The following is a 57671-nucleotide window of genomic DNA, read 5'->3' as shown; positions in this document are numbered from 1 at the left end:
GTCTATGTTCGCCTTCGCGGTCACGCGGATGCGTCAGGGGAAGTGGAACGGCATTCTCTTCTCGCTGGTCCTGATCGGGATGCTGATTCCGAATAATGCGCTGATGCTGCCCATCTATACGATTGTCCGCAAGCTGCATATTCTCAATACCCACTGGGCGCTCATTATTCCTTACATTGCCAATGCGATTCCGTTCACGATCATTATTCTGGCGGCCTTCATGCGTTCGCTGCCCAGTGAAATTGAAGAAGCGGCGGTCATGGATGGCTTGAAGGCCCCGGGTATATTTGCTAGAATTATTGTACCTTTGACAGTTCCGGCGATGGTTACGGTATTCATTGTTAATTTCCTGGGAAATTGGAATGAGTTCCTGCTGGCCAACTATTTTCTCTCCAATGACGAGCTGCGTACGCTCCCGGTGGGGATGGTCCAGTTCCGCGATCAGTATCAGATGAATTACGCACAGATGTCGGCGGGGATTGTCTACAGTGTGGTTCCTGTTATAGTGATTTATGCGGTTCTGCAAGAGAAGATTATTGAAGGCGTCACCGCAGGCAGTGTAAAAGGATAATATCAATCATGTCAGGAGCAACAGCCGATGAATCTGCGCTACAAATTGTTTACGGCATTCTTAGGCCTGATTATCATTCCGCTGTTCATTCTTGGCATGATTATGTTCTTCGTGACTTATAATTCCATTGAGAAGAAATACAGCCAGCAGTCCGAATATTCGCTCAAAGCGATCAGCTACAGCATTTCTAATGTGTTCAAGGATATGGACAATGTGACTGACAACGGAATTGCCACCTCGGTCTTTCATATGGCGCTCAGTGCGGATGATCCCTCCAAGCAGGATTTAACCGATGCCGAGCAGCTCAGCCTGAATGCCAGCCAGCGCAATTTCCGCAGTCTGCTCTATAATCATCCGTCAATCAGCTATGCTTTCCTGTATAATTTCAACGGTAAAGGCAGCTCAGAGATCGTCTCGGTCTTCAACAAGGAGAACTTCCGCACCTTGCCCTATGATAAGTTCAAAGGCAGCGAGCTGTACCAGGAGGTCATGAAGCTGAACGGGGTTCCGAAATGGCTGGCCCCGCATGAGTACCCTGAGCTGACCGGGACGGAGGCTGTATTTACGCAAATCCGGCTGATTAAGGAGCTTAGCTTCTTTCAGAATATCGGCATTCTGGTGGTGCAGATCAAGAACTGGGAGTTCGAGTCGATTTTTCGCAATCTTAAGATTGGCGGCACCGACCAGAAGGTGTCTTTCATGCTGGTTAACGATGACGGTATGATTCTGCTGGACCCGGACAGGCAGCTGGACGGGCAGGATTTCCGCGGCTTCACCACGAAGGAGATTACGTTTAAGCCCGGCTTTCAGAGCTTCAAGACGCAGTTCGGCGGCGAGAAAAGCATTCTGTCGGTCTACCATCTCAAGGAGTATCCCTGGAGTCTGGTCTCCATCACTTCTTGGGATACTTTGTCTCATGAGGTGACGGTGTTTGCCCGCTGGTTCGTCGTAGTGATGTTCCTGTGCCTCCTGGGTGCTGTCATCTTCAATCTGTTCTTCATGAACCGGATTACAGGCGGGATTGCTGTGATCGTGCGCTTCATGCGCCGGGTGGAGGACGGTGACCTTACTACCCGTGTCGAGGAGAAGGGCAACGACGAAATGACGCTGCTGGCCAGAGGCTTCAATGATCTGATGGACAAAATCAATACATTGTTCAGCCGGGTTCATGTGGAGCAGCAGCGCAAGAATCAGGCGGAAATGCGTGTGCTGCAGGCCCAGATCAAGCCGCATTTTCTATTCAATACCCTGGAATCAATCAATGTGCTGGCTGTGCAGAATGAAGGCCGCAAGGTCAGTGAGATGGTCTACCGGCTGGCGAGTATTCTGCGGATCAGCATTCAGGACAGGGATGAAATTACGCTGGAGGAAGAGGTTAAGCATCTGCGCAATTATCTGGATATCCAGAAGTTCCGGTTCGAGGATCTGTTCGATTATGAGCTTGAAATTCCGCCAGAGCTGATGGGCTGCGGGATTCTGAAGCTTACGCTCCAGCCGCTGGTGGAAAACAGCATTCAGCATGGTTTTGAGGGGATCGGGTATAAGGGTCTCGTGAGTGTCAAGGTGTGGGAGACCCAAGGCAATCTGGTGCTGCGGATACAGGATAACGGAATCGGGATGACCCCGTCTCAGCTATCGATGTTTCAATACATGGTGAATGACGCGGCAGAGCAGCAGCCGGAAGGCAAGCCTGGGCAGGGCATTCATCTGGAGCGGCGAGGGCTAGGGGTACGAAGTGTTGCGGACCGGATACGGATCGAATACGGCGACAGATATGGGATTTTCATATGTGCAAGTCCTGGGGAAGGAACGATCATCCAGTGCGTCATTCCGAAATACGGGCAGGGGGAAGGCCATTATGCTAAAAGTATTATTGGTTGACGATGAAGCGCCTATTCTGAGCAATCTCAACACTGTGCTGCCCTGGCAGGACATGGGGATGGAGGTTGCGGGGATGGCCCGCAGCGGGATGGAGGCGCTGCGCATAGCCGAGGACTGTCCGCCCGATCTGGTGCTCTGTGATATCCGAATGCCGGTCATGGATGGGCTGACATTTATCGGCAAGCTGCGGGAGATGGGGCTTACGAGTGAGGTGCTGCTGCTCAGCGGCTACCAGGAATTCGATTATGCGCGTGAAGCCATACGGCTGGGTGTGAAGGAGTATATCTGCAAGCCGATTCATTACGGGGAGCTTGGCGACAAGGTGCGGGAGATCGGTTCGCGGATTCGCAGCAGGCAGTATAAGGATAAGTTGTACAACAGCATCCCGTTGTTTCAGGAAGTGCCTGTGGCTGATGAGCCTGCCAAAAAAACAGCGGAGCAGCTGATGAACCAGGCCGCACAGTTCATTACGGAGCGCCTTCATGCGGATCTCGGCATTGATGAGGTGGCGAATACGATTGGCATCAGCAGCAGTTATTTCTGCCTGCTGTTCAAGAACCGCTTCGGGGTGACCTTCGTGGAATATGTCACCCAGCAGCGGATTGAAGCTGCCAAATTTATGCTCGCCAGCAGTGATAAGAGCATCACGGCCATCAGCTCGGGCGTCGGTTATCAGGAACGCCGTTATTTCACCAAAGTGTTCTTGAAGCAGACGGGAATGACCCCCAAGGAATACCGCAGCAAATTCAGGACGGCTGAAGCACAGTAAGTCTGCTTTTCCAGTAATTAGGGTTGTCCCGCAAAGCCGTGAAATGGCCTTGCGGGACAGCCCTCTGTTTTTTTTAAAGCAGGAACCGACTACGATCTCTTGTCAACAATTATCCGAATGATTGCCTTCTATAACTGTCAGCAAGTCTACAGCAGCAGTACGCGGTTTTGGAGCAGGCTTGTCTTCGGGATCGAAATATCCCATATGCAAGGTGCCAACGATTTTCTCGTTAGGAGTTACACCTGCTGCTGACCGAAATGAGGAATCTTCATTAAAAGCAGTGGTCTTCCATACCACGCCGATTCCTTGTTCCCAGGCCAGCAGCTGAATGTTCTGAATCAGAGCGGCAGTTGCTGCCAGGGCCTCCTCCCAGGCTTTTGGAGGAAGGGCGCTATGCATGATCACGATGAGGTGGACCGGAATCCGCCTGCAATACGTATCATGTATCTGTGCACCGAATTGTTGAACGAATGCTTTCGGGCGTGTCTTCAGAACAGCGTCGGCAAATATTGTCCGGCCCTCCCCTGTGAACAGGATGAATCGCCAAGGCTCTTTTTTGGAATGAAAAGGTGCCCATACCGCATTGTCCAGCAAGTTGAGCAGTGTGCTCCGGGCAATGGGCATTCCATTAAATTCCTGTATGGTTCTTCTGTCGCGTATCGTTCGTATGAGCAGGCTGTCAGGAGTGGGAGTCATGGCTCGTCCCTCACGATTCCGGCAGGTAGGCATTCGAGATTTCATCGATAACCTTGCTTAGTCCGATTGGGCCATAGCCGGCAAACCACAGATTTGCATCACCGATATACACATGTTTGTTCTTGACAGCTGTAAGGTTGGCCCAGATTGAAGTGCTCATAATATTATCCAGAGCCGTCTGATTACTGTCACCTGGGCGAAGAATGATGAACATACGGTCAGGATTCAGCTCGGGAAGTACTTCTTCGGAGATGGCTACATTCCATGAGTCCTTGAAATCTATACCTTCTGTGGAAGCGGGAGTTAGTCCCAGAGGGCCGAAGAGCGTAAAATTATCTCCCGGTTGAATCAGCTGCAATTGCTTGTCCTGTATTCGCATATAGGCGACAGTCTCAGTGGCAGCAGTGGCAGCCAATTCGTTCCTTACCGCAGCTATCTTTGATTCATAATCGGCGTGGACCTGATCAGCCACAGTTTCTTTTCCGAAGATTTCTGCCGTTTGCCGGAATCGGGTCCAATCATCTTCATTTTCATTGTCGAAAAGTATCGTTGGCGCAATCCTTGATAGCTGCTCATAGTTCGCTTCGTTCAGTGTCTTAGAAGCAAGAATGAGATCCGGCTCCGCTTCGAGCAGTGCTTCCAAGTTAGGTGCTTCTCCTGAGCCAATAACGATAGTATCCTTCATTTGGTCTGACAGGTATTGGGGGAATCCCAAATCGTTGTATGTAACCATTGCATGAGGTTCAATTCCAAGTGCCAGCAGATGGTCAGCAAAAACATAAAGCATGCCCGCAACCTTTTTCGGATGTGCCGGAATTTCTATATCTCCCTTAATGGTTGAGATGATACGGGTATCCGTATTTTCAGCCGTCTTGGCAGGTACTGGAGAGGTGGAACCGGCAACCGCCGAACCTCCATTATTCCCGCTGTTGCTGCATCCAACGACTAGCCCCAGCATTATTACTCCAAGCAGGCCGATGACTCCACGGCTAAATTTGTGTTTGAATTTTCGAGTACAAGGAAACACAAGCCACACACCTTTCGCAATTGATTTTGATAATCATTATCACAATTTAATTATAAGGAGTGGCATAGGTGGGTGCCATGGACAAAAATGCTCATCGCCTGGACATATGGCTCAGGAGCAAATCGCTTGAACGGCGCAGAAATAAATCGTGGGCCATCGAGGTGTAACAGGAATAGAGACTTGAATCAGCGGCCTCGTAGACGTTTCCTTTTCGTACGGCATTTAACTCCCTCCATGCTTCTTGTGAAGCTAGCGAACGATGGATCAAATCACGCTGTGCGGAGTTACCCGATGTAAACAGAATCAGATGGTCAATGCTGCATTCCGAAAGCTGATCTGGAGTAAGAAGAATGGAATGCTCTACATTCAGTAATTGCCGGGGTCTCTCAAGCTGCAGATCTTTATACAGCACGGTACCCAAGTTACGGTTGCCGAACAGGCGGAAGCACCCGTTCTCATATTGCGCCACAGCAACTTTTTCGTCCTCCAGCTTTTCTCTGACACTGAGCCGAAGACTCTCAGCCAGCTCTTCGTACGCCTCAAGCCACTGCCGGGCGATCTCCAGACGGTTCACCGCTCTCGCAATTATCCGGAGATGCTCACGCCAATCCCCTTCAAATGGTACGGTACACGTTGGGGCAATATGGGGGAACAAGCCTGCTTTGTCCGGTTCCGCATAATCTGAATGTTCGAAGCTGATAATCAGCTCCGGCCGGGCATTTGCCAGTCTGCCGAGGTCGGGCTGATCATGCCCCAAGCTGATAACGTTATTCAAGCTATAGGCAGATCCGCGTGAATTATTAATCAATGCCGCATAAGGCGTTAAACCTAATGCCAGCAAATGAGAGGTATAGGGATGGGCCATGGAGGCAATTCGAGTGGACATACGGTGTTTTTTAACATATACAGATGGTGAAATGCCAATGGCTGATTTGAATTTACGGCTGAAATAGAACTCATCCTGATAGCCTACACGGTGCGCTGTGTCACGGAGCGTCATTTCAGAGTGGAGCAACAAATCACCCGCATGACGAATGCGGACAGAATTCAGATATTCCATCGGGCTCCGGCCCACCTGTTTTTTGAACAGCCGGGAATAATGGGCGACGCTCATTCCTGTCATTTCGGCAAGCTTTTCTCTGGTCATGGGCTGCCCGAAATGACTGTCTATATAGGCTTTGGACTGGTCAATTATTGCAGTTGAGGGAGTGCGATGCTTAGTCTCCGAACTGTCTGGTCTCCATAACTGAAGCAGCAATTCCTGAAAACGGATAGATGACTCCATTCTTTCCCAGCTGCTGCCCTGCCAGCAAGAGCAGATCAGGTCAGTCTTAGCTAACGCTTCAGACCAATGGGCAGGCGGGAAAATATCGGCCTCCAGTTCTCCGCGCTGAAGCGTATGCTGTCCGTCCATAGTATACACATCAAAGGTAAAACAGCAGTATTCCAGAGAGTGCTTCTCCTTCACTAACAAGCGCCACGGTGTATCAGGGAGCAGCAGCAGTACATCGCAAGAACCGAATTCAGAGCAATAGCCTTTAGCTTCAACTTCGCCGCTGCCTTTAATTCCTATGAGGAGGGTATGCCTGTCTGACTTATGTATTTCAGATTCAGATCCAGCCGGATTAACACAGCGGGCGTCGATAAGTTTGTATAACCCTTCAAATGGATTCATTTCAGCTTAAATACTCCTTTCACATGAAGTCTGCTACTATTATACTCTTCTGGTGACAGGTGGGGGCACCCATTAATAATGGAGATAATTGGATTTATATAGATCTTTCTTTACAAAGAATGAAACTTTTCTCCGTTGCTTGCGTCTAATACTATGTTTTGTAAAATGAACGTGGCAAAATATGCTGACGTCCTGAAGAGGGCGGTTGCGTTTTTGCGGGGATTATAAGGTGGACAGAAAGCATTGAATATACTGCCTTATACACTACAATGGGAGCAGAAGGAGTCGTACAATGAATTTTAGGAAAATGTTCTTGGTAACAGTATTAGCTGTATCACAATTAGCAGCAGCCGTTCCGGCTTTTGCAGCTCCAGTCAGCACACAAACCGTAACAGGCCATGTTGCCGCAGCGGTGGATACTTCTGAAACACAGCTTCAGCCTGAGTCAACAGACCCGTTGTCTCCGTTAATGACTGAACCGCCTGCAGGTACAGTGGTACCCACACCAACACCTGTTCCTACAGCATCACCGGTTCAAGGTATTCCAGCAATAACAGAGACTCCAGCTCCGGCTGCTACTGAGGTTCCAGGCGCAACAGCTGCTCCTGTGGACGGTACTGTGCCGACTGATGCCGTTATGCCTACGGCTACTCCGTTAACGGATACGCCTGTAACCCCAAGCATGACTACTACTTCTGCTGCAGGGGCAGGCCAGCTTATTCTGATGATGAACAGCAACAAGATGTTCAGAAACGGAACGCCTTACACCGCCAATCAGCCGATGGCAGTCAAGAACGGCGTCTCCTACGTATCGATCCGCGCAATGGTGGAAATGGTCGGCGTTGCCTTTACCTATGACGCCAAAACCAAAGAGGTCATTGTGACCAAGGGTACCAGCATTATGCGGTTCAAGACCGACAGCAAAATCTATACCGTCAATGGTACCAAGTTCACTATGAAGGGACCGGCTTACCAGTTCAAAGGCACCTTCATGATTCCGTTAACGTCCATTACCTATGCACTTAATATTCCTTATACCGTGGACAATGTGCAGAAGCGGGTTATTCTTACGCTGAATACGAAGCCGACTGCCTCCTTCACAGTTCAGCCCAAAGAAATCTATGCCGGCGAGACTACTGTGAATTATGTTACCTACAGCTCTTCCCCGAACGGTACGCCGATTGTTGAAGAGCGTTGGAGCGACAACAAGCAGGATATCTATGATCAGCCGGGCTTCTATACGGTTATGTATTCGGTACGGGATGCCAACAACATGTGGAGTGACCCTTATCCGGTAACCATTCAGGTACTGCAGCCTAATCAGCCGCCAGTAGCCCAATTCACAACAGATAAAGAAGAATACAAAATGGGTGAGCCGGTAGTCCTGACCGATACCAGCTATGATCCTGAGAATGAAGAGCTGACCGCAACCTGGAACAATCGTTCCCTGGCGTACTTCACCCCGGGACCGCTGTCCATTCAGCTGACGGTTACGGACAAGCACGGTCTTAGCAGTACTTTTGAGAAGATGATTACAATCACCAATGAACAACTGTATACACAGGATGAAGTAACGAAGCTGTTCACCATTCCGGGGGATATCATCAGTATGGACGGCGGGATGATTCCGGCGCTCCCTAACCTGCCGTATACGTTGTCGTCCGAAAGCTACACCCTGATCCGCAGTAACAGCCCGGAGACCGTTCAGACGGAAGGTGTACTGTACCGGGAGAGTTCAGTGGGCAATACGCGCTTCCTGGTGCATCATATGAACAATATGGCTACCAGACAGAAGCTCTATGTGATTGCAACGAATAACAACCTGTATCCGACAACTATTAACATCCAATATTTAGGAATTGCTGGACCGGTGACCTCACCGGAATATACTGGAAAAGTATCGATGGAGAAATACTTCAATTCCATGGTTACCGGCTTGGCCCAATCGCAAATTACCCTGCAGCCTGGGCAAAGTCTTCCGATTATGACAGACCTGAACAAAATCGCCATGAAGCCCAAAGACGTAATGTCGCTGAGCGCAGACCTGTTCAGTGATCTGCCGATTCAGTATAATGTAGTTATGGTGGAGCAGAGCAAAGATCCTGTCGCCGAGCTGCCTTATCTGCCGATTCTTGACATTGACGGCGTGCATACCCGGGGAACCTTCCCCGATTCTACCCGCGTCATGAACGTGACCGATCTGGTGGGTACCACGCAAAGCAAGCTGCTTCTGGGCGACAATAAAATGGACAAAAACCTGGACGGCCTTGATCCAATGAATGGAACATATGTTTCTAACGCCGGTAACTTCGGGGTACTGTACAAAATCGTATTGGATCGTGTTGCAGCAAACACGCTGATCACCTTCAATCCGCGCGGGGGTCCTTATCTGGGGCCGTTGATCGTAAACGGTACAATGGTGAACCTGCCCAATAAGGGCGTATTAGGCTTATCCTCAGACACGAATGCTGTCATCTACCGCACCGGAGAATATGAAGGGCGTGTGGAGATTGTGTTCTCCGTCGCCTCAGGCAGCAACCTGCCTGTGAACTTTGTCTTCACCCCGCTTCCGGCGAAAAAATAATTTCTCTACAATACAAACGGCAGCGCTCCTGAGGGGGCGGCTGCCGTTTTGTATTCTTCCGCAAGTATCTGGATGCGGGGAGGCAACAGGCACCTTTATTGACGGGGCAGTGCTTTTGGGGCATTATAAAGAGAGTGCAACACAAACGATCTAATGTTATGGGAGATGAGCGAATGCTGTCGACAGATCAAATCCTGGAAGCCATGTCGGGGCAGGGGCTGCGAATCACCGATCAGCGCAAGACGCTTGCCAAATTATTCGGCGAGAATACGGGATATTTGTCTGCGAAGGATGTATATGAGCATATGGGCCGCAAGTATAGCGGGCTGAGCTTCGATACAGTCTACCGTAACCTGCGCGTTATGGAGGAGCTGGGGGTACTGGAGCAGATTGTATTTGAAGAAGGCGTCAAATTCAAGGCAAGCTGCAGTCAGGATCACCATCATCACCATATGATTTGTCTGCAGTGTATGAAGACGTACCCGATTCAATTCTGCCCGATGAATCTAACCGATCCGCCGGATCAGTTCCGGGTGGTCAAGCATAAATTCGAGGTCTTCGGCTACTGCAAGGATTGTGAGCAGGGAAGAGAAGAAGAGCCGGCAGGGGCCGCACGTAGCAAAGAGGGACGCTGAATATGGCTAACCTACGAAGAACGGTACAGGCTCCTATCCGGGTCTACCGCAAGTTCATTTCACCGCTGAAGCCCGCTACCTGCCGGTTCTACCCGACCTGTTCGGCTTACGCGCTGGAAGCGATTGAGGTCCATGGGCCGCTGAAGGGTTCTTGGCTCGCTGCCAGGCGGATCGCCCGCTGTCACCCCTTCCATCCGGGAGGTCTTGACCCGGTGCCGCCGAGCAAAGAGCAGCCATCCGGGGACAAGCCGCTGCATACGACTTGACACAGGCCGCCGGGATGGGTATATTTTGAATAATAAGTGATATTCCGAGGAACGGATAAGTAGATGTGGACACCATTACAGAGAGCCGGGGCTGCTGGGAGCCGGTATGGGACGCCAGATTGAATATGGTCCGGGAGGAACTGTGTTCGAGCAGAAGGCCTGAAGCCGGGGCCTGCGTAAGCGCACGGCGTGTTCCAGCGTTAATGGACAGTTCCGTTAAGGAACTGACGAAGCCTGCGCTCTGTGAGGAGCCGGGGAATGTTGGGTGGTATCGCGTGAGTTTACTCTCGCCCCATAGAGGGGCGGGAGTTTTTTGTGTGAAATGGACGATTAGGGATAACGAAGGGATGATGAAGTAATGAGTGAGAACAAAACCTTTTATCTGACAACACCGATCTATTATCCGAGCGACAAGCTGCATATCGGGCATGCGTATTCTACGGTAGCCGGTGATGCGATGGCCCGCTACAAGCGGCTGCGCGGCTATGAGGTGCGCTATCTGACCGGAACGGACGAGCATGGGCAAAAGATTGAAGAGAAGGCCGGCAAGGCCGGAAAGACCCCGCAGGAGTTCGTGGACGGGATTGTAGTCGGCATTAAGGATCTGTGGAAGAAGCTGGACATCTCGAATGATGATTTCATCCGTACCACGGAGGAACGCCACAAGAAGGTGGTTGCGGATATTTTTGACCGCCTGCTGAAGCAGGGGGATATCTACAAAGGGGAATACGAAGGCTGGTACTGTATTTCGGATGAGACCTTCTACACCGAGACCCAGCTGGTGGATATTGAACGAGATGCTGACGGCAAGATTACCGGAGGAAAAAGTCCGGACAGCGGTCATCCGGTGGAGCTGGTCAAGGAGGAGAGCTACTTCTTCCGCATGAGCAAGTATGCTGACCGCCTGCTGAAGTTCTACGAAGAGAACCCGGAGTTTATCCTGCCGGAATCCCGTAAGAACGAGATGATTAACAACTTCATCAAGCCGGGTCTGGAGGATCTGGCTGTATCCCGTACGACTTTTGACTGGGGCGTTAAGGTAAAAGGCGACGAGAAGCATGTAGTCTATGTATGGATCGATGCCCTTACTAACTACATTACGGCCCTTGGCTATGGCTCGGAGGACCGCAGCCTGTATGACAAGTACTGGCCTGCAGATGTACACATTGTCGGGAAGGAAATTGTCCGCTTCCATACGATCTACTGGCCGATTATTCTGATGGCGCTCGGCGAACCGCTGCCGAAGAAGGTCTTCGCACATGGCTGGCTGTTGATGAAGGACGGCAAGATGTCCAAATCCAAGGGCAATGTGGTTGATCCGGTGACGCTGATTGACCGCTACGGTCTGGATGCCCTGCGCTATTATCTGCTGCGCGAGGTTCCCTTCGGCTCGGACGGAACCTTCACGCCGGAGAGCTTCGTGGACCGGATTAACTACGATCTGGCCAATGATCTTGGTAACCTGCTGAACCGGACGGGGGCGATGGTGGAGAAATATTTCGGCGGCGAGCTTCCGGCTTATGCCGGTCAGGTTACCGCATTTGACGGTGACCTTGAGGCAATGGTGCAGAGCACTTACGCCAAGGTGGAAGAAGCGATGGAGAAGATGGAATTCTCCGTAGCTCTGACTGCGATCGGCGCGCTGATCAGCCGGACGAACAAGTACATTGACGAGACCCAGCCTTGGGTGCTAGCGAAGGACGAGAGCCGCAGCGGGGAGCTGGCTTCGGTGATGAGACATCTGGTGGAGGGACTGCGCACCGCGTCCATTCTGCTCCAGCCGTTCTTGACCGGCGCTCCGGCGAAAATCTGGGAGCAGCTGGGCATTCAGCCGGGCGAGCTGACCACCTGGGAGAGCGGTAGGTCCTTCGGCCTGATTCCAGCAGGTACTAAGCTGGTGAAGGGCGACCCGATCTTCCCGCGCCTGGATGTGGCGCAGGAAGTAGCGTACATCGCCGAAGCGATGGGAGCCGGGAAGCCGGCCGCTGCAGAGGCGGCGCCGGCAGCGGCTGCTGTGACTCCGGAGGCGGCGGCAGCCGATCCGGAGGAAGAGGAGCATAAGGAAGAAATCGGCATCGACGATTTCGCCAAAGCAGAGCTGCGCGTCGCCCAGGTCATCGCGTGCGAGCCGGTGAAGAAAGCGGATAAGCTGCTGAAGCTGCAGCTGGATCTTGGTTATGAGCAGCGCCAGGTGGTATCTGGCATTGCGAAGTTCTACACACCGGAGGAATTGGTGGGGCGCAAGGTGATCTGCATTGTGAACCTGAAGCCGGTGAAGCTGCGCGGTGAGCTGTCGCAGGGCATGATCCTGGCCGCTTCCAAGGGCGAGCAGCTGACCATTGCAACCGTTCCGGACAGCATGCCGAACGGAGCGATTGTGAAATAAGGATGCCAAGAGCATCCGCATAATGACTGTACAGCAATCTCCGCAGGCCACAGGCAGCGGGGATTGCTTCTTTTTGCTCCAAGATAACCGGGTAGAAGGCAGCTTGCAGACTACGAAATGCAGATCGGAGTTGACTTATCGTAACGATTACTATTATAATTCTGATAGTAAATTTTACGATTTAAGGGGTCGATAGAGAAATGGTTACAAAAAGCTTGCAAAAAGGGCTGCTGCTCGCCGCTGTCCTGTTGCTTACGCTGTCGCTGGCCGCATGCGGACCGAAGAGCAACGGAAGCATTGTGGAAGGAAAAGTGAACGTTATAACTACTTTTTATCCTATATATGAATTCACTGCCGAAATCGGCGGCGAAGATGCCAATGTTATCAACCTGCTTCCTGTAGGGGTAGAGCCGCATGACTGGACCCCGCGCAGCCAGGATATCATCGCTACCTCCAAGGCGCAGCTGTTTCTCTATAACGGAGCCGGGCTGGAGGGCTGGGTACCTAATTTCCTCAAGAGCCTTGACCGTGACAGTAAAACTAAGGCTGTAGAGGTTAGCCAAGGGGTGAAGCTGATTACAACGGATGAAGACGATGGGCATGATCACGGCCATGAAGGTGAAGAGGCTGAAGCAGACGGGCATGGCGACAGTCTGCACACCGACCCGCATACATGGGTAAGCCCGAAGTCGGCGCTTGTAATGGCCAAGAATATCAAGGATAGTCTTCAATCCGTTGATCCTGCGCATACTGAAGGCTATGAGGAGCGCTACCAGAAGCTGGCGGACCGCCTGAGCGCACTGGATCTGAAGTTCACCGAAGAGCTGGGCAAGCTGCCGGGCAAGGAGATTGTCGTATCTCATCAGGCATTCTCGTATCTGGCGCGTGATTATGGACTGTCGCAGCATGCCATAATGGGGCTGTCGCCGGATGCTGAGCCGCGCGGGCAGGATCTGGTGAAGCTGGCGGCGCTGGTTAAGGCAGAGGGCATCCGTTATATTTTCTTCGAGGAGCTTGTATCTGATAAGCTGGCTAAGACACTGGCAAGTGAGACCGGTGTATCCACGATGGTGCTGAATCCGGTAGAAGGGCTGACCGAGGCCCAGCAGAAGAACGGGGACAATTATTTCACCTTAATGGAGAAAAATTTGCAAAATCTCATTCTGGCCTTACAATAATAAGGAAAGTATAAGCGAAAGGCGGTACTTCACATGCAACCGGTATCCCTGGACTGCCATCAGCATATGATCGAAATACAGGATTTGTCCTTCTCCTACGGGGAACAGAAGGTCATCTCGAATCTGAATTATACGGTAAAAGAACGTGATTTCCTCGGCATCCTCGGTTCTAACGGTGCGGGCAAGACTACGCTGCTTAAGATGATCGTCGGCTTGCTGCCTGCCACCAGCGGAGAAATCAAATTATTCGGCCAGCCGGTGCGGAGGTTCAAGGACTGGGAGCGGATCGGCTACGTTCCGCAGAAGAATGCGTTCAACCCGCTGTTTCCGGCAACTGTCCGTGAGGTCGTATTGTCCGGCCTGTATAACAACAAGAATCTGATCCGGCGGGTCTCGAAGGCCCAGCACCGGCAGTGTGAGGATGCGCTTGAAGTGATGCGGATTCAGGATATTGCCGAGAAAAGAGTCGGCCAGCTGTCCGGCGGCCAGCAGCAGCGTGTCTTCCTGGCCCGTGCGCTGATCAACCACCCGGATCTGCTGATTCTGGATGAGCCTACCGTCGGCATTGACGCCGAGACCCAGGCCGGATTCTTCGAGCTGATCATGCACATGCATGCCCATCATCATATGACCTTCCTGATGGTCTCGCATGATATCGACATGATGAAGAACTACCTGGGCAGCGAGCCGGTCCAGAAGAACGGTAAAATCAACTTCTACTGCCGCCACTCGCATGATGTGCAGGACTGCGCTGTCGATAACCTGCAGCATACGTTGTCCTGATCGTTGAGATTTGCTGATAAGAGGATAGTTACCCTGATCATTTAACGGTTTAACTGCTCGAACCGCAGCCTATTGTATTTTGTACAGTAGATTGCACGAATTTCTGCCCTTTTTGCTCTTCTGTTGCAGTTTGTACATTAGATTTTTTGAAATGGACCTTTTTCCAGCCTTTCTGCCAATATCAATTGTACGAAATACAACAGAATCTGATTATACGCTCAAAAGTGATAGTTCTGTTGTACATTCTGCAATCAGTTTTAAACGTGTGAGGATTACTTTTAACTCCCGCTTGCTGAGGGTTTGCCGTGCCCAGATTAGGGGGAAAGGGTGGGTTAATTGCAATTCGTACAACTAAATCGTCAGATGCGCCGCCAAATCTCTGTTTTGATGTATTTCGTACAATTAAAATGCCTTCGTACCTGGATTTTCGGCCATCCGGGCAAATATAGTTGTACAGAATACAGTTAGAAGAGGAAAGCCTTCCGTTTTACTGTTTTTAGTTGCACAGACTACACTTATCTCTGATTATTCGCTACGAACGCAGCTTCATCCTTACTGTATTTATGGAATTAAAATAGTAGAGTGGCATGATAAGGCCAGTAGGTCAAATATATGGGGAAAAGTATTGTAATGTAAGTAGATCCCGTCTCCTGTGAAGCGTATCCCGCAGGGAGGCAAAGCGATCCTTCCGCAAACGCTCCTAAGCGCCGCAAGTCGGTCCTCACACGCCAATTGCACTTCACGGGTGTCCAGAGGGCAGAGCCCTTGGGGCCCTCCCTTGGCGAAGGGAGGGTTTGGGAGGGATCGAAAAGGTTTCGAAAAAGCTTTCGAAAAAGGTTTCGAAAAAGCTTTTACCCTAAAAGGTTTTATAATTGTAAAGGAGATATACATCTTGGAAATCCTGTATAGTGATTTTTTCCAGCGGGCGCTGGCCGGCGGGCTGATGATTGGCATTACGGCGCCGCTGATCGGCGTTTTTCTGGTGCTGCGGCGTCTGTCTATGATCGGAGATACGCTGGCGCATGTTACGATTGCCGGGGTAGCGCTGGGCTTTCTGACGGGTTTTTATCCGCTCGGGGCGGGGCTGGTCTTTGCGGTTGTGGCCTCATTTGCGATTGAGAAGCTGCGCAAAGCCTACAAAAGCTACGCCGAGCTGTCCATTGCCATCATCATGTCGGGCGGTGTAGCGCTGGCCTCCCTTTTTTTCACCCTGGGCAAAGGGTATAATGCAGATGTAATGAGCTATCTGTTCGGCAGCATCTATACGCTCAATACTACTGATCTTATCGTGGTGGGAATCGTAACGATTGCCGTTGTGGTCGTCGTATCCTTATTCTTCAAGGAATTCTTCCTGCTCAGCTTCGAGGAGGACGCGGCCAGTGTCAGCGGACTTCCGGTGAAGCTGCTCAATATGCTGATTACGGTGTTAACGGCTCTGGTGATCAGTACGGCGATCAAGATTGTCGGCTCGCTGCTGGTATCTGCGCTGTTGACCATTCCTGTAGCAATCAGCCTGCTGCTGTCGCGGAGTTTCAAGTCCTCGGTTATTCTGTCCGTGGCGATTGCCGAGATTGCCGTCATTGGCGGACTGGTCATTGCTGGAGTATGGAATCTGGCTCCGGGAGCAACGATTGTCCTGCTGCTGATTGCACTGTTGACCTTAACCCTCATCGGCAAAAAAGGGCTGCCAGCCTAACAAACAAGCGTATAACCGGCCGCCCTTAGCACCAACTACATAACTGTATCTGTACTGCTGCTACATGAAGTGACCCGAGTGACCCCGACTATGGAAGGAGATGCGCCCGTGTCCAACCTGAATGCAGGAATCGCTTTTGCCGCCGGAGTGGCGTCATTCATATCGCCTTGCTGCCTGCCGCTCTATCCTTCTTATCTATCTTATATTACCGGCTTATCAGTGCAGGAGCTGAAGAGCGGCAGCAACAGCAAAGAGGTCCGTCTCCGGACCCTCTCGCATACGCTGGCGTTCATTCTTGGCTTTTCGGCAGTGTTCTATACGCTTGGCTTTGGAGCCGGCTTGTTCGGTGAATTCTTCAACGGGCAGCGGGATCTGATCCGTCAATTATCGGCGATCCTTATTATTGTCATGGGGCTCTTCCTGCTGGGCGTCTTCCAGCCGCAGTTCCTGCTCCGGGAACGCAAGCTGGAGCTGAGATGGAAGCCTGCCGGGTACCTGGGCTCCTTCATCTTCGGCATCGGGTTCTCGGCAGGCTGGTCTCCCTGCATAGGTCCCATTTTAACCGCTATAATTGCGCTATCGGCCAGTGATCCGGGAACGTGGTTTACAATGATTACGGCATACAGTATCGGCTTTGCACTGCCGTTCTTCGGACTGGCCTTTTTCCTGGGCGGGGCGCGCAAGATCCTGAAATACTCCAATCTGCTGATGAAGCTGGGTGGCGGGCTGATGGTATTCATGGGCATCCTGCTGTTCACCGACCAGATGTTCCGCATTACGATTTGGCTGCAGGGCATCACGCCGCGCTGGCTGATTTTCTAACTCAAGGACTTAAGTGAAATAATCAATAGCCGCTTCCGGAAAATGTTCAAAAATCCGCTCTGTGATGAATTCGCGCAGGGCGGTTTGCTGTTCGTCCGGGTAGACATATTTGTTCTGTCCCCATTTGCCCCATTTCTTTTTGCGCTTCTCGATGTCCATCTCCAGCTTCGACTTCGGATAACGCTTCTCGATGACGGTCTTGGCCGTCTTGGTGAAGCGGTGCTGGATCATTTCAAAGGTCAGCCCTTGGCCAATCCCCGGCGGCAGGGCATGCGCCAGCTTCTCTAATAGCTCGCTGTAGCCTTCTTCCCAGCCGTCATGCCAGATAATAGGGGCAATGATGAAGCCCAGCGGATACCCGGCACGGGCGATCTGTCCGGCGGCCTCAATCCGTTCCTCGAAGCGTGAGGTGGCCGGCTCGAAGTTCTTGATCACATAGTCGGCATTCACGCTGAAACGTACACGGGTATGACCGTTATGCTTCAGCTTAAGCAGCGGCTCGACATGCTGGTATTTGGTCACGAAGCGCAGCCGCCCGAGCGGCTCCTCCGCCATGAATTCGATCAGTTCCGTCAGCGAGCCGGTAATATGCTCAAGGCCGAGCGGATCTGAGGTACAGGCCGCTTCGAACGTCGTGATTTCCGGGGAACGCTCGGTGATGTATTTTTTGGCGGCATCGATGATGTCCCCGGTGTTGACATAGACACGGATGTAGGGCTTCGCTCCAAGCGTAGTCTGCAGGTAACAATAATGGCAGTGGCCCATGCACCCGGTGGCAATCGGAATCGCATAATCGGCAGACGGCTTCGACTGGTCAAAAGTGAGCGTCTTGCGCAAGCCGACCACAAGCGTCCGTTTGGCGATTTTGTATTGCTCGACTTCTGTCTCGCCCGGCAGATTGGTAATCCGGTTATGCGAGGTGGTCATGCGGTAGGGAATATTGCGGGACTTGACCCATTCCATAATCCGCTCCCCTTTGGGATAATTCAGCGCATCAGGTTCAAAGAAGACAAGCTCTGGGATGAACAGGCCGGTAGGCTTGCGCGTTCTTTTGGCAGGAGGGCGTTCGGGTGTGACTATGCTCATAATTTCACGCTCCTTAGGGATGAGGATACCGTTATTGTGCCAATCCGCAGGCGAATGGAATCATGGTAAACATCACTAAGCGGGGAAGCGGATGACCGGCAGGACTTGCCAAGGGGCGGCAGAAGCATGTATCATTGTTAGAGCAAGGCCCGGTCCCACCGTTACGCTCATTATAGAAAAGAGGTAAGCTAGAATGCCAACACCCAGCATGGAGGATTATTTGGAGCGCATATATAAGCTCATCGATGAGAAGGGTTATGCGCGGGTCTCGGATATTGCCGAGGGGCTGGAAGTCCATCCCTCCTCTGTGACCAAGATGATCCAAAAACTGGATAAGGACGAATATCTCATCTATGAGAAATATCGTGGGCTTGTCCTAACAAGCAAAGGAAAAAAAGTGGGGAAACGTCTTGTGGACCGCCATCAGCTGCTGGAGGAGTTCCTCGGGATTATTGGGGTACAGCAAGAGCATATTTATAAGGATGTTGAAGGCATTGAGCATCACTTGAGCTGGGATTCCATCACCCGGATCGAAACGCTGGTGGAGTATTTCCGCCGGGATGAAGCGCGTGTGCAGACCTTGTACGATATTCACCATGAGATAGCCAGCGATTCATAAACGTGGCTTTTTTTGTTTGATTAGCGCAACCTTTCCAGTTTTTTTACGTCAAAACGGATACCGTTCCTTTTTCACTAAGGAAGGATTCCGTTTACAAAAGAACGGCCTTCTCCCTGACCCAAGGACGAGAGGGCTATTTTTTTGTCTATACAACTTCAAGACCTGGGAGGAATTATGAATTACCGTAAATGGATTGTAGGACTGCTCGTGATTATGCTATGTCTGCCTGTATGGACGCCGGGTGTGCGCGCAGCTTCTGTGCAAATCACCATTGAACTGGATGGGGAGACGCTGAACCCGGATGTGCCGCCGTATATTACACGTACTAATGTTACGATGGTGCCGGCTGGAGTGATCAGCCAGGGACTGGGGGCCGGTGTGAAATGGGATCAGGCCAGTAAGACAGCAACCATAAGCAAGGATAATAATGTACTGCAGCTGACCAGCGGCAAAACAAGTGCTATCGTTAACGGTACAGCCGTCCGTCTGGATACTTCTGTGCAGATTACACAGGGCCGGGTCATGGTGCCACTGCGGTTTGTAAGCGAGCAGCTTGGGCTTCAAGTACTCTGGGATCAGGCTACGAAGCATATCTCCTTATATTCCGGCATGGAGATCGGCGGCCCTTCTACACCTGTGACGCCGACAGTTCCGTCAGTGCCTACACCAACTGTACCTACGCCATCTGTGCCAATACCAACGGTACCGTCACCAACCGTACCTTCCATTCCTGGTGCCAAGACCAGTAAGGCGATGAAGGGCGCCTGGGTATCCACCGTGTATAATCTGGATTGGCCCTCAACGTCTTCGGCAGGCAATCCCGACAAGCAAAAAATGGAGTTCGACAGCCTGCTGGACAAGCTGAAGGCGGCCGGATTCAATAGTGTATTCGTCCAGGTCAGACCGTCTGGAGATGCACTTTATCCTTCTCAGATCGTGCCCTGGTCCAAGGTGCTTAGCGGGACTCAGGGTAAGGAGCCCGGCTACGACCCGCTGGCCTATATGGTTAGCAGTGCCCACAGCCGGGGAATGCAGCTGCACGCCTGGTTCAATCCGTTCCGGGCTACGACCGATGCTACAGATGCCACAATAAGAGGCCTTGCCCCTAACCATGTAGCCAAGCTTCATCCGGACTGGATCGTCAAGGCGGAGAACAAGCTGTACATAAACCCGGGAATTCCGGAAGCTCGGCAGCATATTATTGACACGGTGATGGAGGTGGTCAGAGGGTATGATATCGACGGGGTACATCTGGATGATTATTTCTATCCGTCCAATGTAGCTTTTGCCGATGATACGGCCTTCAAGACCTTCAATACACAAGGGATTAGCAGCAAAGGCAACTGGCGGCGGGATAATATCAACCAGTTCATCCGTCAGCTGGGGCAGGAGATTCATGAAGCGAAGCCGTCCGTCTCTTACGGGGTCAGCCCGTTCGGGGTATGGCGCAACAAAAAAGCGGACAGCACCGGCTCAGATACTACAGCAGGGGTGTCAGCCTATGATGACATGTATGCGGATGTGCGCACCTGGATTCAGAGCGGCTGGATCGATTATGTTGCCCCGCAGGTCTATTGGAGCCTCTCCTTCAGCGCCGCCCGTTATGATAAGCTGGTGGACTGGTGGGTGAACGAGGTTAAGGGAACGAAGGTTAAGCTGTATATCGGTCTTGCCTCCTACAAGGTAGGGGATACCAAGCAGACTGCGGAATGGCAGAGCGGAGATCAGATTATCAACCAGCTCAAATATAATGAGAAATACGATGAGGTGGCTGGCAGCATCCTGTTCCGGGCGAATGATATTGTGGTTCGTGACCCGTACGGGCTAGCCAGTCTGCTCAGCTTCTATTTCAAGAGTTAAGTCATGAATAGTCCCCCGTGCTCATAGATAACAATACATTCTATGGAACGGGGGTTTGCCATGTATGGAGATTAACGCGGTATTTGAAGGCGGGGGAGTCAAAGGAATTGCCCTGGCAGGTGCGGTGGAGGCGACGGAACGCGCGGGCCGTACCTTTGGGCGGGTAGCAGGAACCTCTTCCGGTTCGATCATTGCCTCGCTGCTGGCAGCGGGGTACAGCGGAGAGACCATGAGCCGGATTATCCGGCGGACACCGTTCACCTCCTTCCTGAAGCGGGGAGCGCTCTACAACACCGCCTTCGTCGGGCCGGCCTTGCGTGTGCTGCTCAAGAAGGGGCTGTACTCAGGCCAGGCGCTGGAAGCGTGGATACGCAACCTGCTGCTGGAGCAGGGGGTTGTTACGTTCCGGGATCTGCCGCGCGGCAAGCTGCGGGTGATTACATCAGATATCACCAACGGGCGGATTGTGGTGCTGCCAGATGATCTGGTGCTGTACGGGATCGAGCCTGACAGCTTCGAAGTTGCCAAGGCGGTGCGGATGAGCTGCAGCATTCCGTATTTCTTCGATCCGGTGATCCTGCGGCTGGCCGGAGAGGCGGCCCGGGGGAAATCGTTCAGCGGGCAGCTGGTCTATATGGTGGACGGGGGAGTGCTGAGTAATTTTCCGCTCTGGCTGTTCGATGAGAAGAAGGACGGCTTCCTCTCGCCGCTGCGCAGGACACCAACCATAGGCTATCAGCTGATTGGGAAGACAGCTCCGCAGCCGCATCATATTACGGGTCCGTTCAGCATGCTGGAGGCGATGGTGGAGACGATGCTCTCCGCGCATGATGAACGGTATATTGAGACGGATAAATTCGTTCGTACGGTCAAAATCCCTACGCTGGGCATCTCCACTACCGAGTTTCATATCACACAGGCACAGACGGACGCCTTGTATACGGCGGGCATCGCAGCCGGAGAAGAGTTCTTCGCTAACTATCGTCCGGCACCGCCGTCCTACACCAGGAGGGCACCCCTTCAGGCCGCAGGTCCAAGACGGTAACTAAACCACAACATATAAATTTTTATCTTACCAGAAAAAAGACATCCCCACGTGATGAAATCACGTGGGGATGCCTTTTGCAGCTCTGCTTCGTTACATTCAGTATTCAGTGATATTTGGGCAACTGATCGTCATTCTTACCCTTACTGCCTTCGATGACCTGGAAGGGATAGCTTTTGCGCTTGCCCGGTGAGCCAGTGGTCTTGCGGATGCCGGCAACCTTGGACATCGTCTTGGCCGAAGGCTTAACCTTAGTGCGCGGACGTCCGGGTCCGCCTCCCATTCTGCCGGGGGCTACCTTGTAGGCGTAATACAACAGTCCCAGCAGAATCAGGGGTAAGATGAAGATGGACAGGGCCATCAGGCCGCGTGCCATAATATCTACCATCAGGCCCCATACGGCAAGAGCTGTCGTAATCCAAAATATCAAAGCATGTCTGATCATTGGCTAATCATCCTTTCGCAGGATCCAAAATGCCGCCTGACACACTTGCCTCCGAATATCCTTTTGCTTCAATTGCAGCGTCCAGCTCCCGCATCCGGTTGAAGGAAGCGATCGACACCTCTACCATATCGTCCTTAGGTTCCTTGGTAGTCAACAGCTGCAGCCACAGGCCCGGGTATCCCAGATACTTAAGGCCGGGAATATCTCTTACCGCATTCGTGCCCTTCAGTACCTCGAACGAGATTCCGATGACCACCGGTAAAAGAACGATACGCTGAAGCACCCGTTCCATCAGGGAATCCCACGGGACGACCGAGTAGATAATTACACCGAGGATAATCGTCAGCATCATAAAGCTGCTTCCGCAGCGGTAATGCAGACGGCTGTATTTCTGTACGTTCGCTACGGTCAGCTCTTCACCGGCTTCAAAGGCGCTGATGACCTTGTGCTCAGCTCCATGATATTGGAAGAGCCGCTTGATCACTGGCGTCTGCGAGATCGCCCAGAGATAGACGAGCAGGAGAATCAGCTTGATGCCGCCTTCCACAAGGTTGTGCAGAATATAGTTGTCAAATACATTTTTGAACAAAAAATCTTCTACGAATACCGGGACCAGCGTGAAAATCAGCTTACCGAACAGGAAAGACAGAATCCCCATTATAGCTACGCCGAAGATCATTCCGAGGCTCCAGCCTTCGTCCTTCTTCTTGTTCTTCGCCTGCTGCTTGGCAAGCTCTTCCGGCTCCGTCTCATCCTCGGCATAGGATTCTGCCGAATAGTTCAGATGCTTCGAGCCTTTGGCGCTGGAATCTATAATACTGACAATGCCGCGAAGCAGCGGAATCTTGCGCAGTTTAAGGACCCAGCTCTTATCGCTCTTCGGCACCTCCAAAAATGTAATCTCCTGATTCTTTCGTCTTACGGCTGTTACGTTGACATGCTTGCCGCCGAACATGACGCCTTCGATGACGGCTTGGCCGCCGTAACTGGGAGTTTCCTGGGACAACCAATTCACCTTCCCGTATATTGATATGATTTATATAATACATTGTAACTAATTTTTAAACACATTACTAGTTGGATTGCCGTTAGCTGTACATACTAGCTGTAGAGAGCGGAGTGGAAACCGGATTAACCCCATACCGAAAGAGAGGGAGCTCTATGAGTTCTTCAAGCAAGCACAAGAGCGTCCAGACGAATCCTTTTTATTTCTCCATTGAACTGGGTTATTTCGCCGGTTTAATCTGGGGAGGGTTGCACTGGCTGATGTATGTTCTGCACTTCACTAAGGTCATTCCGGGATTTTTGGCGGAGCCTTTTTTCAAGCATGAATTTCTGCTGACCCCTGCCGGGCATCTGCTCGGATATTTATGCTTCATTGTACTCTCCGTATTGGCTTCCCTGATCTACGTGTTTATTCTCCGGAAGCTTAACGGACCTTGGCCTGGGATGATATACGGGGTGCTGTGGTGGTCGGTCCTGTTCCTGGCTTGCTCGCGCTTATTCCTGCTCCAGCCGCCGTTCAAGCTGCCGTGGGACACGGTGATCAGCGAATTCTGTCTCTTCCTGCTCTGGGGATTATTCATCGGATATACAGCGGCAATCGAGTATACGGATGAACGCAAACGCGAACAGCAGACGAAGCTGGCCTAGGCCCTTCGAAAAAACTTCTCAGTTGGCCTGCCGCTATGGTAAAATACAATGTGGCTATTTCGAGAGGAGAATGAAAATGGGCAACAAGCGCGTCTCCAAGCTGCGTAAGGTTCTGCAGGAACTGGGACTGGATGCGATGTTAATTACCAGCGGATATAACCGCCGCTATTTGAGTGGGTTCACCGGCTCCTCCGGGTACGTACTGGTTACCGGTGATGACAGTTATCTGCTGACGGACTTCCGGTATATGACACAGGCCTCGGAACAGGTGAATGGCCTCAAGGTGGTACAGCATGACTCGAAATTCATTGACACCGTGCGGGAACTGCTGCCGAAGGGCGGACAAGTCCGTATCGGCTTCGAGCAGGATGATGTGACCTTCAGTGCGTACACCGCTTATGCGGAGGCTCTTGCCCCGGCAGCCATGGTACCGGTATCGAAGGCTGTTGAGAACCTGCGCATGTTCAAGGACGAGGAAGAGCTGGCTGTGATGCAGCGGGCTGCCGATCTGGCAGACGCCACCTTCAGTCATATCCTGAATGTGATCAAGCCGGGCATGACGGAACGCGATGTCGATCTGGAAATGGAATTCTACATGCGTACGCATGGTGCAACTTCGTCTTCGTTCGATACAATCGTCGCTTCCGGTGAGCGTTCAGCTATGCCGCATGGTGTAGCGAGCAGCAAGGTTATCGGGAACAACGAATTCGTCACCTTCGATTTCGGCGCGCTCCTGGACGGTTACTGCTCCGATGTGACCCGCACGATTGCTCTGGGATCACCGGACCCTAAGCTGAAGGAGATCTACGATATTGTGCTTGAAGCGCAGCTTCATACGCTGGCGCATATCAAGCCCGGCATGACCGGCCGTGAATGTGATGCCCTGGCCCGGGATATCATCACCCGCTACGGGTATGGTGAATACTTCGGCCACAGCACAGGCCATGGTCTCGGGATGGAAGTACATGAATGGCCGCGCTTGTCCAAGCTGGCGGATGAAGTCATCCAGCCGGGGATGGTTGTCACTGTGGAACCGGGAATCTATCTCTCGGGCCTTGGCGGCGTACGGATTGAAGATGATATTGTCATTACCGAGAGCGGCATCACGCTGCTGACACATTCATCGAAGGATTATTTGGTACTGTAAGACACTATCATTCAGTTCATTTATGGATTCCAGGAGGGATTTTTTGTGATTTCAGTTAACGATTTTAAGACAGGCCTGACCGTAGAAGTAGAAGGGGACATCTTCACAGTCCTAGATTTCCAGCACGTGAAGCCGGGTAAAGGCGCAGCCTTCGTCCGCTCCAAGCTGAAGAACCTGCGTAACGGCAATACGGTTGAGCGCACGTTCCGTGCCGGTGAAACCATTGGCCGCGCCATTATCGAGAACCGTGGCGTACAGTACCTGTATGCAAGCGGCTCTGAACATGTGTTCATGGACAACGAGACTTATGACCAGTTCGAATTGACAGCCAAGCAGCTTGAATGGGAGCTTAACTTCCTCAGAGAGAACATGACCGTGAATATCGTCAGCTACCAGGGCGAAATCCTCGGGATCAACCTGCCGACCAGCGTAGAGCTGAAGGTAACTGAGACCGAACCGGGCGTGAAGGGCAACACGGCTCAAGGCGCGACCAAAGCCGCTGTTCTGGAGACCGGTCATACGGTCCAGGTACCGCTGTTCATCAATGAAGGAGATGTTCTTCTGGTCGATACCCGCGAAGGTAAATATATCTCCCGCGCGTAGAGCCTTTTTGGATTTCAGATGTAACTTGAGGGCCTCCCCGCTTGATGCGGCGGAGGTCTTTTTGCTGTGTCAGGCTGGGAGAGAAGGGAAAAGGGATGAAAATGATGAAAGGGATAAATCCCTCTGATTCAGCGGAATGTTAGCTGAACGGGGGGATTAAAGGGATAAATCCCTTAGATTAAGCTAAAAGTGGAGAGGAAGGGTAAATCAAAGGGATAAATCCCTCTGACGGACGTCTCCGGTGGGGCGGAATGTGGAGTGAAAGAGTAATGAGGTGCACTAGTGCATCAGAATTGGGCCGGAGCGGGCTGGATGAGCGAATGAGGAGCATTAGTGCCCCTGAATTGGGCCAAAGCGGGCTGGAAGAGCGAATGAGGAGCATTAGTGCCCCTGAATTGGCCCAAAGCGGGCTACATGAGCGAATGAGGAGCATTAGTGCCCCTGAATTGGGCCGAAGCGGGCTGGATGAGCGAATGAGGAGCATTAGTGCACCTGATTCCGGCCGTGCGGGTTCGGGGTTAAGGCCGGGTTCATCAAAAATGGGCATTTTATTTTGTGAAACCATTAACGCATGTTATGATTTTCGTATTATACTGTGTTAAAGCATTAACCAAAATTTAAGCTACTTTAGAGCGAAATAGGGAGTGAATGGAACTTTGTCACTTTATGTCATGAAATTCGGGGGCAGCTCCGTCGGCGACATTGAACGTATGAAGCGGGTTGCCGGGCGGATCGCAGCCAAGCAGGATGAAGGACATCGCTGCGTTGTGGTGGTCTCCGCTATGGGAGATACCACAGATGATCTGATCGATCAGGCGAATCAGCTGAACGGTCAGCCCCCCGCACGCGAGATGGATATGCTGATGACTACAGGGGAGCAGATCTCCGTAGCGCTTCTGTCGATCGCGCTTCACGGGATCGGCCGGAATGCCGTATCCTATACAGGCTGGCAGGCCGGGTTCCGCACCGATGAGACCCACGGCCGGGCACGGATCAGTGAGATTGTTCCGCGCCGGGTGCTGGAGTCGCTGGAGCGGGAGCAGATTGTGATTGTAGCCGGCTTCCAGGGCATGACGCTGGATGGCGAGATCACTACGCTGGGCCGCGGAGGCTCAGATACGACAGCGGTTGCGCTGGCTGCAGCCATCAAGGCGGATGTCTGCGAGATTTATACCGATGTAGACGGAATCTACTCTACTGACCCGCGGATTGTGAAGACGGCGCGCAAGCTGAAGGAAATCTCCTATGACGAGATGCTGGAGCTGGCGAATCTCGGGGCAGCCGTGCTGCATCCGCGTGCCGTGGAATATGCCAAACGATATCAAGTGAAGCTGGTCGTAAGATCAAGCTTTAACCATAATGAAGGTACTGTGGTGAAGGAGGAAGCAAGCATGGAGCAAGGTGTAGTAGTTAGCGGAATTGCCTATGATAAAAATGTGGCCCGGATCAGTATTCTGGGAGTTCCAGATGTGCCGGGGGTACTCGCCCAGGTATTCGGCAAGCTGGCCGATGAAGGTGTGGATGTCGATATTATCGTGCAGAGCGGAGTGCAGAACAAGACGGCTGACTTCTCCTTCACTGTAGCGCTTGGAGATCTTGTGAAGGCCAAAGAGGTCATCGAAGGGCTGCACAGCGTATTGCCTTACCGTGAAGTGACTTCCGAGGACAGTCTGGTCAAGGTGTCGATTGTCGGCGCCGGGATGGTCAGCCACCCGGGGGTTGCCGCCAAAATGTTCGAGGTGATCTCGAATGAAGGCGTGAGCATCAAGATGGTGAGCACTTCCGAGATCAAGGTATCCTGTGTGATTGAATCCGGCAACCTGCAGCAGATCATTCAGGCGCTGCATACCGCCTATAACCTGGATACACAAGAGCAAGCCTTCGTTGGAGGTCCACAGGACCGCCGCTAAGCCGCAGATTATAATTCAACAATAGGTCTAAGACGCAAAACGAAAAGAGTGCTGTTACCCGCAGAAGCGGAGAACAGCACTCTTTTCTTTTGCCGCAAAATAGGTTACTTGCCTGACGTTCCGGCGGGTGGCAGCAAGCTCGCTCCTGGTTAGCTCAGCCGCCGGAACCTGCCCATAATCTCCACGGTCTCCAGCACGTTAACGAAGGATTTCGGATCGGTCTCCAGAATCGTCTTGCGCAGATCTGCCAGCTCATAGCGGGTGGTTACGGTCATCAGCATCGTATTGCCTTCGTGACTGTATCCGCCCTCGGCGTTCACAACCGTGATGCCGTGCGGCAGACTGGTCAGCCGGTTCAGCATTTTCTCGCGCTCCTTCGTGACGATGAAGCAGGTCAGCTTGATATGGCGGATGTGGATCATGTCCACCACCCGGCTTTTGACGAAGATACAGAGCATCGCGTACAGCGCGGAATCCCAGCTTTTGAAGAAGCCCAGACACAGAATGACGAGACCGTCCATGACGAACAGCACGGTGCCCATGGGAATATCCCGCTTGCGGGTAATGATGGAGCCGAGAATGTCGAAGCCCCCGGAAGATCCTCCCGCCCGCAGAGAGAAGCCAACCCCTCCCGCAATAATCACCCCGCCGAAGATACTGGCCAGAATCGGGTCCTTGGTAAGCTTCACCACAGGGATCACGTTCAGGAACCAGGTGGTGGAGAGTACAGACAGCATGCTATAGCAGATGTACTTTTTGCCCACGGCGACGAAGCCCCAGATCAGGATCGGGAGATTGATGGCGAAATAATACAACGAAATATACTTTGGATGGGTCAAATACCCGATGATGGAAGCTGTCCCGGCTACACCGCCGCTGAGCAGCTGATGCGGAATCAGGAACAGGCGGAGCCCGGCTGCTACCAGAAAGGCTGAAAATACAATGATAGCTACCTCTTTTACCTGTCTGCCTATCGTTCCTGATACAAGCGGTACTACGAAATTACGAACTTGCATGATTGTGATCCCCTTCTTTGCTCAGTTATCTTTGGATGCGGAAAAATTAATTTTATCATACCGATGATATTTTTTTATGGAGGGCGGCACTATGATATCTTTCACACCTCCTGAAATCTGTGCTAGTATCCCCATTTCTTCTTGTCTAAAGTCGCCCCCTTCCGCATATCCATGGATAACAGCTTGTTTGATTTGCAGTGAAATGGCGGGCGGGCCCATAGATTTGGAAAAGGGAGATGGGATATTTGGACAAGTATGTAAGCTGGATGTCGGCCCTGCGGCTGCTGTCTGGCAGTGTAGAGATTGCGGCGGCTTTGATTATGCTGAAGCTGAATCAGGTGGATAAGGCACTGGCTGTCAATTCGGGACTGGCGCTTGTCGGTCCTACGATTCTCATTCTGACCACGGCTGTGGGCCTTACAGGGATGGCAGAGCAGCTGTCCTGGGGGAAGCTCGGCTGGATTGGTTGCGGGGTGGCTATTCTCTTATTCGGGATTCTCAAGAAATGATAGATGATAGGCATAAAGCATAAGTACAAGCATAAATATGAGATAAAGCTATTTAGTAGAGGACAGCTTGGGGGTACCTGGTATGGCAAATGACTGGCTTTTGTTGTTTCCCGAAAAAGTAAGAGCGCTGCTCGGCGGCCTCCCCGCTGCGCTCCTGGACAAGGTGGAGGAGATTCGCGTCCGTGAGGGCCGGCCGCTGGAGATCAACTATTCCGGCAAGTATCATTTCATCGGTGCCGGCGGCACCCTGACCCAGCTTCCCGGCGGGGCTTACCGGCCGGACCGGGAGGATACGCACCGGCTGCTGGACCTCATCAGCAATCATTCCCTCTATACGATGGAAGAGGAGCTGCGCAAGGGCTTCATCACGATTCCGGGCGGACACCGGATCGGTCTCTGCGGCCGGACGGTGCTGAGCGGGGGCGGCGTGGAGCATCTGCGTGATATTACCGGCTTCAACGTGCGGATTGCCCGTGAGGTGCACGGCATCGCCGACGGTGTGCTGCCGTATCTGCTGGACCGGGGGCGGCAGCGTGTGATGCATACGCTGATTCTGTCCCCGCCGCAGCATGGCAAGACCACGCTGCTGCGCGATCTGGCCAGGCAGCTGTCGGCAGGTACAAGCGGCGGCCGGGAAGGCAGCCGGCCGGGGCTGAAGGTCGGCATCGTCGACGAACGCTCCGAGATCGCGGGCAGCCGCCGGGGAATTCCGGCCTTCGATGTCGGGCCGCGCACGGACATTCTGGACGGCTGCCCCAAGGCGGAGGGCATGATGATGATGATCCGCTCCTTGTCGCCCGATGTGCTGATCGCCGATGAAATCGGCCGCATGGAGGACGCAGAGGCGGTGACCGAGGCGCTGCACGCCGGGATCTCGGTGGTTGCTTCTGCGCACGGCAAGGAAGTGTCCGAGCTTGCCCGGCGGCCCGGACTTGGCGGGCTGCTGGAGCACCGGATGTTCGAGCGGTATGTGATACTGCACCGCGGAGCCTCTGGCTTGTCCTTCCGCATTCTGGACGCCCAGAAGCGGGGTCTGCTGCTGGTCTCGCCGGAGCAGCAGCCGGTGTCAGGGGGTGACCGCCATGCTTAAGCTGCTTGGCGCGGTAATGATCGTGCTGGCGGGAACCCTGGCCGGCTTCAAGCGGGCGGCCCAGTATGCCGACCGGCCGAGACATATCCGGGCCTTGATTGCAGCGCTCCAGCGGCTAGAGACCGAGATCCAGTACGGCTACACGCCGCTGCCGGAGGCGCTGCGCCGGATTGGAATGCAGACAAAGGAGCCGCTGCGGGCCTTCTTCCTTACGGCGGCGGAGGAGATGAACCCGCCGTATAACTACAGTGCGGAAGAGGCCATCCGGCGGGCGATGGAAGCCCACTGGAGCAGCGCATCGCTGCGGGGCACGGAGAAGGAGATCATCCGGCAGCTAAGCTGCACGCTCGGAACCAGTGACCGTCCGAATCAGAGCACGCATATTGCACTGGCTTTACAGCAATTGAAGCAGGAGGAGACAGCGGCCAGAGAAGATCAGGGCAAGTATGAGAAGGTGAGTAAAAGCCTGGGTCTGCTGCTTGGAGCATTGATCGTCATTTTGATCTTTTAGCGAGGTGCCAGGAATGAATATTGAAGTCAACGCGATCTTTCAGATTGCCGGCATCGGCATCATTATCGCCATGATCCATACGGTGCTTAAGCAGATGGGCAAAGAGGATATCGCCCACTGGGTAACGATTGTCGGCTTTATCATCGTCCTGTTCATGGTCATCCGGATGCTGGATGGGCTGCTGCAGGAAATCAAAACGATTTTTCTTTTTCAATAGGCTGAGGTTATGGAAATCATTCAGATTGTGGGAATCGGCATCTTGGCGACGGTCCTTATCCTCGTCCTGAAGGAACAAAAGCCGGTATTCGCCTTCCTGCTGACCACTGCGGCCGGCATCCTGATCTTCCTGTTCCTGATCGGCAAGATCGGAACGATTCTCGGTACGCTGGAGCGGGTGGCGGAGTCCTCCGGGATGGAAATGATCCACATCAAAACGGTGTTCAAAATCATCGGCATCTCCTATATTGCGGAATTCGGGGCGCAGATCGTGAGGGATGCCGGGCAGGAATCGATTGCTTCCAAGATTGAGCTGGCCGGCAAGGTGCTGATCATGGTGCTGGCTGTTCCGATTATCAGCATTATTATTGAAACGGTCATGAAGCTGCTGCCAGCCTGATACAGCGGACATGCCGGACAAGTTGGAGTAGAGCGGAGGTGAGGGGAATGCAGGAGCATAGTATTTTTCGGCCGCCAAAAGGGGGAAAGGCGCTCCTGCTTCTGCCAGCCCTGTTGCTGGTGCTCCAGCTGCTTCTGCTGTGTGGAAGCACGGCAAGTGCGGCAAGTGTTGCGAATGCTGCAAGCGCGGGAAGTGTGGCAAGTACTGCAAGCGGGTCCCCTGTTCCTTCAGCTCCGGCTACAGGCGGCAGCGGAGGTCTGGCATCTCCTGTTGACCAGTGGGTGAAAGGGCAGGTGGAGCATCTGCCAAAAGACAAAGTCGAGTCTTACTGGGACCAGCTGATGAAGGATTACGGGGGATTTTTCCCGGAGGGACGGACACCTTCCTTGATGGATATGCTGCTGCCGGGAGATAAGGGCTTAAGCTTCAAAAGCGTATTGTCCGGCCTGATGAACTTCATGTGGCATGAGGTGCTCTACAACGGCAAGCTGCTGGTCACGATTGTGATGATCAGTGTGCTGAGTATGATTCTGGAGACGCTTCAGACCGCTTTTGAACGGAAATCTGTCAGCAAGATTGCTTATATGCTCTGCTACATGGTGGTGCTGGTCATCGCCGTTAACAGCTTCAATGTCGCTATCGGCTATGCCAAGGATGCCATCGACCGGATGATCGACTTCATGATGGCTATGATTCCGCTGCTGTTCGCGCTGCTGGCCTCAATGGGCAATATCGTCACGGTGTCGGTGACCCATCCGCTGATCGTATTCATGATCCATACCGTAGGCACGCTGATTCATACGCTGGTCTTCCCGCTGCTGTTCTTCTCGGCGGTGCTGCATCTGGTGAGCGCCATGTCGGAGAAATACAAGCTGACCCATCTGGCGAATCTGCTGCGCAATATCGGGGCCGGGCTGCTCGGGGTGCTGCTGACGGTGTTCCTCGGCGTGATCTCCGTCCGGGGGATTACCAGCTCGGTTACAGACGGAGTGACCATACGCGCGGCCAAATATATTACAGGGAATTTCGTGCCGGTGATCGGTAAAATGTTCGCGGATGCCACCGACACGGTCATCTCGGCCTCACTGCTGGTGAAGAACGCCATCGGGCTGTCGGGAGTGATCATTATCCTCTTCCTGTGTGCGTTCCCGGCAATCAAAATTCTGATCCTCGCCCTGATCTACAATCTGGCCGCCGCTGTCATGCAGCCGCTGGGCGAGACACCGATTGTGACCTGCCTGCAGACGATCGGCAAAAGCATGATTTATGTCTTCGCGGCGCTGGCCGCCGTCTCGCTGATGTTCTTCCTGGCAGTAACCATTATGCTGACTGCGGGCAATGTGACCGTAATGATGCGCTAGAACGAAATGACAAGGAGGTGCGCCATGTCCTGGCTCAGCAGTTGGCTCCATGAGCTGATTCTCGTCGTGCTGATGGCTGCATTCGTGGAGATGCTGCTGCCCAGCAAATCCATGGAACGCTACGCCAGACTGGTGCTCAGCCTGCTGGTTCTGCTGACAATGCTAAGCCCGATAATCTCTCTGCTGAAAGGGGATGCCAGCAAGGAGCTGACCGTGGCGATGCAGCAGCAGGAAAGAAGCGGGGGGCTGCTGAACAGAGCGGAGGGTGCACCGGATTCGCTGGACAAGATTCTGGCGGACGGGCGGATGCTGGCTGCCGGAGCCCGCGACCAGAGCCTGAAGCTGGCTGCCGAGGAAATCGCCGGCCAGATGCGCGACCAAATTGCCGGGAGCACCGGGCTCGGCGGGGTGAAGGTAACGGTGGCCCTGGCCATGGGCCCGAATCCAAATGCGCCGCTCGGCGAGGAGGTGCCGCTGATCTCCTCGGTCACAGTAGCGCTTCCGCCGGAGCAGAGCGCCTCTGGAGGCGCTGTCCAGGGTGGGGGCGCATCATCCCTCCCGTCAGCCGGGCCGATACAGATTAACCCTGTGGAGCCGGTCCAGGTCAGCCTGGAAGGCAGCGGGGGAGATGGTGAAGCGCAGGAAGCGTCATCCTCAGGTGGTGGTTCGGCTCCGGCGTCCTCCTCTTCCGGGAGCGGCACTGAGGGAGTGCAGGAGACCCAGGCGGAAGAAGCCGGAACAATTATCCAGCTGCTGGAGAAGAACTGGAACCTGGACCCCGCTTTGATCAAGGTGCAAAGCAGCGGGGGCGGTACCGTGAAATCATAATTGAAGGAGGGAAATCAATGGGCAATTGGCTGAAAAAGCTGGAGCAGTGGGCCGGTGGCGGGGGCGGCAGCCCGAAGCGCAGCCACACCTTCCGATGGCTAATCATTATCGGCCTGCTGGGTGTTGCAATTATGCTGTTCAACTCCTTCGTGAATGTGAAGAAGCTGGACAACGAGAACACAGGGCGTGAACCGCCGGACAGCGGGACCTCGCAGACAGTCCTGCAGCAGGAGACCGGGAGCGCGAATTCTTTTGACAGCATCGAACTGGCGATGGAGAACCGCACGAAGGAGATTCTGGAGAAAATCGTGGGGGTCGGTACTGTGGATATCATGGTCACCGTAGATTCCACAGAGGAGATTATCGTGCAGCGCAATATGAACGACTCGCAGCAGCAAAGTGAAGAAACAGATGCCAGCGGCGGTAAACGCCATACCACCCAGTACACCAGGGACGGCCAGATCGTCACTTACAGCCAGTCAGGGAATGAGGCTCCGATCATCACCAAGCGGGTGAAGCCTCAGGTAAGGGGAGTGCTGGTGGTCGCCAAAGGGGCAGAGAACAAGGTCGTGCGCAGTCTGATTGAGCAGGCGGTTGAAAAAGGGCTTAACGTACCGGTCTACCGGATTTCTGTTGTCCCGCGCAAGCAGGAATAGGCATGTCTCCGGCAACCCCGGCATATGCTTTAACAGAAGAGGCTTGTACGATACACACGGGCACAGACGACAAGAGGGCTGGCAACAAAATTATAGGAGGTATAAACAATGAAGGGCAAAAGACAAACGATTTGGCTGGTTTCTATGCTCAGTTTGATGGTAGTGCTCTCTGCATATTATCTGTTCACGGAAGATACGGGGGCTCCCATCCCCAAAGAAACTGCAGGCAGCATCCAGGTGGACACTATAAAAGACGGAACGGGCGGCGGAACTGCGACTACGCTGGACAGCGGACTTGTCATCAAAGAGGTCAGCACGGACAAAGGAATTGCAGTAGGAACCGTGGATGACAGCAGCAAGACCACCAAGGATGAAGCGGCATCGACAGTGGCAACGGATGACAGCACGACTCCGGCCGTGATAGATGACAGCAGTGTGGTTGCTGACAGCAGTAACACTGCTAAGGATACAACTGCTGCAACAGACAAGGCGGCCACTACTACGGCTGATAAAGGCAAGGATACGGCTGGCAGCAAGGATACCAAGGACAATAAGGACACCAAGGATGCCAAGGATACTAAGGACAGCAAAGACAGCAAGGATACGTCAGCCGCTGTAGACAAGACTCCGGCGAAGGACGACGAGGCGATTCTGGATGAAGTGGCTTCGCAGAGCGTATCGGCGAGCAGCCTGTTCACGAACTACCTGTACGAACGCGAACAGAAGAACCTGAAGGATCACAATGATCTGCTGGCGCTGATTAACGATATGGATAAGACACCGGCTGAGAATGCAGCAGCCCAGGAGCAGCTCAGCAAGCTGGAAGAGAAAGAGTCCAAGATCACCGGGATTGAAGAGAAGCTTCAACAAAAATACGGTGAGGCCATTGTGAAAGAAGAAGCCGGTGACGCCTACACGATCGTGGTGCTTAGCGATAAGCTGGATGTGAAGCAGGCGGTCGGCATCGTGGATTTTGTAATGAAGGAACTGAGCGTTACCCAGGACAAGATTAAGGTCCAATACGTCTCGGAGCAGTAAGCCAGCTGAATAAAACCAGGGAAAATAGAATAAAATGCCGAAAGAGCCCGGGCGCGTCCCAGGCTCTTTCCATTTCTAGCGTTTGTGATATAATACATAAAGTTATCGATGTATAGAAAAAGAAGATTACGCAGGCAGCGGTTACACAAGGTAGCGATTCAAGAGAATTACAGAGCAGACCCGCGTTACGGGTATGCTTGTCAGAACGGATATCGTACCCTGCTCAGCCAGCGTCCCAAAATGGCTTCGAGAGAAAGCTGAAGGAGTGAACTACCCAATGTTCAAGTTAAGCGAGATTAAGGAATTGATTCAATTGCTGGACCAGACTTCCTCCGTGCACGAGCTGGAGATTGAAAGCGAAGGTATGAAGCTGGCTATCCGTAAACCGGATCGCTCTGAAGCTGAAGGAACAGTAATTCAGGCGGCTCCTTATACCTACCCCTTTACGCCAGCCCCGCAGCCGCAAAGTCCGCAGATTATTGCCCCTCAGGCTGTTAGTGAAGTTCCTGCTGCGGCGCAGCAGCCCGCAACCTCCGCTGAAGGCGCATTACATAAAATCGTCTCGCCGATGGTTGGGACCTTCTATAGTGCCGCTTCACCGGAGACGCCTTCCTTTGTTAATGTCGGAGACCGGGTGAATGAGAAATCTACGGTCTGCATCATTGAAGCGATGAAGCTGATGAATGAGCTGGAAGCCGAAGTGAAGGGCGAGATTGTCTCTGTCCTGGTTGAGAACGGCCAACTGGTGGAATACGGTCAGCCGCTGTTTCTGGTGAGAGCGGAATAATTGCCGCGAGAATGAAGAGGAGCTTGCAAGCTTCGCTAAACTTTGGGAGGAAACGCATGAACATTCAAAAAGTGTTGATTGCCAACCGCGGCGAGATTGCGGTCCGCATTATCCGGGCCTGCCGCGAGCTGGGTATTGCCACCGTGGCTGTCTATTCGGAGCCGGACCGCGATTCCCTGCATGTCCGTCTTGCAGATGAGGCGTACTGTATCGGACCGATGCCCGCCAAGGACAGCTATCTGAACTTTACTAATATTATGAGCGTTGCCACGCTGACGGAATGCGATGCTATTCACCCCGGCTATGGCTTCCTGGCCGAGAACGCGGATTTCGCCGAGATCTGTGAATCCTGTAACATTACCTTCATCGGCCCGTCTCCGGATGCGATTACCCGGATGGGCGACAAGGCTGTTGCCAAAGAAACGATGAAGCTGGCCGGAGTTCCGATTATACCGGGCTCGGACGGGATTGTCGGTGACTTAGAGGAAGCCGTAATGCTCGGCCGTGATATCGGGTACCCGCTTATCGTCAAAGCTACGGCAGGCGGCGGAGGCAAGGGCATCCGCATCGCCGAGGATGAAGAGTCACTGGTGAAGCAGATTACCGCTGCCCAGCAGGAAGCGCAGAAGAATTTCGGCAACGCCGGAGTCTATCTGGAGAAATTCCTGACCGGCATGAAGCATGTGGAGATTCAGATCATCGCCGATAATCACGGCAACGTCGTCCACTTGGGCGAGCGTGACTGCTCTGTGCAGCGCCGCCGCCAGAAGCTGATCGAAGAAGCGCCTTGCGCCGTACTTACCCCGGAGGTCCGCGATGCGATGGGCCAAGCGGCGGTACGGGCTGCACTGGCGGTTAATTACTCGGGGGCAGGTACCCTGGAATTCCTGCTGGGTCCTGACGGACATTTCTATTTCATGGAGATGAATACACGGATTCAGGTGGAGCATCCGGTAACGGAGATGGTCACCGGCGTCGATCTCATTAAGGAAATGATCTCAGTAGCGGAAGGTAATCCCCTCTCCTTCACCCAGGAGGATATTGTGATCAACGGCTGGTCGATTGAATGCCGCATCAATGCCGAGGACCCTGAGCGTAATTTCATGCCGTCTCCGGGCAAAATCGGCTTCTATCTGCCACCGGGCGGATTTGGGGTGCGGGTCGACAGCGCGGCGTATCCGGGCTATACCATTTCACCTTTTTATGACTCCATGATTGCCAAGCTGATCGTCTGGGCACCGACCCGGGAAGAGGCTATAGCCAAGATGAAGCGTGCACTGGCTGAATTTGCGGTGGAGGGCATACATACCACCATTTCATTCCACCAGAGACTGCTGGAGCATCCGGTGTTTTTGGACGGGAACTTCGATATCAAGTTCCTTGAGGAGTATGAAGTTTAGGACGGCTTCTCATGGTTTGTCATAAAGTTCGTCAAATGATATAGTATGTTTAATAAGAGGCGTACTGCCCGCTTGAAGTGCCCCTACAACTTTTTTGCTGGAAAGGTGTGAAGTCCAAATGAGTACATTGCCGACAGAATTTGAACGTACGGAAATCGGTGAAATCCAGATCGCTCCAGAGGTGATCGAGGTTATCGCCGGTTTGGCAACCGTTGAGGTGAAAGGTGTGGCCGGAATGAGCGGCGGTTTCGCCGGCGGAATCGTGGAGCTTCTCGGACGCAAGAACCTGTCCAAAGGGGTTAAGGTTGAGGTTGGACAGCGCGAGGCTGCGGTGGATGTGTCCGTAATTATCGAATACGGCTACCGTCTTCCGGAAGTGGCTGCTGAAATTCAGCGCAATGTTAAGCGTTCCATCGAAACCATGACCGGTCTGACCGTTGTGGAAGTGAACGTGCATATCCATGATGTGCAGTTCAAAAGCAATACAAGCATTGACAAGAGCGAGGACACGGATGCGGTTATCCGCGTGAAGTAAGGGTTCAGTTCTTCCATAAACCCCCGACAGTGCGTCGAGGGTTTACCTTAATTTAAGGAGGTTGTGAGACTCGTGGCCAAAATTCTGGACAGGCTTCTGCTGTTCCTGTACAGCTTAAGCATTGGAATACTATCTGTAATTGCCATCCTCCTCTTAAGCGGTGTCATTCCGGACAAGTATGAGATTTCGGACGGACCGGCGGTCTATATCGCTGCGATCTCGGTGGCGGTCATTCTGTTCCTGCTGAGCATCCGCTTCTTCTACATCTCCCTGCGCCGCGACCGCGCTTCCCTGCCGTCTGTGGATCAGCGTACAGAGTATGGGGATATTCAGATCTCAATGGAGACCATTGAGAACCTGAGTCTGAAGGCTGCGGGCAAAGTGAAGGGCATCCGCGACCTGAAATCGCGCATCCGTGTCTCACAGGCGGGTCTTGAGATTATGATCCGTGCGGTCGTCGACGGTGAGCATTCACTGCCGCTGCTTACTACGGATGTACAGCGCCAGGTACATGATTTCGTACAGGAGACAACCGGAATTCCGGTTGCAGATGTGTCTGTATACATTGCTAACCTCACACAGGCACCAAGCTTCAAAAGTCGAGTGGAATAGAGGTGAGTTTCCCTTATGTCCTGGAGAGAAGTATGGGAAAGTCACGGGGGTAGAATTACCGGAGTTGCCTTCGGTGTCTTTCTCGGATTGATTTATCTGATTAGCGGTTTTTGGGATATGCTGTTCTTTGCACTGGTAGTGTTCATCGGATATACGTTCGGCAAACGAAAGGATACCGCGCAGGGTCCCCTGTTTCAATGGCAGGAGATCGCAGAGCGGCTGTCCGGACGGTGGCGTCCCTTCAAATGAACCGCGATAGTCTTTCTCCCGGAAGCCTGGAACCCGTTACTTTGAGTTGCTGACCTGCGGAAGAAAGGCTGCGCGGTTTTTTGCTGAAAAGGCAATATAAATTGCCCGGAGTGGGCTTTTTGAGAAAATTAAGGGTATAAATGCTCCTATATCAGCCTATGCGGCTGTTTATGTTAGGAAATGTAGTATAGAAGCTGGTCCGGTTATAATCGTTGTAATCTGTAACACCAAAACAAGAGGTTAGTTCGTAGGAGGAACACATGAAGAGACGTTTAGCGAGAGAAATTATTGTACAAAGCCTGTACCAGATGGAAATGAACGATGTAGAGGTTACCGAAGCGGTTGACATGCTGATTGAAGAAGCGGCGGATGAGAACGAAACCGAGCGTGTCATTACGGATGAGATCGAACTGAAGGCTTATGTAGTTACGCATGTCAACGGCGTGTGGGAACACAAAATGGCGATCGACGATATGCTGGAGCATTATCTTAAGGGCTGGCAGATGAGCCGCTTGTCACGTGTAGACCGTCAGATTCTGCGTCTGGCTACCTTCGAGATGATCTTCGCCAGCGATGTGCCGGCCAAGGTGTCTGTCAATGAGGCGATTGATCTGGCCAAGCATTTCGGCACAGAGGATTCCGGTAAATTCGTGAATGGTGTCCTCGGTAAAATGATTCAGGATGTGGACACGCTTAGAGCCGAGCTGTAGTCCAGCTTCAGCTTCGGATTCAGATTCAGATTCACAGCAAGCGGCAGTAACAGGCTTATAAGCCTTCAATAGACAATAGGGGAGAGACTTACATGACAGCAGCGATTATCAGCGGTAAACAGGTATCGGACGACATTCGGATCGGGATTGCCCGGGAGGTTGCAGACTTAGCGGAGCGCGGCGTGAAGCCGGGTCTGGCTGTCGTTCTGGTCGGTGAAGATCCGGCTTCCCAGGTCTATGTGCGCAACAAGGAGAAGTCTTGTATTGAACTGGGCTTCCATTCCGAGGTGCACCGGCTGGATGCAGCTACCACCCAGCAGGAGCTGCTGGCACTGGTGGCAGACCTGAACGGCCGCAGCGATATTGACGGCATCCTCGTTCAGCTGCCGCTTCCGAAGCATATTGAAGAGAAGGCTGTGATTGACGCCATCTCGGTAGAGAAGGATGTGGACGGCTTCCACCCGGTCAATGTGGGGAACCTCGTCATCGGGGACGACAGTCTGCTTCCCTGTACACCTGCCGGGGTTATTGAACTGATCAAGCGGACCGGTACGGACATTTCCGGCAAGCATGCGGTAGTGATCGGCCGCAGTAATATTGTCGGCAAGCCTGTATCCCTGCTGTTACAGCGGGAGAATGCCACAGTAACCATGTGCCACTCGCGCACAGCGAATATGGCTGAGCTTAGCCGTCAGGCCGATATCCTGGTGGTAGCGATTGGACGGGCCAACTTCATCGATGCTTCGTTCGTGAAGCCGGGTGCGATTGTGATTGATGTTGGCATGAACCGTCTGGATACCGGCAAGCTTGCCGGCGATGTCGATTATGAGAGTGCCCGGGAAGTGGCCGGGTTCATTACGCCGGTGCCGGGCGGAGTGGGACCGATGACCATCACCATGCTGATGAGCAACACGCTGATCGCGGCCAAACGCCGCCGCGGCCTGAAGTAGGCCGGACTTATGGCGGCAGAGCGGCAGATCTACTCCATCAAGGAGCTTAACAAATATATCCGTATGAAGCTGGATTCGGATGCGCTGCTGTCCGACGTATGGATTCGCGGTGAAATCTCGAATTTCACCCATCACGGAAGCGGGCATATGTACTTCACGCTGAAGGATGAGAGCAGCCGGATCAAAGCCATCATGTTCGCTTCACATAACTCACGGCTGCCGTTCGTGCCGAAGGAAGGCACGAAGGTAATCGCCAGGGGAAATGTGACTGTATATGAACGGGACGGGCAATACCAGTTCTATGCGACACATATGCAGCCTGACGGAATCGGCAGCCTGTATCTGGCTTACGAGCAGCTGAAGAGCAAGCTGGAGAAGGAAGGCCTGTTCGCAGCGGAGCGCAAGCGTCCGCTGCCGCAATTCCCGCGCTGCATCGGGGTTGTGACCTCCCCGACAGGAGCGGCTGTGAGGGATATCATCATCACCTTGCAGCGGCGCTACCCGCAGGTTGCGATTGTACTCCACCCTGTACTAGTGCAGGGTAAGGGGGCTGGACCGTCCATTGTACAGGCCATACAGAACCTGAATGCCATGGGAGAGGCCGATGTGCTGATCGTCGGGCGCGGCGGCGGCTCCCTGGAGGAGCTGTGGGCTTTCAATGAAGAGGCCGTTGCCCGGGCGATTGCGGCCTCCGGGATTCCGGTCATCTCGGCCGTGGGCCACGAGACCGACTTCACGATCGCCGATTTCGCCGCCGATCTCCGGGCGGCCACCCCTACGGCAGCGGCGGAGCTCGCTGTGCCGAGCGCAGCCGAGCTGGCCGGGCAGCTGCGCATGGCCCGGCAGCGGCTGCGCCAAGGGCTGCTGCGCCGCTCGCAGCGCGGCGGCGAACGCCTCGCTGCGCTGCAGCGCTCGCTGGCGCTGGCCGGCCCCCGCCGGCAGCTGGCCCAGCACGCGCAGCGGCTGGACATGCTGCGCGCGGCCCTGCTCCGCGCAGCAGAGGCAAGGCACAGCCGCGCGCAGGGGCGCAGCGCGCTGCTGCACCAGAGCCTGCAGCGCTTCCATCCGCTTAGCAGCGTCAGCGCTGCCCGCCGGCGCACGGATGGCCTCACCCGTGAGCTGACGGCGGCCATGCAGGCGCGCCTTGCAGATAAGCGCGCGCGGTTCGGGGCAGAGCTGCGCCATCTGGATGCGCTCAGCCCGCTTAAGGTCATGTCACGGGGCTACAGCCTTGTGTATGACGAGAAAGAACAGCATTTAATCAAATCGCTGAAGGAAGTAGAGCTTGGCGATGTGGTCAACATAAAGCTTAATGACGGACAACTAAACTGCCACGTATGGGGAATGAAGGAGGATGGCAAAGCGAATGGCGAAGGAAGCTGAACTGGATTTTGAGGGAGCTATGGAGCGCCTGGAGGGTATCGTGCGTGAGCTTGAACACGGTGACGTTCCCCTGGAGAAGGCGATTGATTTATTCCAGCAGGGAATGAAGCTCTCGCAGCTATGCGGCAGTAAGCTGGAGCAAGTGGAACGCAAAATTGAAATGATCACTGTGGAGGATGGCGAACTTCGCAAGAAGCCATTCGGCAACCGGCTGGAAGGCGATAGCGATGAGTCATTCTGAGCTTGAGCCATCGGGCGGTTCGGCAGCGGCGCAGGGCCGCGAACCGCTGGAGGAATATATAGCAGACGTTAGCCGCTGGGTTGCCGCTGCTCTCAGCGGGGTTGTACCGGAGCAGTGGGACGTCCCCCGGGTCCTAAGAGAGTCGATGGAATACTCACTGCAAGCTGGTGGTAAGCGCCTGCGGCCGCTGCTGGTCACCGCTGCCTGCGAGGCGCTGGGCGGCAGCCGTGAAGCTGCGCTGCCTGTAGCAGCAGCGATTGAAATGGTGCATACCTATTCTCTGATTCATGACGATCTGCCGGCGATGGATAATGATGATTACCGGCGCGGCAAGCTGACGAACCATAAGGTCTTTGGGGAAGCGATGGCCATTCTGGCCGGGGATTCGCTGCTGACCCATGCGTTCTACAGTGTGGTACAAGCCTCCCGTAAGCATGGGGTTCCGGCAGAGCGCGTGCTCTCCATCGTGGAGGATCTGGCCGAGATGGCCGGCCCGCGCGGTATGGTCGGCGGTCAGGTAGCTGATATGGAAGGCGAGCAGGGAATGACCGATCTGCAGCAGCTTCAGTACATTCATCTGCACAAGACCGGCGATCTGATGATCTTCTCCTTGCTTGCGGGCGGCAGAATCGCCGGTGCGAATGAGCAGCAGCTGGAAGCCCTGCGCCGCTTCGGCACACAGATTGGCCTGGCCTTCCAGATTCAGGATGATATTCTGGACCTCATCGGCGATGAGAGCAAGCTGGGCAAAAAAACCGGCAGTGATATCAAGCAGCAAAAAGTAACCTATCCGTATTTCATCGGGCTGGAAGCTTCGCGCGCGGAGGTCAAGGAATTGACCGCAGCAGCGCGTCATGCGATCCTTGAGGGTGGGTTCCAGGACCCTTCCCGGCTGCTGGAAATTGCCGATTATTTGATGTCACGCGATCACTAAATGAAGTTTCGCAAACGGCTGTGTTTCGACAGCCGTTTCGTTTGTGTTATAATGGGGTTTATATTTTACAACATCTAGGAAAGCGGGGAATACTCGTGCTGCTTCCACAAATAAATGATCCTCAGCAACTTAAATCTCTATCAGTCGGGGAACTGGCTGCACTTGCGGAGGAGATCCGCCAGTTTCTGATCGAGAAGCTGTCTGTAACAGGGGGGCATCTCGCATCCAATCTGGGCGTCGTGGAGCTTACACTGGCCCTGCATTACTGTTATGACAGTCCACGGGACAAAATGATTTATGACGTAGGGCATCAGGCGTATGTCCACAAAATATTAACCGGCCGCCAGGACCGGTTCGATTCACTGCGCAAGCACGGCGGATTATGCGGATTCGTCAAGCGTACAGAGAGCGAGCATGATGTCTGGGAAGCCGGACACAGCAGTACCTCTTTGTCCGCAGCCATGGGTATGGCGATGGCCCGTGATTTGAAGGGCGGAGACAATAAGGTAATTGCCGTGATCGGCGACGGTGCCCTTACCGGCGGTATGGCTTTTGAAGCCTTGAACCATATTGGACATGAGGGCCGCAAGCTGATGGTTATCCTTAATGATAATGAAATGTCGATTGCTCCTAATGTAGGGGCTATGCATAACTATCTAAGCAAGATCCGTTCAGACCGTCATTATCTGCGGGCCAAGGACGAGGTCGAAGGCCTGCTGAAGAAAATTCCGGCCATCGGCGGACGTCTGGCGAAGACTGCGCAGAATGTGAAGGACGGCCTGAAGAACATGCTGGTGCCCGGCGTTCTGTTTGAAGAACTCGGATTTACCTATCTGGGACCCGTGGACGGTCATGATCTGGAGAAGATGATCGACACCTTCCATCAGGCGGATAATGTATCTGGGCCTGTGCTGGTGCATGTGCTTACCACCAAAGGCAAGGGCTACAAACCGGCGGAAGTCGATTCCTATAAATGGCACGGCATTTCCCCCTACAAAATCGAATCTGGCCAGGTGCTTCAAGCGGTCGGCAATCCGATGTACACGGAAGTCTTCGGACAGACGTTAATTGAGCTGGGGCATCAGGACAAGCGGCTGATTGCCGTAACACCGGCGATGCCGGGCGGCTCGGGACTTTTCCCGTTCGCCAAGGAATTCCCGGACCGGATGATTGATGTCGGGATTGCGGAGCAGCATGCCGCCACATTATGTGCGGCCTTGGCTATGGAAGGCATGAAGCCGGTATTTGCCGTCTATTCCACCTTCATGCAGCGTGCCTATGATCAGATCGTTCATGACATTTGCCGCCATAATGCCAATGTTATGTTCGCCATCGACCGTGCGGGCTTCGTCGGCGCGGACGGGGAGACCCATCAGGGCGTGTACGATATCGCTTTTATGCGTCATATCCCGAACATGGTGCTTATGATGCCGAAGGATGAGAATGAGCTGCGCCACATGATGAAGACGGCGCTGGACTATAATGAAGGACCGATTGCTTACCGTTATCCGCGGATTAACGGCACGGGTGTGGCTATGGATGCTGAGCTGCACAGTCTGCCTATCGGCACCTGGGAACGTCTGCGTCCTGGTGAGGATTATGCCGTGCTTGCCTGCGGCCCGATGGTTCAGGTTGCTGAAGAGGCGGCAGAAGTGCTGAAGCGTGAAGGGATTCAGGTCGGTGTGGTGAATGCGCGCTTCCTGAAGCCGCTGGATAACACCATGCTGCTTGATCTGGCACATGCCGGAACAGGGATGGTGGTGCTGGAAGAAGCGAGCCAGGCCGGCAGCCTTGGCAGTGCGGTGCTGGAGTTCTTTGCAGAGCATGAGATATATGATGCGCATGTCCACCTGATGGGCGTGCCGGATATTTTCGTCGAGCATGGGTCGATTAAGGAGCAACGCCAGGAAACCGGCCTTACCGTTGAAGCCGTGTGCGCACGTATAAAGTCAATGAAGGGTCTTAGCACTTATACCTATAAGTCAACTTCCACCTCGTAAGGGCAGGGGCGGAAGGCGGACCGAAGTGATCGGGAGATGAACATGGAACACCCTAAGGAACGAATTGATGTGTTGTTAGTGGAGCAAGGCTTCTACGACAGCCGGGAGAAGGCCAAGGCTGCCATTATGGCGGGGCTTGTGCTTGCGAACGAAGAACGGATAGAAAAGCCGGGGATGAAGGTGCTGCGCAGCTCTGTCCTAAGAGTCAAGGGAGCACTGCACCCCTATGTCAGCCGCGGCGGATTGAAGCTGGAGAAGGCCTTGCGGCAGTTCGGTATCGAGCTGACCGGCCGTAATATGCTGGATATCGGCTCCTCCACAGGAGGCTTCACCGATTGTGCACTTCAGAACGGAGCGGCCCATGTGTACGCGATCGATGTGGGACATAACCAGCTCGACTGGAGCCTGCGTAATGATGAACGGGTAACTGTAATGGAGCAGACCAACTTCCGTTACATGACCCCGCCAGATTTGAAGGGACCGGTACCTGACTTTGCAAGTATCGATGTCTCCTTCATTTCACTGAAGATCATCCTGCCGCCGCTTATGGCGCTGCTGAACCGTCCTGCTGATATCGCTGCGCTGATTAAGCCGCAGTTCGAAGCCGGCCGCGAGAAGGTGGGCAAGTCTGGAGTTGTGCGCGAACCGGCTGTTCACCGGGAGGTGCTGATAAACGTACTGTCCATGGCAGCCGAACTTGGCTACACGCTTGCAGGACTGACGTATTCCCCCATTACCGGTGGGGAAGGTAATATTGAATTTCTGGCACACTGGAAGCTGCTTCCTGCTGAGGCTGCGGAGCAGACTTCAGTGCAGCAGACTTCTGCGGCTGAAGCACAGCCGAATAATTTCGCCGCGCTTGCCGACTCGGTCATTAAGGAAGCGAATGCAACCTTCAGCGCTGCGGGCCATGGAAACTCATCCAAGCGATGAGTTTCTTTTGCTGCCTAATATAAGAATTTATTAGCCTCCTTGAACCGGAAATTAGCGGCAGATTGTTAGACCGAAGCAGGATTTCACCCGCCCTCGCGCGAATAGATTCACCGAGGTGATGGGAGTGGCGAGCTCGGACAAGGCTGTAGTGGCACTTATGGGACTGGCGGCGGCAATCTTTATCCTTTATAGAATCTATATCTGGCTGCAGGGGTCCCCGGGTTCCTTCATGAAGGATCGGGTGCCGATCAACAAGGTCATTCAGTCCCATCCGTCCATCGCTCTGCTGGAGGATGCGGGATATGAGGTCATTGGCGGTAAGCTGAAGATTCCGCTGTCTTTTCAGGTGAATGGGGCACCGATGTACAGCAGGCTGTTCATTGATTATGTAGCCACCAGGAATGAGGAGCATTATTATCTGGTCATCCTGTCCCGCCCCCGCAAGGAGCTTGAATTCACCGGCAGCGGACTCCGGGACCATATCCTCCCCTATCTGCTGATCTACCCGGATTGTAGCGGGGTACTCTATGTGGATACGGTGAATTCCAACATTCATGTAATTAATTTCGGCAAGGACGACGGAGAATCCAGTTAAGCACTATATAAATACGGGAGGCAACAATGAAGGGACACAGGCATATCAAGATTAGAGAGATTATCTCGCAAAAGGAAATCGAAACCCAGGATGATCTGGTGGAGGCATTGCGTGAATCGGGTTTTCAAGTCACACAGGCTACCGTATCCCGCGATATTAAGGAACTGCTGCTGATCAAGGTTCCGATGGATGACGGGCGTTACAAGTATTCCCTGCCCACTGACCAGCGTTACAACCCGACCCAGAAGCTGAAGCGGGTGCTGGTGGACAATTTTGTACAAATCGACTATTCCGCGAATCTTGTGGTGATGAAATGTCTGCCGGGAACAGCCAATTCCGTGGCTGCGCTGATCGATAATATCGACTGGCCGCAAATTATGGGTACGATCTCAGGAGACGACACCATTCTGATAATCTGCCGCCAGCCGGAGGACAGCAAGGACGTTATTTCACAAATTATGGGCTATATATCGTAGTTCTGCTTACGGGCAGACAGGCAATCATCATGTCGGAGGTGCTGTATTCGTGTTAGAGACATTGTCTATACGCAATCTGGCCGTGGTTGAGGCGGTGGATGTGCATTTTTATCCGGGGTTCCATGTCCTTACAGGGGAGACCGGTGCCGGGAAATCAATTATTATCGACGCGCTCGCACTCATTGCCGGGGGGCGCGGTTCCGCTGACTCCATCCGGTATGGGTGTGAGAAGGCCGAAATGGAAGCGCTTTTCAGCCTGCCGGGAAGTCACCCGGTCTGGGATACGCTGGAGCGGCTGGGCATCGGGGCAGAACGTGAGGAGCATCTGGTGATCCGCCGGGAGATTACCTCCCAGGGCAAGAGTACTTCGCGCGTGAACGGTCAGATGGTCAATCTGAGCATGCTGCGCGAAATCGGGGAGCAGCTGGTCAATATTCATGGACAGCATGAGCATCAGAACCTCTTGAAGGCTGAACGTCACCTGGGTCTGCTGGATACCTATGGGGAGGCGGTAATCGGACCGCTCAAAGCGGATTATCAGGAGAAATATACAGCCTTCGCCAAAGTGGAAAAAGAACTCCGGGAACTTCAGGAATCCAGCCATAAGGCGTATCAGATGCTTGATTTGTACCGTTTTCAGCTGGAGGAAATTTCTGCTGCGGGACTAAAACCGGGAGAAGATGAATTACTTGCCGAAGAACGGGTAAAACTATCCCACAGTGAGAAAATGATGGATTCAGTATCCGGCGCATACGAGCTGCTGTATGACAGGCAAGGGCTGGAGTCCATTGGCAATGTAATCTCCAGGCTTGAAGATGCGGTGCGGTATGACGAGAAGGGTCTGCGGGCAGTCTTCGAGCAATTGCAGTCGGCTTATTACCAACTGGAGGATGCGGCGTTTCAGCTGCGCGACTACCGTGAAGAGATCGAATTCAATCCGGCACGGCTGGAGGATATTGAGAACCGGCTGGATCTGATCACCGGACTGCAGCGCAAATACGGGGATAGCGTGGAGCAGATTCTGGAGTATTATCAGCAGATTGAGCGGGAGACGGATCTTCTGGAGAATAAGGACGAATATATTGAGAAATTAACGGCCAAACGCGATGGCCTGCTTCATATCTTAATGGAGTCAGCCGAAGCGCTGAGCGGAGCGCGGCGGCAGTGCGCAACTGAGCTTGCTTCACAGGTCGAGGGAGAGCTGAAGGATCTGCAGATGGAGCGGACCTCCCTCCAGGTGAAGATGGAGACGCTCGAAGATCCGCGCGGCATGGAGTATCAGGGACGGCGGTACCGTCTGACCCGGCAGGGGATCGACAGTGCTGAATTCATGATCTCCCCGAATCCCGGCGAGCCGCTGCGTCCGCTGGGCAAGATTGCCTCCGGCGGAGAGCTGTCGCGAATCATGCTGGCGATGAAGAGTATTTTTGCACGGCATGATGCAATTCCTGTCCTTATCTTCGATGAGGTGGATACCGGAGTCAGCGGACGGGCGGCCCAGTCCATCGCGGACAAGCTGTATAAGCTGTCCTCCACCTGCCAGGTGTTCTCCATTACCCACCTGCCGCAGGTGGCCTGTATGGCAGATCATCAATATCTGATTGCCAAAAAAGTTGAAGACGGACGCACGATGACTGAGGTGGACTCGCTCTCGGCCGAAGGCCGCGTAATGGAGCTGGCCCGGATGCTGGGCGGTGTGGAAATTACCGAAAAAACATTGCATCACGCGCAGGAGATGCTGGGTCTGGCTGAGGCCAGCAAGGCAGCTGCAAGCTAAGCGGGACAATGATTGACAGTAATAAAAGCCTGAGGGCAAGGTTATCTTATAGGTACGCAATTGGCGACCACCTTTTTCGTCAAGCGAAAGAAGCAAAAGGGAGTGTGACAGCCATTGAAGCCTAACCTCAGGAAGTTAATGCCCGGCCTTTTATTTGCCTTCTTTCTCAGTTTATCAGGCATAACGGGACCCTCACAGATCCACGCAGCACCGCTTGAACATCAGCCGCTTAGGGCGGTACAGGGAACCGAGAGTGAACTTAAGGTCATCCCCGGAGGTCAGACGATTGGCGTGAAGGTGAAGTCGGCAGGCGTGCTGGTTGTTGGTCATCATCTGATTGAAGTATCGGAGCAGTCCAAGATTTCACCCGGCGAGAACAGCGGCATCCTGCCCGGCGATCTGATGATCTCCATTAACGGGGTGAAGCTGGACGAGGTATCGAAGGTAGCAAGGCTGGTCGAGCAAGCCGGCCGGAGCAATGATTCCTTAAGCATCGTCTACAAACGCGGCGGTAAAGAGCATACAGCTCAGCTGAAGCCAGCGTATGACCGCACAGACAAGGTGTGGCGGCTCGGGCTCTACATCCGAGATTCCGCAGCAGGTGTAGGGACCCTCACTTTCTACGCCCCGAAGCAGGGTGTGTACGGGGCCCTTGGGCATGTCATCACTGACATGAACACAGGTACGCCGATTGTGGTCGGCAGCGGCCATATCGTGCAGTCCAGCGTCACTTCAATCTCCAAGAGCCAGGATGGCGATCCTGGGGAGAAACGGGCCCATTTTCTGAAGGAAAGCCAGGTTCTCGGGAATGTGGAGAGCAACACGGATTTCGGAATATTCGGTAAAATGACCCGTAATCCTGAGCACAGCCTATATCAGGAGCCGATTCCGGTGGCCATGAGCACTGAAGTGAAGGAAGGACCGGCGCAGATTCTTACCGTTGTCGATGGTCAGCAGGTCGAACGCTTCAACGTAGAGATCATCCATGTGGCCCGTCAGCAGACCCCTGCTACTAAGGGTATGGTGCTGCGCATCACCGACCCGCGTCTGCTCGATAAGACCGGAGGGATTGTCCAGGGAATGAGCGGCAGCCCGATTGTCCAGAACGGCCGTCTAATCGGTGCAGTGACCCATGTGTTCGTCAATGATCCCAAGTCAGGGTATGGCTGCTTCATTGAGTGGATGCTCAGGGACTCCGGTGTGGTTCAACAGGATCAGGAGCCTCAATACAATCTTAAGGCGGTTTAGCCTTAAGATTTTTTTGTCGAAGGGCAGCGATTATCCTCGAAACGTGAAACAAAATATTTAATTATAAATCAACACCGAAAAAAAATAAAGAAAAATAATTTTCGACAGAAGGATATTCAAACCTGATGTCGAAAGTTATAGGGAGAGAAGATGATCATTATTTTCTGAATAGCAGATATATAAGGAGGAAGTAGCCAGTGCAGAATATTGAAGTGTTGTTGGCCGATGATAACAGGGAGTTCACGAACTTGCTCGCCGAGTACATTACTGAACAAGAAGATATGACCGTAACAGGCATTGCCTATAATGGGGAAGAGGTACTACAGATGCTCAGCGGAGCACGTAAGATCCCCGATGTCCTTATTCTTGATATCATTATGCCGCATCTGGACGGCCTCGGCGTGCTGGAACGCCTGCGTGATATGGATCTGAACCCGCAGCCCAAGATCATTATGCTGACCGCTTTTGGCCAGGAGAATATTACGCAGAGAGCCGTTCAGCTTGGCGCCTCTTATTATATTCTGAAACCGTTTGACATGGAGGTTCTGGCGAACCGTGTGCGCCAGCTGGTTGGCACGCAGGGCAGTATGAGCACTTCCGGAAGCATGTCCGGCTATTCTTCTTCCAGATCTTCCAGTAATGTGGTTCCGCTGTCCAAGGGCAAGAACCTGGATGCGAATATTACCTCAATCATTCATGAAATCGGCGTCCCTGCGCATATCAAAGGCTATCAGTACCTGCGTGAAGCCATCACCATGGTCTATAACAACATTGAGATCCTTGGTGCCATCACCAAGACGCTGTATCCGGCTATAGCCGAGAAATTCAAGACCACGCCTTCCCGCGTAGAACGCGCCATCCGCCATGCGATTGAAGTCGCCTGGACCCGTGGCAACATCGACAGCATCTCTCACCTGTTCGGCTATACCATTAATATCTCCAAATCCAAGCCAACTAACTCGGAATTTATTGCCATGGTCGCCGACAAGCTGCGCATTGAGCATAAGGTGTCTTGAAAGGGTTAGGAGCTGGATACGTGAAGGGTTAAGTAGTCTAGAGCCTAAAAATACCGGAATAGCATAATAATAAATACCACTTGCTAATGGGAAATTGTATTCCCCAATAGCAAGTGGTATTTTGTTTTACTACACCCAAGTAGTTTGTATGCGAAAAACCGAATACAATTTATACTGCTGCGATGATGTATGGGCCTAATGCTTAACAGCCCGTAACATTGTAGAGAAATCCTGCAAGAAGTGGAGCGACCGAGCCTAGGTTGAGTAACTTAGCAGGTGGAACCCCTGCTTGGAAAGGCGAAAGCCACGCCACCAATAGCGAGTCTTGGAGCGGCAAGGGTAACCCTGCCGTTTAAGCGTAGACAGTTAGGATGCAGGCCTGAAAGTGATGGAGCCTCGAAATGCAGCAAACGGGAAGGTCGACGGGCTCACTTTCCCGGAAGACAACATGACTCCAGCCGAAAAAAAAAAAAAAAAAAAAGGCGAGGATGGAGGAGCTTCCCCGGGGTCGAAGAGCCAGGCATGTATACCCATGGTTACTCAGCAACTCGGGAGACCCTGACGCTCTTCTGCGAGAGAAGTACTATTTAGGAACCTTTGCAGGAGTATGGCAAACAAGCCGTAACACGTAAGAATGTCAAACGGCGTTCAGGGAGTCGGATTGCCGCATAAGACCTGTGAAACCCCTGTAATGGGGGCGGAGGAAAGGCAGGCGACACCCCATCAATCTTGGTAAGGACACATTGGCCACACACAGAGGTGGGAAAAAAATGGAAACGAAATTAACAAGAATAGCAGAAATGGCCAAAGCAGATCCGAAGTTACGGTTCAACTCCATCGGACATCTCATTGACACAGAAGCATTAAAGAGAAGTCACAAAGAGATGAAACCGGGAAAGGCAACCGGAGTCGATGGATCGACCAAAGAGACTTACGAAGCCAACGTGGAAGCGAATGTAACACACCTGGTGGACCGTTTAAAGCGAAGAAGCTACAGACCTCAGCCCGCGAGAAGAGTGTACATCCCAAAGGACGGGAAAAACATGCGGCCCCTAGGAATTCCTGCGTATGAAGACAAACTGGTGCAACATGCGCTGAAAAGAGTACTGGAAGCCATTTATGAACAAGACTTCATGGATTTCTCGTATGGATTTCGCCCGAACCGAAACATGCACAGTGCGCTGAAACATCTAAACCGGGTCATCGAGCAGGGGAAAACCAGCTATGTCGTCGATGCGGACATCTCAGGCTTCTTCAACCATGTAAATCACGAATGGCTGATGAAATTCCTCGAACTGCGAATCGGAGATCCAAACATCCACCGGCTGGTGAGACGGATGCTGAAAGCAGGTATTCAGGAGGAGGGACACTTTGAACCGACGGAGGAAGGAACTCCCCAAGGTTCGGTGGTGTCGCCCCTGCTAGCCAACGTCTACCTGCACTATGTCCTTGACCTATGGTTTACCATGACGGTGAGGAAGCAGTGCGGGGGGCAAGCCGAAATGGTGCGCTTCGCCGATGATTTTGTATGCTGCTTCCAGTACAAAGAAGATGCAGAACGCTTCTATACCGCACTTGTGCTCCGGCTGGAGAAATTCGGGTTAAGCATTGCGGAAGAGAAGACGAAAATCATCGCGTTCGGTCGTTTTGCAGAAGCAGAATCACGGAGGAAGGGCGAAGGGAAACCGAAAACATTCGATTTCCTAGGGTTCACGCACTACTGCGCCAAGAGCCGAAAAGGAACCTTCCGGGTAAAGCGTAAAACGAGTGGGAAGAAATTCAGACAGAAGGTCAGAGCCATGAAGAGCTGGGTCAGGTGGAATCGCCACATGAAGCAGGAGGAGTTTCTAGGCGTCATCCGGTCCAAACTGTCGGGACACTACCGATACTATGGAATCACGGATAACTCGGAGAAAATAAAAACCTATTACATGCAAACGCTCGACTTGATCTATACATGGCTAAACCGCAGAAGTCAGCGCAGGAGTTTCACCTGGGAGAGGTTCTACGAAGTGCTAGACGAATTCAGGCTACCTAAGCCGCGGATCTACGTCAATATCTACGATTAAGGCCAATTGTGAACGATGGGGTGAAGAGCCGTATGCGTAAATTGCGCACGTACGGATCTGTGAGGGGTAGGGGCACAATCCACGAAGGAAAGGCCCCGCCTACTCGACCAGCAATGTTGCCCAATAGAATCGACCGATGCTGAAATCCTGCATGAAATGCAACAAAGCCAGCGCTAACTTGCTCTAAACAACGGAATTACTGCAAATAATGCAACAATGCACCGTGGCCAGTAATATTTTTAAGTGTAATCCTGCAAAATGTGCAACAATCAGGCTCCATACAAGCCGTCGGTGAGAAAAAACTCTCAGAATTGGAGACAGATAGGCGGGAGCACCCGTCATGAAAGGAAGGTACCCACATCCTTCACCCGTTAGAGTGTTGTTCTTGTATGTTCTTTTCGTTTAGGATGAGCCCGAGACAGTCCCCATTGATTAACAGCCGCGTCTGGGTCATGACTTGCGTGTGGGTCTGAAAACACCAGTTACAAGCGCATACATACATTGCAACGAAGGCAATAAAGATACTTAGCCATTCATTAGACTGTACGACAAATAGGTAGTAAATCAAGTCACTCCTTCATGGAGTGGCTTTTTTTAGTTTATAATGAAGGGATAAGCAAAGGAGGTGGGAGAAATCATAGCGCAGATTCTTTTAGGGATCTGGATGCTCACACAAGCGGCTTGTCACTTTTCTGGACTCGATGTGTTCCTTCGGCAATCCGTTTGGGATAGTTTGAGTAAGGAGGAGCGGGCCTCTTTTCAAAGAGGGATGGTCCTGCCCTATCTCATATTAGGGATGACTTTTATTGGAATGGGGATTGTTGAGCGTAAGTCGGTCCTGTCTATGCCGCTTTTCCTGGGACTCTATATTATATTGTGTGCGGCGTCCTTGGCCGGGGTATTAAGGAATAACAAAAAGCACCTGGGTCATTACATGTGGTGAATCTATAGCAGCTAGTTACCGGATTGGCTGCTACTGTTCTGTAAAAGAAACCGACCAAGCCATTGCTTGGTCGGTTTTGTTATAAATATAAGCTTATATTTCATATACCTTAATTAACGGACTGGTTGCCCAGACTGCTCAGGTAAGCATCGGCTTCTTGATATGTAGGATAATGCACGGCGAATTTGCCGAACAGTCTTTTCATTTGCATTTTCCAGACCGGGGAGTCTGCAACGTATACCCAGCCGCCTACTCCTGCTTCTACCGCGCGGTCACCGGTGGGAGCGAGCATTGCGGCTACTTCAGGAGAGAGCACGGTTGGGGAACCTGTCACATCAGTTACTCCGGTAAAGCCTGGCTTCAGCTGCTTCAGAGCGTTTTCAAAATCTGCTATGTAGGCGGGTACGTCACTCTCAGTGAGGCCGTAGGCTCTAACGATCACCTGGTTTTTTGCAAGATTGACTTCCATTGTGTAAGACATGAACATTCCTCCAGTTGTGGTATTAAGTTTACATTAGGTTATATCGGATAAGATTGGGGTCTATTTGAGAGAATAAGGAAAACGGATTAGAATGGTTCTCATTTATGGGAATTAACCCCATATATTAAGGGGATATGGAGGGTTTTACGCTTCTCGCCTAAAGAATTTACACAAACAATTGTTATTATGAAACACAAATTGTTGTCTTGTGTTATGATATAGGTAGAGGTGGCTCTTATGAACGATTTCGATAATTACCCCGATGAGCTGGGGAATTTCATCCGGCACTTCAGGAAGGCCCGTGGGTTAACCCTCAGGGGGCTGGAAGAGAAGAGCGGCATCAGTTATTCACAGCTCAGCAAGATTGAACGGGGAGAGAGTATCCCGCTTAAGGATAACCTGGATAAGATCATTGAAGCACTCGGAGGGGATCTCAAGAACCGGATGTATCATTTGGCCGACTACATGCCTGATATTGAGTACATCAAGACGCTGAAGCAGGGCTACAAGCTGCCTAAGCATAATCAGTCCCAGGACTACATTTACGAGACGGCGTTCAACAAGCTGAAGGAATTCCGGGCGAAGGAAGACAAAGAAACGTCATATGTTTCCTTTGATTCTGACGAGGTCATCGTTTATGAGACGGAATATGGGGCAGGAATGGTTATAGAGAAGATCGAGAAGTACAACCTGACCGATGTGCTTAACGATATATTCGAGGGAAGTCTGGACAGTCTCCGCAGGCAGCCGCGCCAAGGGCGTCAGGCATACTTATTCGGAGAATGGCTGCGTGAAGGTATCTTCGAGCTGAAGGAAGAGGAACAGGACCAGGTCATTCAGGCCTTGAAGGAATTCACCCAGTTCAAAGTACAACAGATCAAGGGCGTGTACAAGTAAAGAAGGGCCCGGCTTAGCGTGCTTGCAAAATGAATAATGTTGCCCTTTCTTGCAGCCATCTATTCATCTTGATCCATAAACAAACTACAAATGGTTAGACAGAAAAGGGGATAAGAATCATGAGAATCAATATGAAGTTCACCAGCAAAGGGAAAGCGGCCATCGAGAATTTCAACAACGAAGAGCTGTTGGAGATTTTTGCAAGATACATCAAGACACTGACCAAAAAATACGATATTGAAGTAGATGTGCCGCTTGAAGTGAATCAGAATATCGTTGCCGATGGAACTGTCATTGCTATGGCCCAGAACGTCAAATGTGATGCCGAGACCTTCTTCAAGGAGCTGGGACGCGATATCAAGGTTCCCCTCAAGAAGCGGCTAGGCGGAAAACTGGAGAATGTGTTCAAGACCGAAATCATCGAGTAAGCGTAAGCTTGCTGCTCACCAAAACCATCCCCGCACATTGTGGAGGATGGTTTTTTGGCATCTGTGGAGGTATATCCTATGGGTGGAGAGCTTCGCATTCTAATGATGTTGGGTACCTGAAAGATTCCGCGTGGTAAGAACATTCCTGATAATTTGGATAAAATCCGGTGAAGCCTTGGCTTCCAGCGCCAATTCGTAGATGTTCATTAATTGTTCGTCAGACAATAGCTCAAGTGATGAGGGGCGCGGAGAAGGATGAAAGTAAGTATCCATTGTATTCCTCCATCATGGTTGAGAGTAGTGGAAAAGATAATTAAGATATTAATGAAATGCTTCTATGTAAATGGTACCATCTGGAATATAATCCGTCTGCTGTCATTCGCCCTCTGAATTTTACTTTACATAAGTTGGATAATATGTGATAATAGTTGATTTTGTTTCTCTTAGCCTGTCATGACTACAAAAAAGCAGCGAACCTATAAAAAGGATCGCTGCTCTCTTTACATTCTACGGTGAATTAATCATCGAATTCGCGATTAGTCAAGTATTTCTTAATTCTGGATTCGTTGGACTCCGATACATGGGCAAACTGTTTTCCTTGATTAAACAGAACGATCTTACGCTCCGAATCATAAGCTTCAATGTTGCTTAGACTCACTACATTACTGCGATCTAGCCGTTCGAACCCTTCATCCCTATAAGCTGATAAGAGATCGGAAAGAGTGGTGGGGAAAACAAATTCGCCTTCTTTCGTATGGACGAATATTGTATTTTTATAATTAGAGAAATACAATATATCTTCTTCCAGGATATCGCGGGAAGAACCGTCATTTAGTAGAACACGCATGTATTCCCCATCCTTGTATGATTACTTACGCAGTTCTTGAGGAGCTTCAGGGCTGTGCAGACTAATCTTCATAACGGAAACAAAAAAGCGTGCGGAAGATTCTAACGCTTTTGAAACGTATTTAGCTGTCATGGCTTTCATAATTTCAACCTCCTTTTCCAGGGTAATACGGTTAATGATTGAACAAAAAAAGCCAGTCCTAAAACCGATGAGCCAATAAAAAAATTACATGCTACTAGAAAAATAGAGATAACTTTTAAATGAGGAAACCAATGATATGGAATTCGGGCATTTTTATCTGGATTAGGGGCAAAAAAGCACATTATAATAAAGCTAATCATGTTGAGAGCCATCAGAAGAAAAGAGCCCGTTAAAATAAAAAAGTAAGGGGTAAGCACACAAAGCAGGGTGGTCACTATATTGCATGCAGTAGCTGTTCTTAAATGAAATCCGCCAGAAAAAATTCTTAGTACGGAGAAGCTTGCGAAAAACAATAGCGTAGCTGCTGTATTGTTCAGCAACCAGCCGAAAAATAAAGAACAGGTAATAATAAGAAAAGTATTTAGAATAATATTGAGAGAGTATTGCAAGACCTCGATAGAACCTGTTTCTTCTGGATTTGCGTTCTTAATAGCCGTCGAAATTTTAAAAGCAAGAGTATTCAATATATTCCACCACGATTTTTTTGACTTGATAAATAGAGATATCCAAATAATAGAAAACCATAAAATAAAGGTATAACAAAGAAAAAGTGAGGTAAATATTCAATAAGGTAAAGCATCAGTATTACTACAAGAACAGAAGGGATACACAAAGCAAATAATATTTTATCACTTTTGCTAATTGTAACTCTTCCCTCAGGTTTATCAGGGATGAAATCAAAGCCTTTTCTTTTTACGCCTATATTGTAAGCAACAATGAATGCTCCTGCAGAAGTTAAAATCTGCAAAATATATATCCCTATAGATATGGAAGGGAATTTCAGTTCATATATACCGGTACTATTTATAAATAAATATAGAACTGATTGAATTAACATATACGCTTGATAAGCAACGCCTGTTACAATAACAGCAAAAAATATATGAATCCTGAACAAAAGCCAAATAAATAGGAAAGTTAAAGTATACTGGAGAAAAACGTCTATTTTAGAGAGCCCATAATTATTACGAAGGGTGTAAGAAATGAATGCCATAAT

59 protein-coding genes (2 of these 59 only partly in view) are annotated in these 57671 nt (G+C 52.2%); 47 read left to right on the top strand and 12 right to left on the bottom strand.

Annotation, left to right across the window (positions count from 1 at the left end; genetic code table 11):
- The 3 genes in view from MKY12_RS20305 to MKY12_RS20295 are tightly spaced (at most 27 nt apart) and all read left to right on the top strand, a layout consistent with a single transcriptional unit that may run on beyond the window.
- Nucleotides 1-571: the 3' portion of a carbohydrate ABC transporter permease gene (locus MKY12_RS20305; protein WP_209871210.1), read on the top strand. The gene continues 260 nt to the left of window position 1, outside the view; the window shows 571 of its 831 coding nt (coding positions 261-831); the start codon falls outside the window, past its left edge; the stop codon is at nucleotides 569-571.
- A 27-nt stretch (nucleotides 572-598) separates the two neighbouring features.
- Nucleotides 599-2452 (top strand): sensor histidine kinase, encoded by a 1854-nt coding sequence (locus MKY12_RS20300; protein WP_339310498.1) that lies wholly within the window; start codon nucleotides 599-601, stop codon nucleotides 2450-2452.
- Nucleotides 2430-3221, top strand: coding sequence for a response regulator (locus tag MKY12_RS20295; RefSeq protein ID WP_339310497.1), 792 nt, complete (start codon nucleotides 2430-2432; stop codon nucleotides 3219-3221). Before MKY12_RS20300 ends, MKY12_RS20295 begins: the two co-directional genes overlap by 23 nt.
- A gap of 102 nt (nucleotides 3222-3323) precedes the next feature.
- On the opposite strand, the gene MKY12_RS20290 is transcribed toward MKY12_RS20295, so the two are convergent.
- The 3 genes from MKY12_RS20290 to MKY12_RS20280 form a co-directional block, all read right to left on the bottom strand.
- Nucleotides 3324-3917 carry a nitroreductase gene (locus MKY12_RS20290; protein ID WP_339310496.1) on the bottom strand — a complete coding sequence of 198 codons (594 nt, stop codon included), beginning with the start codon at nucleotides 3915-3917 and terminating at the stop codon, nucleotides 3324-3326.
- A 10-nt stretch (nucleotides 3918-3927) separates the two neighbouring features.
- Nucleotides 3928-4875: an iron-siderophore ABC transporter substrate-binding protein gene (locus MKY12_RS20285; protein WP_051478595.1), complete on the bottom strand. Its 948-nt coding sequence runs from the start codon at nucleotides 4873-4875 to the stop codon at nucleotides 3928-3930.
- Between the two features lie 160 nt (nucleotides 4876-5035).
- Nucleotides 5036-6619, bottom strand: coding sequence for a helix-turn-helix domain-containing protein (locus MKY12_RS20280; RefSeq protein WP_339310494.1), 1584 nt, complete (start codon nucleotides 6617-6619; stop codon nucleotides 5036-5038).
- 307 nt (nucleotides 6620-6926) lie between these two features.
- Here MKY12_RS20280 and MKY12_RS20275 point away from each other — a divergent pair, with 307 nt between their 5' ends.
- From MKY12_RS20275 to MKY12_RS20240, 8 genes are all read left to right on the top strand, one after another.
- Nucleotides 6927-9203, top strand: a complete 2277-nt coding sequence (locus MKY12_RS20275) for a stalk domain-containing protein (RefSeq protein ID WP_339310492.1) — start codon at nucleotides 6927-6929, stop codon at nucleotides 9201-9203.
- A gap of 173 nt (nucleotides 9204-9376) precedes the next feature.
- Complete coding sequence (locus MKY12_RS20270; protein WP_036731890.1) at nucleotides 9377-9838, top strand: Fur family transcriptional regulator; 462 nt, start codon at nucleotides 9377-9379, stop codon at nucleotides 9836-9838.
- A 2-nt stretch (nucleotides 9839-9840) separates the two neighbouring features.
- A complete protein-coding gene (gene yidD / locus MKY12_RS20265; protein ID WP_339310490.1) occupies nucleotides 9841-10104 on the top strand; it encodes a membrane protein insertion efficiency factor YidD in 264 nt (87 codons plus the stop codon).
- A gap of 358 nt (nucleotides 10105-10462) precedes the next feature.
- The gene (gene metG, locus MKY12_RS20260) at nucleotides 10463-12490 is read left to right on the top strand and encodes a methionine--tRNA ligase (protein ID WP_339310489.1); all 2028 of its coding nucleotides are present in this window, start codon (nucleotides 10463-10465) and stop codon (nucleotides 12488-12490) included.
- Between the two features lie 200 nt (nucleotides 12491-12690).
- The gene (locus MKY12_RS20255; protein ID WP_339249551.1) at nucleotides 12691-13668 is read left to right on the top strand and encodes a zinc ABC transporter substrate-binding protein; all 978 of its coding nucleotides are present in this window, start codon (nucleotides 12691-12693) and stop codon (nucleotides 13666-13668) included.
- 33 nt (nucleotides 13669-13701) lie between these two features.
- Nucleotides 13702-14451 (top strand): metal ABC transporter ATP-binding protein, encoded by a 750-nt coding sequence (locus tag MKY12_RS20250; RefSeq protein ID WP_036731897.1) that lies wholly within the window; start codon nucleotides 13702-13704, stop codon nucleotides 14449-14451.
- 892 nt (nucleotides 14452-15343) lie between these two features.
- The gene (locus MKY12_RS20245; RefSeq protein ID WP_339310488.1) at nucleotides 15344-16147 is read left to right on the top strand and encodes a metal ABC transporter permease; all 804 of its coding nucleotides are present in this window, start codon (nucleotides 15344-15346) and stop codon (nucleotides 16145-16147) included.
- Nucleotides 16148-16255: 108 nt separating this feature from the next.
- Nucleotides 16256-16969, top strand: a complete 714-nt coding sequence (locus MKY12_RS20240) for a cytochrome c biogenesis protein CcdA (RefSeq protein WP_036698435.1) — start codon at nucleotides 16256-16258, stop codon at nucleotides 16967-16969.
- Between the two features lie 9 nt (nucleotides 16970-16978).
- Here the strand turns inward: MKY12_RS20240 and splB are convergent, their stop codons facing one another.
- Nucleotides 16979-18049, bottom strand: a complete 1071-nt coding sequence (gene splB, locus MKY12_RS20235) for a spore photoproduct lyase (protein ID WP_200869605.1) — start codon at nucleotides 18047-18049, stop codon at nucleotides 16979-16981.
- Nucleotides 18050-18248: 199 nt separating this feature from the next.
- Here splB and mntR point away from each other — a divergent pair, with 199 nt between their 5' ends.
- The 3 genes from mntR (at nucleotide 18249) to MKY12_RS20220 (ending at nucleotide 21579) form a co-directional block, all read left to right on the top strand.
- A complete protein-coding gene (mntR, locus tag MKY12_RS20230) occupies nucleotides 18249-18674 on the top strand; it encodes a transcriptional regulator MntR (protein ID WP_036698430.1) in 426 nt (141 codons plus the stop codon).
- Between the two features lie 174 nt (nucleotides 18675-18848).
- Nucleotides 18849-20534, top strand: a complete 1686-nt coding sequence (locus tag MKY12_RS20225; protein WP_339310486.1) for a family 10 glycosylhydrolase — start codon at nucleotides 18849-18851, stop codon at nucleotides 20532-20534.
- A 64-nt stretch (nucleotides 20535-20598) separates the two neighbouring features.
- Nucleotides 20599-21579 carry a patatin-like phospholipase family protein gene (locus MKY12_RS20220; RefSeq protein WP_209871179.1) on the top strand — a complete coding sequence of 327 codons (981 nt, stop codon included), beginning with the start codon at nucleotides 20599-20601 and terminating at the stop codon, nucleotides 21577-21579.
- A gap of 106 nt (nucleotides 21580-21685) precedes the next feature.
- Here the strand turns inward: MKY12_RS20220 and MKY12_RS20215 are convergent, their stop codons facing one another.
- Both MKY12_RS20215 and MKY12_RS20210 read right to left on the bottom strand, forming a co-directional pair.
- A complete protein-coding gene (locus tag MKY12_RS20215) occupies nucleotides 21686-22024 on the bottom strand; it encodes a hypothetical protein (RefSeq protein WP_036731908.1) in 339 nt (112 codons plus the stop codon).
- A gap of 7 nt (nucleotides 22025-22031) precedes the next feature.
- Nucleotides 22032-23030, bottom strand: coding sequence for a DUF1385 domain-containing protein (locus MKY12_RS20210; RefSeq protein ID WP_036731910.1), 999 nt, complete (start codon nucleotides 23028-23030; stop codon nucleotides 22032-22034).
- A gap of 155 nt (nucleotides 23031-23185) precedes the next feature.
- Between MKY12_RS20210 and MKY12_RS20205 the strand changes: the two genes are divergently transcribed.
- From MKY12_RS20205 to MKY12_RS20190, 4 genes are all read left to right on the top strand, one after another.
- On the top strand, nucleotides 23186-23677 hold the full coding sequence (locus MKY12_RS20205) for a YqhR family membrane protein (protein ID WP_036731912.1): 492 nt from the start codon (nucleotides 23186-23188) through the stop codon (nucleotides 23675-23677).
- 76 nt (nucleotides 23678-23753) lie between these two features.
- Nucleotides 23754-24824, top strand: a complete 1071-nt coding sequence (locus MKY12_RS20200; RefSeq protein WP_339310482.1) for a Xaa-Pro peptidase family protein — start codon at nucleotides 23754-23756, stop codon at nucleotides 24822-24824.
- Nucleotides 24825-24869: 45 nt separating this feature from the next.
- The gene (gene efp, locus MKY12_RS20195; protein WP_036731916.1) at nucleotides 24870-25427 is read left to right on the top strand and encodes an elongation factor P; all 558 of its coding nucleotides are present in this window, start codon (nucleotides 24870-24872) and stop codon (nucleotides 25425-25427) included.
- 656 nt (nucleotides 25428-26083) lie between these two features.
- Complete coding sequence (locus MKY12_RS20190; RefSeq protein WP_036731918.1) at nucleotides 26084-27337, top strand: aspartate kinase; 1254 nt, start codon at nucleotides 26084-26086, stop codon at nucleotides 27335-27337.
- Nucleotides 27338-27486: 149 nt separating this feature from the next.
- On the opposite strand, the gene MKY12_RS20185 is transcribed toward MKY12_RS20190, so the two are convergent.
- Nucleotides 27487-28353, bottom strand: coding sequence for a YitT family protein (locus MKY12_RS20185; RefSeq protein WP_209871170.1), 867 nt, complete (start codon nucleotides 28351-28353; stop codon nucleotides 27487-27489).
- 266 nt (nucleotides 28354-28619) lie between these two features.
- Between MKY12_RS20185 and MKY12_RS20180 the strand changes: the two genes are divergently transcribed.
- The 27 genes from MKY12_RS20180 to ltrA all read left to right on the top strand — a co-directional run bounded on the left by MKY12_RS20180 (nucleotide 28620) and on the right by ltrA (nucleotide 52877).
- The gene (locus tag MKY12_RS20180) at nucleotides 28620-28862 is read left to right on the top strand and encodes a YqhV family protein (protein ID WP_076079974.1); all 243 of its coding nucleotides are present in this window, start codon (nucleotides 28620-28622) and stop codon (nucleotides 28860-28862) included.
- A gap of 82 nt (nucleotides 28863-28944) precedes the next feature.
- The gene (spoIIIAA, locus tag MKY12_RS20175; RefSeq protein ID WP_339310480.1) at nucleotides 28945-29952 is read left to right on the top strand and encodes a stage III sporulation protein AA; all 1008 of its coding nucleotides are present in this window, start codon (nucleotides 28945-28947) and stop codon (nucleotides 29950-29952) included.
- A complete protein-coding gene (gene spoIIIAB, locus MKY12_RS20170) occupies nucleotides 29945-30463 on the top strand; it encodes a stage III sporulation protein SpoIIIAB (protein WP_339310478.1) in 519 nt (172 codons plus the stop codon). The genes spoIIIAA and spoIIIAB overlap by 8 nt, the downstream gene beginning before the upstream one ends.
- Nucleotides 30464-30476: 13 nt before the next feature.
- Entirely contained in the window at nucleotides 30477-30680 is a 204-nt protein-coding gene (gene spoIIIAC, locus MKY12_RS20165) for a stage III sporulation protein AC (RefSeq protein WP_020426549.1), read from the top strand.
- A gap of 9 nt (nucleotides 30681-30689) precedes the next feature.
- The gene (gene spoIIIAD, locus MKY12_RS20160) at nucleotides 30690-31079 is read left to right on the top strand and encodes a stage III sporulation protein AD (RefSeq protein ID WP_036698407.1); all 390 of its coding nucleotides are present in this window, start codon (nucleotides 30690-30692) and stop codon (nucleotides 31077-31079) included.
- 47 nt (nucleotides 31080-31126) lie between these two features.
- Nucleotides 31127-32440: a stage III sporulation protein AE gene (gene spoIIIAE / locus MKY12_RS20155; protein ID WP_339249526.1), complete on the top strand. Its 1314-nt coding sequence runs from the start codon at nucleotides 31127-31129 to the stop codon at nucleotides 32438-32440.
- 24 nt (nucleotides 32441-32464) lie between these two features.
- Nucleotides 32465-33268: a stage III sporulation protein AF gene (spoIIIAF, locus tag MKY12_RS20150; protein ID WP_339249525.1), complete on the top strand. Its 804-nt coding sequence runs from the start codon at nucleotides 32465-32467 to the stop codon at nucleotides 33266-33268.
- A 17-nt stretch (nucleotides 33269-33285) separates the two neighbouring features.
- A complete protein-coding gene (gene spoIIIAG / locus MKY12_RS20145) occupies nucleotides 33286-33924 on the top strand; it encodes a stage III sporulation protein AG (protein ID WP_209871158.1) in 639 nt (212 codons plus the stop codon).
- A gap of 108 nt (nucleotides 33925-34032) precedes the next feature.
- Complete coding sequence (locus MKY12_RS20140) at nucleotides 34033-34962, top strand: SpoIIIAH-like family protein (protein ID WP_339249523.1); 930 nt, start codon at nucleotides 34033-34035, stop codon at nucleotides 34960-34962.
- A gap of 277 nt (nucleotides 34963-35239) precedes the next feature.
- Nucleotides 35240-35749, top strand: coding sequence for an acetyl-CoA carboxylase biotin carboxyl carrier protein (gene accB, locus MKY12_RS20135; RefSeq protein WP_036698397.1), 510 nt, complete (start codon nucleotides 35240-35242; stop codon nucleotides 35747-35749).
- A gap of 56 nt (nucleotides 35750-35805) precedes the next feature.
- On the top strand, nucleotides 35806-37149 hold the full coding sequence (gene accC, locus MKY12_RS20130) for an acetyl-CoA carboxylase biotin carboxylase subunit (protein WP_036731935.1): 1344 nt from the start codon (nucleotides 35806-35808) through the stop codon (nucleotides 37147-37149).
- Between the two features lie 118 nt (nucleotides 37150-37267).
- On the top strand, nucleotides 37268-37684 hold the full coding sequence (locus tag MKY12_RS20125; RefSeq protein WP_036698392.1) for an Asp23/Gls24 family envelope stress response protein: 417 nt from the start codon (nucleotides 37268-37270) through the stop codon (nucleotides 37682-37684).
- Nucleotides 37685-37756: 72 nt separating this feature from the next.
- Nucleotides 37757-38296 (top strand): alkaline shock response membrane anchor protein AmaP, encoded by a 540-nt coding sequence (gene amaP / locus MKY12_RS20120; RefSeq protein ID WP_339249519.1) that lies wholly within the window; start codon nucleotides 37757-37759, stop codon nucleotides 38294-38296.
- 15 nt (nucleotides 38297-38311) lie between these two features.
- Complete coding sequence (locus MKY12_RS20115) at nucleotides 38312-38545, top strand: DUF2273 domain-containing protein (protein ID WP_036698387.1); 234 nt, start codon at nucleotides 38312-38314, stop codon at nucleotides 38543-38545.
- Between the two features lie 260 nt (nucleotides 38546-38805).
- Nucleotides 38806-39255 (top strand): transcription antitermination factor NusB, encoded by a 450-nt coding sequence (gene nusB, locus MKY12_RS20110; protein WP_036698385.1) that lies wholly within the window; start codon nucleotides 38806-38808, stop codon nucleotides 39253-39255.
- Between the two features lie 92 nt (nucleotides 39256-39347).
- Entirely contained in the window at nucleotides 39348-40205 is an 858-nt protein-coding gene (folD, locus tag MKY12_RS20105; RefSeq protein WP_036698383.1) for a bifunctional methylenetetrahydrofolate dehydrogenase/methenyltetrahydrofolate cyclohydrolase FolD, read from the top strand.
- 9 nt (nucleotides 40206-40214) lie between these two features.
- Nucleotides 40215-41588, top strand: a complete 1374-nt coding sequence (gene xseA / locus MKY12_RS20100; RefSeq protein WP_339249517.1) for an exodeoxyribonuclease VII large subunit — start codon at nucleotides 40215-40217, stop codon at nucleotides 41586-41588.
- Nucleotides 41572-41829: an exodeoxyribonuclease VII small subunit gene (gene xseB / locus MKY12_RS20095; protein ID WP_036731943.1), complete on the top strand. Its 258-nt coding sequence runs from the start codon at nucleotides 41572-41574 to the stop codon at nucleotides 41827-41829. The genes xseA and xseB overlap by 17 nt, the downstream gene beginning before the upstream one ends.
- Entirely contained in the window at nucleotides 41816-42763 is a 948-nt protein-coding gene (locus MKY12_RS20090; protein WP_209871149.1) for a polyprenyl synthetase family protein, read from the top strand. The genes xseB and MKY12_RS20090 overlap by 14 nt, the downstream gene beginning before the upstream one ends.
- 95 nt (nucleotides 42764-42858) lie before the next feature.
- Nucleotides 42859-44763, top strand: coding sequence for a 1-deoxy-D-xylulose-5-phosphate synthase (dxs, locus tag MKY12_RS20085; RefSeq protein ID WP_036731946.1), 1905 nt, complete (start codon nucleotides 42859-42861; stop codon nucleotides 44761-44763).
- Between the two features lie 42 nt (nucleotides 44764-44805).
- Nucleotides 44806-45696 (top strand): TlyA family RNA methyltransferase, encoded by an 891-nt coding sequence (locus tag MKY12_RS20080; RefSeq protein ID WP_076079896.1) that lies wholly within the window; start codon nucleotides 44806-44808, stop codon nucleotides 45694-45696.
- Nucleotides 45697-45820: 124 nt separating this feature from the next.
- Nucleotides 45821-46291 (top strand): hypothetical protein, encoded by a 471-nt coding sequence (locus tag MKY12_RS20075; RefSeq protein WP_235192067.1) that lies wholly within the window; start codon nucleotides 45821-45823, stop codon nucleotides 46289-46291.
- A 26-nt stretch (nucleotides 46292-46317) separates the two neighbouring features.
- Nucleotides 46318-46767, top strand: a complete 450-nt coding sequence (argR, locus tag MKY12_RS20070) for a transcriptional regulator ArgR (RefSeq protein WP_036698370.1) — start codon at nucleotides 46318-46320, stop codon at nucleotides 46765-46767.
- 49 nt (nucleotides 46768-46816) lie between these two features.
- The gene (recN, locus tag MKY12_RS20065) at nucleotides 46817-48544 is read left to right on the top strand and encodes a DNA repair protein RecN (protein WP_339249513.1); all 1728 of its coding nucleotides are present in this window, start codon (nucleotides 46817-46819) and stop codon (nucleotides 48542-48544) included.
- Nucleotides 48545-48682: 138 nt separating this feature from the next.
- Nucleotides 48683-49792: a SpoIVB peptidase gene (spoIVB, locus tag MKY12_RS20060; protein WP_081751394.1), complete on the top strand. Its 1110-nt coding sequence runs from the start codon at nucleotides 48683-48685 to the stop codon at nucleotides 49790-49792.
- Nucleotides 49793-49989: 197 nt separating this feature from the next.
- Complete coding sequence (gene spo0A, locus MKY12_RS20055; RefSeq protein WP_036731960.1) at nucleotides 49990-50808, top strand: sporulation transcription factor Spo0A; 819 nt, start codon at nucleotides 49990-49992, stop codon at nucleotides 50806-50808.
- A gap of 770 nt (nucleotides 50809-51578) precedes the next feature.
- Nucleotides 51579-52877 carry a group II intron reverse transcriptase/maturase gene (gene ltrA, locus MKY12_RS20050; RefSeq protein ID WP_339310476.1) on the top strand — a complete coding sequence of 433 codons (1299 nt, stop codon included), beginning with the start codon at nucleotides 51579-51581 and terminating at the stop codon, nucleotides 52875-52877.
- A 1052-nt stretch (nucleotides 52878-53929) separates the two neighbouring features.
- Here the strand turns inward: ltrA and MKY12_RS20045 are convergent.
- Nucleotides 53930-54301 (bottom strand): hypothetical protein, encoded by a 372-nt coding sequence (locus tag MKY12_RS20045; RefSeq protein ID WP_036731966.1) that lies wholly within the window; start codon nucleotides 54299-54301, stop codon nucleotides 53930-53932.
- Between the two features lie 237 nt (nucleotides 54302-54538).
- Between MKY12_RS20045 and MKY12_RS20040 the strand changes: the two genes are divergently transcribed.
- Both MKY12_RS20040 and MKY12_RS20035 read left to right on the top strand, forming a co-directional pair.
- Complete coding sequence (locus MKY12_RS20040) at nucleotides 54539-55198, top strand: helix-turn-helix transcriptional regulator (protein WP_036731967.1); 660 nt, start codon at nucleotides 54539-54541, stop codon at nucleotides 55196-55198.
- A gap of 119 nt (nucleotides 55199-55317) precedes the next feature.
- Complete coding sequence (locus tag MKY12_RS20035; protein WP_036698353.1) at nucleotides 55318-55626, top strand: hypothetical protein; 309 nt, start codon at nucleotides 55318-55320, stop codon at nucleotides 55624-55626.
- 99 nt (nucleotides 55627-55725) lie between these two features.
- On the opposite strand, the gene MKY12_RS20030 is transcribed toward MKY12_RS20035, so the two are convergent.
- The 4 genes from MKY12_RS20030 to MKY12_RS20015 all read right to left on the bottom strand — a co-directional run.
- The gene (locus tag MKY12_RS20030; protein WP_083685839.1) at nucleotides 55726-55899 is read right to left on the bottom strand and encodes a sporulation histidine kinase inhibitor Sda; all 174 of its coding nucleotides are present in this window, start codon (nucleotides 55897-55899) and stop codon (nucleotides 55726-55728) included.
- Between the two features lie 244 nt (nucleotides 55900-56143).
- Complete coding sequence (locus MKY12_RS20025; protein ID WP_339249509.1) at nucleotides 56144-56473, bottom strand: LytTR family DNA-binding domain-containing protein; 330 nt, start codon at nucleotides 56471-56473, stop codon at nucleotides 56144-56146.
- A gap of 137 nt (nucleotides 56474-56610) precedes the next feature.
- Nucleotides 56611-57138, bottom strand: coding sequence for an accessory gene regulator B family protein (locus MKY12_RS20020; RefSeq protein ID WP_339249507.1), 528 nt, complete (start codon nucleotides 57136-57138; stop codon nucleotides 56611-56613).
- Nucleotides 57135-57671, bottom strand: partial view of a hypothetical protein gene (locus MKY12_RS20015; RefSeq protein WP_339249505.1) — the 3' portion only. Its footprint extends 120 nt past the window's final position; the window shows 537 of its 657 coding nt (coding positions 121-657); its start codon lies beyond the right edge, outside the window; it ends in the stop codon at nucleotides 57135-57137. Before MKY12_RS20015 ends, MKY12_RS20020 begins: the two co-directional genes overlap by 4 nt.

The sequence above is a fragment of the Paenibacillus sp. FSL M7-0896 genome (assembly GCF_037975415.1).
GTDB classification, from domain to species: Bacteria; Bacillota; Bacilli; order Paenibacillales; family Paenibacillaceae; genus Paenibacillus_AQ; species Paenibacillus_AQ silagei.
The sequence above is the reverse complement of the archived record's forward strand: the minus strand, read 5'-3'. Positions and strand labels throughout refer to the sequence as shown.

Bases quoted from the DNA above. Each gene is read 5' to 3' on its own strand.
- MKY12_RS20280 (WP_339310494.1), bottom strand. From the start codon at position 6,619: ATGAATCCATTTGAAGGGTTATACAAACTTATCGACGCCCGCTGTGTT.
- accC (WP_036731935.1), top strand. From the start codon at position 35,806: ATGAACATTCAAAAAGTGTTGATTGCCAACCGCGGCGAGATTGCGGTC.
- MKY12_RS20295 (WP_339310497.1), top strand. From the start codon at position 2,430: ATGCTAAAAGTATTATTGGTTGACGATGAAGCGCCTATTCTGAGCAAT.
- MKY12_RS20125 (WP_036698392.1), top strand. From the start codon at position 37,268: ATGAGTACATTGCCGACAGAATTTGAACGTACGGAAATCGGTGAAATC.
- MKY12_RS20270 (WP_036731890.1), top strand. From the start codon at position 9,377: ATGCTGTCGACAGATCAAATCCTGGAAGCCATGTCGGGGCAGGGGCTG.
- xseA (WP_339249517.1), top strand. From the start codon at position 40,215: ATGGCGGCAGAGCGGCAGATCTACTCCATCAAGGAGCTTAACAAATAT.
- spoIIIAA (WP_339310480.1), top strand. From the start codon at position 28,945: ATGGCAAATGACTGGCTTTTGTTGTTTCCCGAAAAAGTAAGAGCGCTG.
- MKY12_RS20220 (WP_209871179.1), top strand. From the start codon at position 20,599: ATGGAGATTAACGCGGTATTTGAAGGCGGGGGAGTCAAAGGAATTGCC.
- spoIIIAE (WP_339249526.1), top strand. From the start codon at position 31,127: ATGCAGGAGCATAGTATTTTTCGGCCGCCAAAAGGGGGAAAGGCGCTC.
- MKY12_RS20200 (WP_339310482.1), top strand. From the start codon at position 23,754: ATGGGCAACAAGCGCGTCTCCAAGCTGCGTAAGGTTCTGCAGGAACTG.
- ltrA (WP_339310476.1), top strand. From the start codon at position 51,579: ATGGAAACGAAATTAACAAGAATAGCAGAAATGGCCAAAGCAGATCCG.
- MKY12_RS20300 (WP_339310498.1), top strand. From the start codon at position 599: ATGAATCTGCGCTACAAATTGTTTACGGCATTCTTAGGCCTGATTATC.
- argR (WP_036698370.1), top strand. From the start codon at position 46,318: ATGAAGGGACACAGGCATATCAAGATTAGAGAGATTATCTCGCAAAAG.
- MKY12_RS20255 (WP_339249551.1), top strand. From the start codon at position 12,691: ATGGTTACAAAAAGCTTGCAAAAAGGGCTGCTGCTCGCCGCTGTCCTG.
- MKY12_RS20030 (WP_083685839.1), bottom strand. From the start codon at position 55,899: ATGGATACTTACTTTCATCCTTCTCCGCGCCCCTCATCACTTGAGCTA.
- MKY12_RS20185 (WP_209871170.1), bottom strand. From the start codon at position 28,353: ATGCAAGTTCGTAATTTCGTAGTACCGCTTGTATCAGGAACGATAGGC.
- MKY12_RS20140 (WP_339249523.1), top strand. From the start codon at position 34,033: ATGAAGGGCAAAAGACAAACGATTTGGCTGGTTTCTATGCTCAGTTTG.
- MKY12_RS20025 (WP_339249509.1), bottom strand. From the start codon at position 56,473: ATGCGTGTTCTACTAAATGACGGTTCTTCCCGCGATATCCTGGAAGAA.
- yidD (WP_339310490.1), top strand. From the start codon at position 9,841: ATGGCTAACCTACGAAGAACGGTACAGGCTCCTATCCGGGTCTACCGC.
- nusB (WP_036698385.1), top strand. From the start codon at position 38,806: ATGAAGAGACGTTTAGCGAGAGAAATTATTGTACAAAGCCTGTACCAG.
- MKY12_RS20285 (WP_051478595.1), bottom strand. From the start codon at position 4,875: ATGCTGGGGCTAGTCGTTGGATGCAGCAACAGCGGGAATAATGGAGGT.
- MKY12_RS20045 (WP_036731966.1), bottom strand. From the start codon at position 54,301: ATGTCTTACACAATGGAAGTCAATCTTGCAAAAAACCAGGTGATCGTT.
- MKY12_RS20215 (WP_036731908.1), bottom strand. From the start codon at position 22,024: ATGATCAGACATGCTTTGATATTTTGGATTACGACAGCTCTTGCCGTA.
- accB (WP_036698397.1), top strand. From the start codon at position 35,240: ATGTTCAAGTTAAGCGAGATTAAGGAATTGATTCAATTGCTGGACCAG.
- MKY12_RS20250 (WP_036731897.1), top strand. From the start codon at position 13,702: ATGCAACCGGTATCCCTGGACTGCCATCAGCATATGATCGAAATACAG.
- MKY12_RS20225 (WP_339310486.1), top strand. From the start codon at position 18,849: ATGAATTACCGTAAATGGATTGTAGGACTGCTCGTGATTATGCTATGT.
- spoIIIAC (WP_020426549.1), top strand. From the start codon at position 30,477: ATGAATATTGAAGTCAACGCGATCTTTCAGATTGCCGGCATCGGCATC.
- MKY12_RS20080 (WP_076079896.1), top strand. From the start codon at position 44,806: ATGGAACACCCTAAGGAACGAATTGATGTGTTGTTAGTGGAGCAAGGC.
- MKY12_RS20180 (WP_076079974.1), top strand. From the start codon at position 28,620: ATGTCGGCCCTGCGGCTGCTGTCTGGCAGTGTAGAGATTGCGGCGGCT.
- MKY12_RS20035 (WP_036698353.1), top strand. From the start codon at position 55,318: ATGAGAATCAATATGAAGTTCACCAGCAAAGGGAAAGCGGCCATCGAG.
- metG (WP_339310489.1), top strand. From the start codon at position 10,463: ATGAGTGAGAACAAAACCTTTTATCTGACAACACCGATCTATTATCCG.
- folD (WP_036698383.1), top strand. From the start codon at position 39,348: ATGACAGCAGCGATTATCAGCGGTAAACAGGTATCGGACGACATTCGG.
- mntR (WP_036698430.1), top strand. From the start codon at position 18,249: ATGCCAACACCCAGCATGGAGGATTATTTGGAGCGCATATATAAGCTC.
- MKY12_RS20290 (WP_339310496.1), bottom strand. From the start codon at position 3,917: ATGACTCCCACTCCTGACAGCCTGCTCATACGAACGATACGCGACAGA.
- MKY12_RS20275 (WP_339310492.1), top strand. From the start codon at position 6,927: ATGTTCTTGGTAACAGTATTAGCTGTATCACAATTAGCAGCAGCCGTT.
- MKY12_RS20090 (WP_209871149.1), top strand. From the start codon at position 41,816: ATGAGTCATTCTGAGCTTGAGCCATCGGGCGGTTCGGCAGCGGCGCAG.
- spoIIIAD (WP_036698407.1), top strand. From the start codon at position 30,690: ATGGAAATCATTCAGATTGTGGGAATCGGCATCTTGGCGACGGTCCTT.
- xseB (WP_036731943.1), top strand. From the start codon at position 41,572: ATGGCGAAGGAAGCTGAACTGGATTTTGAGGGAGCTATGGAGCGCCTG.
- MKY12_RS20115 (WP_036698387.1), top strand. From the start codon at position 38,312: ATGTCCTGGAGAGAAGTATGGGAAAGTCACGGGGGTAGAATTACCGGA.
- spoIIIAG (WP_209871158.1), top strand. From the start codon at position 33,286: ATGGGCAATTGGCTGAAAAAGCTGGAGCAGTGGGCCGGTGGCGGGGGC.
- spoIVB (WP_081751394.1), top strand. From the start codon at position 48,683: ATGCCCGGCCTTTTATTTGCCTTCTTTCTCAGTTTATCAGGCATAACG.
- spoIIIAF (WP_339249525.1), top strand. From the start codon at position 32,465: ATGTCCTGGCTCAGCAGTTGGCTCCATGAGCTGATTCTCGTCGTGCTG.
- MKY12_RS20040 (WP_036731967.1), top strand. From the start codon at position 54,539: ATGAACGATTTCGATAATTACCCCGATGAGCTGGGGAATTTCATCCGG.
- MKY12_RS20205 (WP_036731912.1), top strand. From the start codon at position 23,186: ATGAGTTCTTCAAGCAAGCACAAGAGCGTCCAGACGAATCCTTTTTAT.
- spoIIIAB (WP_339310478.1), top strand. From the start codon at position 29,945: ATGCTTAAGCTGCTTGGCGCGGTAATGATCGTGCTGGCGGGAACCCTG.